The 54250-nt window shown below is 62.4% G+C and carries 60 protein-coding genes and 1 tRNA gene; 33 read left to right on the plus strand and 28 right to left on the minus strand.

What is annotated here, in order from left to right; genetic code table 11:
* Positions 1 to 92: 92 nt before the first annotated feature.
* A complete protein-coding gene (locus FJ936_RS18900; RefSeq protein WP_140787473.1) occupies positions 93 to 926 on the minus strand; it encodes a universal stress protein in 834 nt (277 codons plus the stop codon).
* 82 nt (positions 927 to 1008) lie between these two features.
* The gene (locus FJ936_RS18905; RefSeq protein WP_140787683.1) at positions 1009 to 1752 is read right to left on the minus strand and encodes a competence/damage-inducible protein A; all 744 of its coding nucleotides are present in this window, start codon (positions 1750 to 1752) and stop codon (positions 1009 to 1011) included.
* Positions 1753 to 2116: 364 nt separating this feature from the next.
* On the opposite strand from FJ936_RS18905, the gene FJ936_RS18910 reads away from it, so the two are divergent.
* Positions 2117 to 2401, plus strand: coding sequence for a hypothetical protein (locus tag FJ936_RS18910; protein ID WP_015318081.1), 285 nt, complete (start codon positions 2117 to 2119; stop codon positions 2399 to 2401).
* Between the two features lie 70 nt (positions 2402 to 2471).
* Here the strand turns inward: FJ936_RS18910 and FJ936_RS18915 are convergent, their stop codons facing one another.
* From FJ936_RS18915 to FJ936_RS18925, 3 genes are all read right to left on the minus strand, one after another.
* The gene (locus FJ936_RS18915) at positions 2472 to 2711 is read right to left on the minus strand and encodes a DUF2188 domain-containing protein (RefSeq protein WP_015318080.1); all 240 of its coding nucleotides are present in this window, start codon (positions 2709 to 2711) and stop codon (positions 2472 to 2474) included.
* A gap of 29 nt (positions 2712 to 2740) precedes the next feature.
* Positions 2741 to 3019 carry a DUF982 domain-containing protein gene (locus FJ936_RS18920; RefSeq protein WP_032935880.1) on the minus strand — a complete coding sequence of 93 codons (279 nt, stop codon included), beginning with the start codon at positions 3017 to 3019 and terminating at the stop codon, positions 2741 to 2743.
* A gap of 109 nt (positions 3020 to 3128) precedes the next feature.
* Positions 3129 to 4232: an NADH:flavin oxidoreductase/NADH oxidase gene (locus FJ936_RS18925; RefSeq protein WP_140787469.1), complete on the minus strand. Its 1104-nt coding sequence runs from the start codon at positions 4230 to 4232 to the stop codon at positions 3129 to 3131.
* 155 nt (positions 4233 to 4387) lie between these two features.
* Here FJ936_RS18925 and FJ936_RS18930 point away from each other — a divergent pair, with 155 nt between their 5' ends.
* Positions 4388 to 4966, plus strand: coding sequence for an NUDIX domain-containing protein (locus FJ936_RS18930; RefSeq protein ID WP_023773121.1), 579 nt, complete (start codon positions 4388 to 4390; stop codon positions 4964 to 4966).
* Positions 4967 to 4988: 22 nt separating this feature from the next.
* Here the strand turns inward: FJ936_RS18930 and FJ936_RS18935 are convergent, their stop codons facing one another.
* The gene (locus tag FJ936_RS18935; RefSeq protein WP_015318076.1) at positions 4989 to 5528 is read right to left on the minus strand and encodes a J domain-containing protein; all 540 of its coding nucleotides are present in this window, start codon (positions 5526 to 5528) and stop codon (positions 4989 to 4991) included.
* A 209-nt stretch (positions 5529 to 5737) separates the two neighbouring features.
* On the opposite strand from FJ936_RS18935, the gene FJ936_RS18940 reads away from it, so the two are divergent.
* From FJ936_RS18940 to FJ936_RS18950, 3 genes are all read left to right on the plus strand, one after another.
* A complete protein-coding gene (locus FJ936_RS18940; RefSeq protein ID WP_140787467.1) occupies positions 5738 to 6025 on the plus strand; it encodes a PilZ domain-containing protein in 288 nt (95 codons plus the stop codon).
* 167 nt (positions 6026 to 6192) lie between these two features.
* A complete protein-coding gene (locus tag FJ936_RS18945; protein ID WP_141906859.1) occupies positions 6193 to 6912 on the plus strand; it encodes a carbonic anhydrase in 720 nt (239 codons plus the stop codon).
* 200 nt (positions 6913 to 7112) lie between these two features.
* Entirely contained in the window at positions 7113 to 7868 is a 756-nt protein-coding gene (locus FJ936_RS18950) for a DUF4239 domain-containing protein (protein ID WP_015318073.1), read from the plus strand.
* 78 nt (positions 7869 to 7946) lie between these two features.
* Here the strand turns inward: FJ936_RS18950 and FJ936_RS18955 are convergent.
* Positions 7947 to 8032, minus strand: a tRNA-Leu gene (locus FJ936_RS18955).
* A gap of 283 nt (positions 8033 to 8315) precedes the next feature.
* Positions 8316 to 8978 (minus strand): outer membrane protein, encoded by a 663-nt coding sequence (locus FJ936_RS18960; protein WP_140787463.1) that lies wholly within the window; start codon positions 8976 to 8978, stop codon positions 8316 to 8318.
* Between the two features lie 187 nt (positions 8979 to 9165).
* On the opposite strand from FJ936_RS18960, the gene FJ936_RS30540 reads away from it, so the two are divergent.
* Together FJ936_RS30540 and ade are read left to right on the plus strand one after the other, a co-directional pair.
* Positions 9166 to 9336, plus strand: coding sequence for a hypothetical protein (locus FJ936_RS30540; protein WP_181171038.1), 171 nt, complete (start codon positions 9166 to 9168; stop codon positions 9334 to 9336).
* A gap of 84 nt (positions 9337 to 9420) precedes the next feature.
* The gene (gene ade / locus FJ936_RS18965) at positions 9421 to 11238 is read left to right on the plus strand and encodes an adenine deaminase (protein ID WP_140787461.1); all 1818 of its coding nucleotides are present in this window, start codon (positions 9421 to 9423) and stop codon (positions 11236 to 11238) included.
* Between the two features lie 24 nt (positions 11239 to 11262).
* Here the strand turns inward: ade and FJ936_RS18970 are convergent, their stop codons facing one another.
* Together FJ936_RS18970 and FJ936_RS18975 are read right to left on the minus strand one after the other, a co-directional pair.
* Complete coding sequence (locus tag FJ936_RS18970; protein ID WP_140787459.1) at positions 11263 to 12423, minus strand: alpha/beta hydrolase; 1161 nt, start codon at positions 12421 to 12423, stop codon at positions 11263 to 11265.
* Positions 12424 to 12566: 143 nt separating this feature from the next.
* On the minus strand, positions 12567 to 13640 hold the full coding sequence (locus tag FJ936_RS18975; RefSeq protein ID WP_083883249.1) for an alpha/beta hydrolase: 1074 nt from the start codon (positions 13638 to 13640) through the stop codon (positions 12567 to 12569).
* A gap of 396 nt (positions 13641 to 14036) precedes the next feature.
* Between FJ936_RS18975 and ilvA the strand changes: the two genes are divergently transcribed.
* Both ilvA and FJ936_RS18985 read left to right on the plus strand, forming a co-directional pair.
* Entirely contained in the window at positions 14037 to 15293 is a 1257-nt protein-coding gene (gene ilvA / locus FJ936_RS18980) for a threonine ammonia-lyase IlvA (RefSeq protein ID WP_140665554.1), read from the plus strand.
* Positions 15290 to 15844, plus strand: coding sequence for a DUF1697 domain-containing protein (locus tag FJ936_RS18985; RefSeq protein ID WP_140787457.1), 555 nt, complete (start codon positions 15290 to 15292; stop codon positions 15842 to 15844). The genes ilvA and FJ936_RS18985 overlap by 4 nt, the downstream gene beginning before the upstream one ends.
* Before the next feature lie 47 nt (positions 15845 to 15891).
* On the opposite strand, the gene FJ936_RS18990 is transcribed toward FJ936_RS18985, so the two are convergent.
* Positions 15892 to 16185 carry a DUF2218 domain-containing protein gene (locus tag FJ936_RS18990; protein ID WP_140787455.1) on the minus strand — a complete coding sequence of 98 codons (294 nt, stop codon included), beginning with the start codon at positions 16183 to 16185 and terminating at the stop codon, positions 15892 to 15894.
* 128 nt (positions 16186 to 16313) lie between these two features.
* Positions 16314 to 16754: a lactoylglutathione lyase gene (gene gloA, locus FJ936_RS18995; protein WP_015318065.1), complete on the minus strand. Its 441-nt coding sequence runs from the start codon at positions 16752 to 16754 to the stop codon at positions 16314 to 16316.
* 217 nt (positions 16755 to 16971) lie between these two features.
* On the opposite strand from gloA, the gene FJ936_RS19000 reads away from it, so the two are divergent.
* The 3 genes from FJ936_RS19000 to FJ936_RS19010 are packed head-to-tail and all read left to right on the plus strand — an operon-like array spanning position 16972 to position 18938.
* Complete coding sequence (locus FJ936_RS19000; RefSeq protein WP_015318064.1) at positions 16972 to 17565, plus strand: cold-shock protein; 594 nt, start codon at positions 16972 to 16974, stop codon at positions 17563 to 17565.
* Positions 17566 to 17588: 23 nt separating this feature from the next.
* A complete protein-coding gene (locus tag FJ936_RS19005; protein WP_140665546.1) occupies positions 17589 to 18149 on the plus strand; it encodes a DUF192 domain-containing protein in 561 nt (186 codons plus the stop codon).
* 21 nt (positions 18150 to 18170) lie between these two features.
* Positions 18171 to 18938, plus strand: a complete 768-nt coding sequence (locus tag FJ936_RS19010; RefSeq protein ID WP_140787453.1) for an alpha/beta hydrolase — start codon at positions 18171 to 18173, stop codon at positions 18936 to 18938.
* A gap of 49 nt (positions 18939 to 18987) precedes the next feature.
* Here the strand turns inward: FJ936_RS19010 and FJ936_RS19015 are convergent, their stop codons facing one another.
* Positions 18988 to 19584 (minus strand): hypothetical protein, encoded by a 597-nt coding sequence (locus tag FJ936_RS19015; RefSeq protein ID WP_140787451.1) that lies wholly within the window; start codon positions 19582 to 19584, stop codon positions 18988 to 18990.
* Between the two features lie 133 nt (positions 19585 to 19717).
* Here FJ936_RS19015 and cysE point away from each other — a divergent pair, with 133 nt between their 5' ends.
* A complete protein-coding gene (cysE, locus tag FJ936_RS19020) occupies positions 19718 to 20566 on the plus strand; it encodes a serine O-acetyltransferase (RefSeq protein ID WP_015318060.1) in 849 nt (282 codons plus the stop codon).
* A 139-nt stretch (positions 20567 to 20705) separates the two neighbouring features.
* A complete protein-coding gene (locus FJ936_RS19025; RefSeq protein WP_006200852.1) occupies positions 20706 to 20909 on the plus strand; it encodes a DUF3126 family protein in 204 nt (67 codons plus the stop codon).
* Positions 20910 to 20961: 52 nt separating this feature from the next.
* On the opposite strand, the gene FJ936_RS19030 is transcribed toward FJ936_RS19025, so the two are convergent.
* The gene (locus FJ936_RS19030) at positions 20962 to 21693 is read right to left on the minus strand and encodes a hypothetical protein (protein ID WP_140823585.1); all 732 of its coding nucleotides are present in this window, start codon (positions 21691 to 21693) and stop codon (positions 20962 to 20964) included.
* Between the two features lie 138 nt (positions 21694 to 21831).
* Between FJ936_RS19030 and FJ936_RS19035 the strand changes: the two genes are divergently transcribed.
* Both FJ936_RS19035 and FJ936_RS19040 read left to right on the plus strand, forming a co-directional pair.
* Positions 21832 to 22167 (plus strand): hypothetical protein, encoded by a 336-nt coding sequence (locus tag FJ936_RS19035; protein ID WP_140616938.1) that lies wholly within the window; start codon positions 21832 to 21834, stop codon positions 22165 to 22167.
* Between the two features lie 19 nt (positions 22168 to 22186).
* Entirely contained in the window at positions 22187 to 22714 is a 528-nt protein-coding gene (locus FJ936_RS19040) for a gamma carbonic anhydrase family protein (protein WP_140787445.1), read from the plus strand.
* 37 nt (positions 22715 to 22751) lie between these two features.
* On the opposite strand, the gene FJ936_RS19045 is transcribed toward FJ936_RS19040, so the two are convergent.
* From FJ936_RS19045 to FJ936_RS19060, 4 genes are all read right to left on the minus strand, one after another.
* Positions 22752 to 23315, minus strand: coding sequence for an ankyrin repeat domain-containing protein (locus tag FJ936_RS19045; RefSeq protein ID WP_140787442.1), 564 nt, complete (start codon positions 23313 to 23315; stop codon positions 22752 to 22754).
* Positions 23316 to 23534: 219 nt separating this feature from the next.
* A complete protein-coding gene (locus tag FJ936_RS19050) occupies positions 23535 to 24143 on the minus strand; it encodes a transglutaminase-like cysteine peptidase (RefSeq protein ID WP_140717347.1) in 609 nt (202 codons plus the stop codon).
* Positions 24144 to 24425: 282 nt separating this feature from the next.
* Positions 24426 to 25043 carry a PilZ domain-containing protein gene (locus tag FJ936_RS19055; protein ID WP_015318053.1) on the minus strand — a complete coding sequence of 206 codons (618 nt, stop codon included), beginning with the start codon at positions 25041 to 25043 and terminating at the stop codon, positions 24426 to 24428.
* Positions 25044 to 25162: 119 nt separating this feature from the next.
* A complete protein-coding gene (locus tag FJ936_RS19060) occupies positions 25163 to 25795 on the minus strand; it encodes a PAS domain-containing protein (RefSeq protein ID WP_015318052.1) in 633 nt (210 codons plus the stop codon).
* A 445-nt stretch (positions 25796 to 26240) separates the two neighbouring features.
* Here FJ936_RS19060 and FJ936_RS19065 point away from each other — a divergent pair, with 445 nt between their 5' ends.
* Together FJ936_RS19065 and FJ936_RS19070 are read left to right on the plus strand one after the other, a co-directional pair.
* On the plus strand, positions 26241 to 26996 hold the full coding sequence (locus FJ936_RS19065; protein ID WP_140665519.1) for a rhomboid family intramembrane serine protease: 756 nt from the start codon (positions 26241 to 26243) through the stop codon (positions 26994 to 26996).
* Positions 26997 to 27082: 86 nt separating this feature from the next.
* The gene (locus FJ936_RS19070; RefSeq protein ID WP_015318050.1) at positions 27083 to 27514 is read left to right on the plus strand and encodes a CBS domain-containing protein; all 432 of its coding nucleotides are present in this window, start codon (positions 27083 to 27085) and stop codon (positions 27512 to 27514) included.
* Positions 27515 to 27558: 44 nt separating this feature from the next.
* Here FJ936_RS19070 and FJ936_RS19075 read toward each other — a convergent pair whose 3' ends face one another.
* A complete protein-coding gene (locus tag FJ936_RS19075; protein ID WP_015318049.1) occupies positions 27559 to 27816 on the minus strand; it encodes a YjhX family toxin in 258 nt (85 codons plus the stop codon).
* A gap of 288 nt (positions 27817 to 28104) precedes the next feature.
* Between FJ936_RS19075 and gatB the strand changes: the two genes are divergently transcribed.
* The 3 genes from gatB to FJ936_RS19090 all read left to right on the plus strand — a co-directional run bounded on the left by gatB (position 28105) and on the right by FJ936_RS19090 (position 30950).
* Positions 28105 to 29604 carry an Asp-tRNA(Asn)/Glu-tRNA(Gln) amidotransferase subunit GatB gene (gene gatB / locus FJ936_RS19080; protein WP_140792528.1) on the plus strand — a complete coding sequence of 500 codons (1500 nt, stop codon included), beginning with the start codon at positions 28105 to 28107 and terminating at the stop codon, positions 29602 to 29604.
* A gap of 4 nt (positions 29605 to 29608) precedes the next feature.
* A complete protein-coding gene (locus FJ936_RS19085) occupies positions 29609 to 30103 on the plus strand; it encodes a GNAT family N-acetyltransferase (RefSeq protein WP_140792530.1) in 495 nt (164 codons plus the stop codon).
* Positions 30104 to 30251: 148 nt separating this feature from the next.
* Positions 30252 to 30950: an AIM24 family protein gene (locus FJ936_RS19090; protein ID WP_015318046.1), complete on the plus strand. Its 699-nt coding sequence runs from the start codon at positions 30252 to 30254 to the stop codon at positions 30948 to 30950.
* Positions 30951 to 31084: 134 nt separating this feature from the next.
* Here the strand turns inward: FJ936_RS19090 and panC are convergent, their stop codons facing one another.
* Together panC and panB are read right to left on the minus strand one after the other, a co-directional pair.
* Complete coding sequence (panC, locus tag FJ936_RS19095) at positions 31085 to 31936, minus strand: pantoate--beta-alanine ligase (protein ID WP_140792531.1); 852 nt, start codon at positions 31934 to 31936, stop codon at positions 31085 to 31087.
* A complete protein-coding gene (panB, locus tag FJ936_RS19100) occupies positions 31933 to 32775 on the minus strand; it encodes a 3-methyl-2-oxobutanoate hydroxymethyltransferase (RefSeq protein ID WP_015318044.1) in 843 nt (280 codons plus the stop codon). The genes panC and panB overlap by 4 nt, the downstream gene beginning before the upstream one ends.
* Before the next feature lie 229 nt (positions 32776 to 33004).
* Between panB and FJ936_RS19105 the strand changes: the two genes are divergently transcribed.
* The 3 genes from FJ936_RS19105 (at position 33005) to FJ936_RS19115 (ending at position 34585) form a co-directional block, all read left to right on the plus strand.
* Positions 33005 to 33403: an NADH:ubiquinone oxidoreductase subunit NDUFA12 gene (locus FJ936_RS19105; RefSeq protein ID WP_015318043.1), complete on the plus strand. Its 399-nt coding sequence runs from the start codon at positions 33005 to 33007 to the stop codon at positions 33401 to 33403.
* A gap of 138 nt (positions 33404 to 33541) precedes the next feature.
* Complete coding sequence (locus FJ936_RS19110) at positions 33542 to 34138, plus strand: DUF2155 domain-containing protein (protein WP_140792533.1); 597 nt, start codon at positions 33542 to 33544, stop codon at positions 34136 to 34138.
* Between the two features lie 63 nt (positions 34139 to 34201).
* Positions 34202 to 34585, plus strand: coding sequence for a hypothetical protein (locus FJ936_RS19115; RefSeq protein WP_140616926.1), 384 nt, complete (start codon positions 34202 to 34204; stop codon positions 34583 to 34585).
* Between the two features lie 9 nt (positions 34586 to 34594).
* On the opposite strand, the gene aat is transcribed toward FJ936_RS19115, so the two are convergent.
* The 6 genes from aat to FJ936_RS19145 all read right to left on the minus strand — a co-directional run bounded on the left by aat (position 34595) and on the right by FJ936_RS19145 (position 39934).
* Entirely contained in the window at positions 34595 to 35212 is a 618-nt protein-coding gene (gene aat / locus FJ936_RS19120) for a leucyl/phenylalanyl-tRNA--protein transferase (RefSeq protein ID WP_140616925.1), read from the minus strand.
* A gap of 26 nt (positions 35213 to 35238) precedes the next feature.
* Positions 35239 to 36582 (minus strand): acetyl-CoA carboxylase biotin carboxylase subunit, encoded by a 1344-nt coding sequence (accC, locus tag FJ936_RS19125; RefSeq protein WP_015318039.1) that lies wholly within the window; start codon positions 36580 to 36582, stop codon positions 35239 to 35241.
* A gap of 10 nt (positions 36583 to 36592) precedes the next feature.
* Positions 36593 to 37045 (minus strand): acetyl-CoA carboxylase biotin carboxyl carrier protein, encoded by a 453-nt coding sequence (gene accB, locus FJ936_RS19130; RefSeq protein ID WP_015318038.1) that lies wholly within the window; start codon positions 37043 to 37045, stop codon positions 36593 to 36595.
* A 26-nt stretch (positions 37046 to 37071) separates the two neighbouring features.
* Positions 37072 to 37506 carry a type II 3-dehydroquinate dehydratase gene (gene aroQ, locus FJ936_RS19135; RefSeq protein WP_015318037.1) on the minus strand — a complete coding sequence of 145 codons (435 nt, stop codon included), beginning with the start codon at positions 37504 to 37506 and terminating at the stop codon, positions 37072 to 37074.
* 145 nt (positions 37507 to 37651) lie between these two features.
* Positions 37652 to 38470, minus strand: coding sequence for a DsbA family protein (locus FJ936_RS19140; RefSeq protein ID WP_140792535.1), 819 nt, complete (start codon positions 38468 to 38470; stop codon positions 37652 to 37654).
* 69 nt (positions 38471 to 38539) lie between these two features.
* Complete coding sequence (locus tag FJ936_RS19145; protein WP_015318035.1) at positions 38540 to 39934, minus strand: M48 family metalloprotease; 1395 nt, start codon at positions 39932 to 39934, stop codon at positions 38540 to 38542.
* A gap of 147 nt (positions 39935 to 40081) precedes the next feature.
* Between FJ936_RS19145 and FJ936_RS19150 the strand changes: the two genes are divergently transcribed.
* Complete coding sequence (locus tag FJ936_RS19150; protein WP_140792539.1) at positions 40082 to 41230, plus strand: aminotransferase class I/II-fold pyridoxal phosphate-dependent enzyme; 1149 nt, start codon at positions 40082 to 40084, stop codon at positions 41228 to 41230.
* Between the two features lie 4 nt (positions 41231 to 41234).
* Positions 41235 to 42182: a glutaminase gene (locus tag FJ936_RS19155; RefSeq protein ID WP_015318033.1), complete on the plus strand. Its 948-nt coding sequence runs from the start codon at positions 41235 to 41237 to the stop codon at positions 42180 to 42182.
* Between the two features lie 93 nt (positions 42183 to 42275).
* Here the strand turns inward: FJ936_RS19155 and FJ936_RS19160 are convergent, their stop codons facing one another.
* A complete protein-coding gene (locus FJ936_RS19160; RefSeq protein WP_140792541.1) occupies positions 42276 to 45230 on the minus strand; it encodes a ribonuclease E/G in 2955 nt (984 codons plus the stop codon).
* A 650-nt stretch (positions 45231 to 45880) separates the two neighbouring features.
* Between FJ936_RS19160 and FJ936_RS19165 the strand changes: the two genes are divergently transcribed.
* The 7 genes from FJ936_RS19165 (at position 45881) to FJ936_RS19195 (ending at position 54153) form a co-directional block, all read left to right on the plus strand.
* A complete protein-coding gene (locus FJ936_RS19165; RefSeq protein ID WP_140792543.1) occupies positions 45881 to 47158 on the plus strand; it encodes an N-acetylmuramoyl-L-alanine amidase in 1278 nt (425 codons plus the stop codon).
* A gap of 214 nt (positions 47159 to 47372) precedes the next feature.
* Complete coding sequence (locus tag FJ936_RS19170) at positions 47373 to 49817, plus strand: penicillin-binding protein 1A (protein ID WP_140792545.1); 2445 nt, start codon at positions 47373 to 47375, stop codon at positions 49815 to 49817.
* Positions 49818 to 49941: 124 nt separating this feature from the next.
* Positions 49942 to 51073 (plus strand): peptide chain release factor 2 gene (gene prfB / locus FJ936_RS19175; protein WP_015318029.1). Its coding sequence is split into 2 segments (ribosomal slippage): positions 49942 to 50007 and positions 50009 to 51073, totalling 1131 coding nucleotides; the frame shifts between segments, so codons are not numbered across the junction.
* Positions 51074 to 51658: 585 nt separating this feature from the next.
* Positions 51659 to 52027 carry a hypothetical protein gene (locus FJ936_RS19180; RefSeq protein WP_015318027.1) on the plus strand — a complete coding sequence of 123 codons (369 nt, stop codon included), beginning with the start codon at positions 51659 to 51661 and terminating at the stop codon, positions 52025 to 52027.
* Positions 52028 to 52141: 114 nt separating this feature from the next.
* Positions 52142 to 52510, plus strand: a complete 369-nt coding sequence (locus FJ936_RS19185) for a GFA family protein (RefSeq protein ID WP_015318026.1) — start codon at positions 52142 to 52144, stop codon at positions 52508 to 52510.
* Positions 52511 to 52644: 134 nt separating this feature from the next.
* Positions 52645 to 53295 (plus strand): OmpA family protein, encoded by a 651-nt coding sequence (locus FJ936_RS19190; RefSeq protein ID WP_015318025.1) that lies wholly within the window; start codon positions 52645 to 52647, stop codon positions 53293 to 53295.
* Between the two features lie 252 nt (positions 53296 to 53547).
* Positions 53548 to 54153: a hypothetical protein gene (locus FJ936_RS19195; protein WP_015318024.1), complete on the plus strand. Its 606-nt coding sequence runs from the start codon at positions 53548 to 53550 to the stop codon at positions 54151 to 54153.
* The last annotated feature ends 97 nt before the right edge of the window (positions 54154 to 54250 follow it).

Below are 54250 nucleotides of genomic sequence, written 5' to 3' on the forward strand. Positions count from 1 at the left end.
GGCGGCCGCGTGCAAGAAACAGGGGAATGCGCGCGGAATTAACTGGAAACCCCCAGACTTGGCAAGGGTGGCCGGCAGCAATCGCTGTGGACTTATCGCGACAGGAAGGCCGCGACCTGTGCCGAGCGCAGCACCGTGCGTGTTACCCCGCCGAACAGCAGCTGGCGCAGCCAGGAGTGGCTGTAGGCGCCAAGCACCAGCAGATCGGCGCCGGTCTCGGTGATCCTGTTCTGGATCATGTCGTCGACCGAGGTGCCGCTCGATTTTTGCACCGAGACGCTAACGGTGGCGCCGTGGCGCGACAGGGCCGACGCGATTTCGGCGCCCGCGGCCTCCGGGCTCTCGTCGAGCGTATCGGGCGGATCGATGACCAGTATGTCGGTTTTCTCAGCCTCGATGATGAAAGGCAAGGCATCGAAAGCGGCGCGCGCGGCCTCCTTGCTGCCGTTCCAGGCAAGCAGCACGCGTTTGAAGGTGGTGACCAGCGGGCCCGCACTCGGCACCACCAGCACCGGCCGGCCGGCGTCGTAGACAAGCGTATCGACGTCGGCGCTCGGATCGCCGCCGGTCTCGCGTTGGGCGGCGATGATGATATCGGCGGCGCGCACGCTTGAGATGCCGGTTAGCGCGCTGTCGCCGGAAAAGCTTTCCAGGCTGCGCCATTCGAAGGAAAGGCCGGAATCCTCGATCCGCTTCAGGAAGACAGCCTGGAGTTTGTCGGCCCGCTCCCGGTTCATGTCGGCGGAAACCTGCAGGAACTCCGTATCGGGAAAGCCGGTCGCCGACGTGTAGGGCACCGGGAGCGCCTCGGCATGGATGCCGATCAGATGGCTCTCGAAGCGGCTGGCAAGCGGAATGGCGCAGTCGAGCACCCGCTCGGCGTCCTGCTCGTTCTGCAGAATGGCAACAATGGTCTTGAAACGCATGATGACCCCTCAATCGTGCGAGTGACGAGCCTCGCGCCAGGGAAACGTGGTACCGTCGTTCTTGGTTCCGGTTTGCAGCGGATCAGCCCGCCTTATCCGCGAAGCCTGCCACCATGGCCTCGACGTCGGCGCGCGCGGCTTCAAGCGCCTCCGCGCTGCGGGCACGAACGACCAGTTCGGTCCAGAACTTGCCGTCGCCATACTTGGGGTAGGAGCCGATGATCGTATCCGGATGGGCTTTCTGGATCTCGCCCAATGGCCCGCCGACAAGGCCCTCGCCGAACGGACAGTGCACCGTGGCCGACAGCATTTTGGTGCCGGCTCTCAAGGTCGGCACGACATTGTCGAGCATGGCCTGGAAGATCGAGGGCACGCCGGCCATGACATGGACGTTGCCAATGCGGAATCCGGGCGCCACGGAGACGGGGTTGTCGATATGGTCGGCGCCGCGCGGCATCCGCGCCATGCGCTTGCGTGCCTCCGTGTATTCGATGCCGCGCGCGGCATAGCTCGCCTCCAGCAGGGCATAGGCCTTGGCATCGTATTCGCAAGGCACGCCAAACGCCTTGGCGATCGAATCGGCTGTGATGTCGTCATGCGTCGGGCCGATGCCGCCGGTGGTGAAGACATAAGTATAGCGCGCGCGCACGGCATTCACCGCCGCGACGATCTCGTCTTCCTCGTCGGGAACAATGCGTACCTCCTTCAGGTCGATGCCGATCGCCGTCATGATATCGGCGAGATGGCCGATGTTCTTGTCCTTGGTGCGGCCGGACAGAATCTCATCGCCGATGACGAGCATGGCGGCAGTGACGATTTCAGGCATGGAACGCTCCGGCAGGACGGGTCGCCTGAAATAGCGCGGCGGATGGGCGGCGGCAATGCCGTCCAAAGGCGAACGATCCGACACGTCCACCACACCTGCATTGCAGTACCAAGCGCGGCTTGACCAGGATGGGAACAAGCCCTTCCGGATTGTCCTCGGTCGCGGAGGGCGACCAGGGCCGAGGTGGTGCCGCAATCCGTGGCGCCCGAACAGGTCACAGCCTTCGAGCGCATGGCGGCACGCGCTTTTGTCACCCGACATCACCGCCACTTCACGAGAATTTCAGGGAACCATTCGGCTGACGGTCAGGTTTACCCCGTGTCGCATCCCAAGGCGGCCAAGATCAAGATACGGAGTAAAATCAATGTACAGGAAACTTTTCGCAGCATCCGTCCTGACGATCGGTCTCGCCACATCGGCGATGGCCCAATCGTCGGACGCTACCTATTCCAACCATCACAATTGGTGGCTGTTCGGCAATGAGGATTCGTCGGCCATCGACCAGAGCACCACTGGCAGCATCAACGCCGACGGCTCTGGATTGAGCACCCTTGGCAACCCCGGCCCGGCCGGGCCTTGTGCCTCAAGCACGCCAGGCCCCGATGCGAACGCTCAGGGCAACGTCAACGATCAGTATTGCGGCAAGTAAATAGGCAGCCGCGTATTGCCTGCCGCGGGACGCCGTCTCTCCTGGCGTCCGCGGCTGGCGCAGGGCTGGATCAATCCGAGATTTCAGTCTGAGGCCGATCGCGGCCGTCGGCCAGTTCCTCGTGCCATTTGCCCTCGGCGTCCTCATACTGGATACCATCGGTGGAACCCGCCACCTGCTGTTCGGCCGAAGCGATCTCGGCGGCACGCAATGCATCCTGATGGGTGGGAAATGTCTCCGAGAAGGTCGCACCGACCTTGTAGGCCCAGCCACCGTCATGCTCGACGATCTTGTAAGTCAGCTTCGCCATCAAAACCTCCAGTTAAAAGGTCCGCCTGCTCAATGCAGCCGGTCGTCGGGCAGCTTGTCGTCGGGCACCAGCACTTCCGATTCCCTGGCCGCCTCGATCAGTGCCCGGCGCGCTTCCGCTGTCGAACGATAACCTTCCAGCACTTTGAGGCAAGTGTCGAGGGCATCACGATGACGAGGCCCGCGATTGAGCGGCCACACCGTCATCAGGCACTCGGCCGCCTCCTGGGTCGAGCGGATATGGCGATATTTACCGACATGGCCAAGCTCGACCACGACCGGCGTTTCAAAGGGTTTGTTGTCCATCATCATGGCCGCAACGCAAAGCAGCCAATTTGGTTGCAAAAGTGGCCTTCGGCCTGCGCCCAAAGGTCGCGACGCCGTTGCGCAAGCGCGTCCGCGTCGGGAGAAAGGGCGATCAGCCGGCGGCCTTCATCCAATGTTCCATCGTCGTCACCGAGCGGGCGAGCTGCGGCGCCGGATGAATCTTTTCGCTGAACGTGGCGGCCGCACGCCATCCCCAGCGCGGATCGGCGAGGAAGGCTCGCGCCAGCGCCACCATGTCGGCGCGACCCTCGGCGATAACAGCCTCGGCCTGTTTCGGGTCGTCGATCAGGCCGACCGCCCGGGTCGGGATGCCCGCGCCCTTGCGCACGGCTTCGGCCAGATGCACCTGATAGCCGGGGCCGGTGGGTAATTTCTGCAATGGCGAATTGCCGCCGCTCGAGCAGCAGAGATAGGCGACGCCTTCGGCCTTCAGCGCTTTCGCCACCTCGACCGCGTCCGCGACGTCAAAGCCGCCATCGACCCAGTCCTTCACCGACAGCCGTGCGCCGAGCATCAGTTTCGGCGCGGCTTTCTTCACCGCCCTGGCGATCTCGACGACGAGACGCATCCGGTTTTGCAGCGAGCCACCCCAGCGATCCGTGCGCTGGTTGGACAGCGGCGACAGGAACTGGAAGATGAGGTAGCCATGCGCCGCATGCAGTTCGATGAAGTCGAAGCCGGCACGGTCGGCCCGCCTTGCGGCGTCCGCGAACCGCTCGACGAGCTGCAGGATTTCCTCATCGTCCAGGGCGCGCGGCACGTTCCAGCCGGTGTCGTAGGCGATGGCTGAAGCCGAGACGGTCTGCCAGGGATCCTCGTTTGGCTGCAATGGGCCGCCGCCTTCCCAGGGCTTGCGGTTCGAGGCCTTGCGGCCGGCATGCGCCAGCTGCGTGCCGAACTTAGTGCCGGGCGCGGCCACGCGCTTGGCCGCATCCAGCGCGCGCCGCGCGGCGGCTTCATTGTCTTCGGAATAGAGGCCGAGACAGCCATGGCTGATGCGTCCGCGCCGCTCGACGTCGGTCATCTCCACCGTGACCATGCCGGCACCGGACATGGCAAGGTTCATCCAGTGGTAAAGATGCCAGTCGCTGGCCGAGCCGTCCTCGGCGGAATACTGGCACATCGGCGCGACGGCGATGCGGTTGGGGAAGGTGAGCCCATCGAGAGTGATCGGCTGGAAAAGCGATGTCGTCATGGAAAGACTCCGGGAAGGGGAATGCGCTATCTAGGCGACGGCACCCGTCCATACCACACACGAGACGGTGAAGCGCGCGCTGGACCAATCGCCGGATTGCGCCTGTTCCGCTTCGCGGCTACGCCTGCGTCCGCCAGCCAGCATCGAGGTGTCATATGGAAGACCGCGTTCGTATCCGCTCGGAAGAGGTTCTCTCCGACGACTGGGCGGTCCTGAAAAAGACCGTGCTCGACTATCGCCGGCGTGACGGTCAATGGGAGACGCAGGTCCGCCAGACCTATGATCGCGGCGACGGCGCGGTGATCCTGCCCTATGACCCCCAGCGTTCGACTGTGCTTCTGGTGCGCCAGTTCCGTTATCCCGCCTATGTCACCGGCCACCGCGAGCCGCTGATCGAGGCCTGCGCCGGCTTGCTGGACGAAAACGATCCGGAAACCGCCATCCGCAAGGAAGCCGAGGAAGAACTGGGTTACCGGTTGAAGGACATCGAGCGGCTGTTTTCGCCTTATATGAGCCCGGGCAGCGTCACCGAGCGGCTCTGGTTCTTCGTCGCGCGCTACTCGCCCGCCGACCGCATCTCGGCCGGCGGCGGCGCTCCGGAGGAGGGCGAGGACATCGAGGTCCTGGAAATGCCGCTCGACGAAGCGCTGGCCGGCATCGCCGATGGCCGCATTGTCGATGCCAAGACCATCATCCTGATCCAGCACCTGAAGCTGAATCCGGTGACGGCTTGATCAGAGACCGAGCGATCTCAATTCAGCCCGCGTGACCCAACAGTCGGGTGGTGGCCGCGTCACGATGATGTTCGGAATTAACGCGATCGACGCCTTCGACGGTTATGGCGAACGTGCCGTTTTCCGTCCTGGCTATCCAGCCCTTCGCTTTCAGATACCAGAGGTGAAACTCGAGGTGCTCTTGCGGACAGCCTGACATTCGTTCGAGTTCTTCATCGCCTATCCCGGGATGATTGACGTCCTGCCGGCGTTTTACATACAACAGTGACAGCACTTTGGCTTGAATGACGGAATCTCGATCGAAGCCCTTTGTGTTGCTCGCCTCATCGGTCAGCTCGGCCCGGTGGTTCAAATGCGCCTTGTACTGAATGTCGTATTGCGCACGCTTGACCGGATCCTTGAGCGTGTTGTGAGCCTCAAGAATATCGCTGAAGCGTGACTCGTTCCCAGTCACTTGGTTGTCGGGGTGGTAGCGCATGGCAAAATGCCGAAAAATGCGTTCTATCGTTTCCGAATTGGCATTCGGACTGATTTCCAGCATTTCGTAGAAGTCGATGAACATACCTGGCTTCCCCATGCCATTTTCGCCGTCTGTGTCTCAGCGTCAGGTGACAATTTTGGCGACGACCATAGAGTATATATTTCACGATTTACTAATGTGCCGAGCGTACAAAGGGTCAGATACACGAATTAAGCGAAAACGTCAGACCTTTGCGTCCTGAGCTGCAGACCTTGGTCTGGTAGCATTTCGCTCGTCGGAGGCGGCTTGCCATGACCGATAAACCTTCTGAACCTCCAGTAGAGCGTCGAACGCACTTACGCGAGGTGGTTTTGAAGGAGGCGTTCATAATCACGCAGGATGGCGAAATAGGCTGCGCCGTCAGAAACCAGCATGAGCATGGCGCCGAGTTGCGTGTCGCTGCGGGGGTTGAAGTGCCAAATACCTTCCGGCTGCGCGTGCCGTTGGACGGTGCGACTTATCGAGCGGAAGTGCGCTGGAGAAAGGGCGAGCGACTGGGCATCCAGATCCACGGCAATTTCTCGCTGAAGATCACCTAAAGGCGGTAAGCCGGTTGATATGAGGGCACCCAGCACTGCGTTGCCGGTGGCTTTCGTCGTCTCGCATCCCGCCGCCATCTCATCAATTCTGACGTTGTCGCCGATCGCTTGCTATATATTAGAGCGAGCGCATATTATGCCTTGGGGACCAGGGCGGGGAATTGAGAATGTGCTACACCTGTGATGGCAAAGCGGTCGACCGGAGGGATTTCCTCAAAGTCGGCGCGGGGCTCGTTGCGTTCGGCGTTGGTGGGGCCACATGGTCGGCGCGCGCGGCCCAAGGTGCGGTGACCGCGCTGAGCCTCGATGACGCGCTCGCCGCACTGAAATCCGGCAACGAACGCTACGTCGGTCACCCGGAACTCTGCTCGATAGACCTTGCCGCGCAGCGGAATGCTGTTGCCGCACACCAGGCGCCCTGGGCCACGATCATCAGTTGCGCCGACAGTCGCGTTCCGCCTGAACTGATCTTCGGCGGTCACGGCGTTGGAGAGCTGTTCGTCGCCCGGAATGCTGGCAACCTCGTCGACACTGCCACGCTCGGCACGGTCGAATACGGGGCAGCGGTGCTCGGCTCGCCCTTGATCGTTGTTCTCGCGCACACAAACTGCGGCGCCGTCAAGGCGGCGTGCGACGTGGTGACCAAGAACGCGACCTATCCTGGCGCGATCGGTCCGATGATCGAACCGATCCTGCCCGCGGCGATAGCAGCGCGGAGCGAAGCGGGTGATTTCGTCGACAACACCGCCAAGGAAAGCCCACGGAGGACCGCGAGGCGACTGGCCGCCTCGAGCAAGGTGCTGGCCGGCCTCATCAAGGCGGGGAAGCTGAAGATAGTCGCGGCAATCTATGACTTGCAAACGGGTGCGGTGACTTACATCGAATGACACACCCGTCATCGAGATCGAAGGCTCTGGGGGCCTCGATGCGTCGGCGTCTGGTTTGGCTTGCCTTCCGTGGGGCGGTGACGGCCACCTATCTCGGCTACAAGGGGCGCGGCAGGCGTTCGGCAGGGCGCAAGGACGCGCCGGAATAGTGATGGCGGTCATCAACTGACGCCTTGCCATTGCCAATCGGAATGAGCGGCATGCGCGAAGCTTTCATCGCAATGGTAATCTTCCTATGCCTGACCGTGGCCGCGCTCGCCAGCACGGCGATATGGCCAAAATTGCCAGCCAAACATCGTGATGACGACACGAACACCGTGGTTCGGCACGCCGCGAACCTGTTCGGGGTCATGACCTCGCTGATGCTCGGCCTGATGATCAACTCGGCCAGGAACACCTTCGAATCGATCGACCGCAACGTGCACGCCTATGCGACCGAATTGATCCTTCTCGACAGGACCTTGCGCCAGTATGGCCCGCAAACCGACACGGTACGCCAGCCGCTGGTCGTCTATGTGCAGCGCGTGGCGGGTGATTCTTCGCCCACCAGCGAGACGCTGGTCGCCGCCAACCGGCTCTCTGAGCAGTTGCTGGCGGAAATCGGCACCCGGCTGAGTGCGCTGGCGCCGACCGACGATGCGCATGGCTTCATTGTGCAGGACGCCCGCCAGCATTTGCAGAAAGTGCTGGAGTTGCGCTGGGTGCTGATTGAGCAGTCGGAGGGCACAATTCCGGTGCCTCTGATCACGCTCCTGGTTACCTGGCTGGTGCTGATCTTCGCCAGCTTCGGCTTCAGGGCGCCACGCAATACGATCACCGTTTCGACCTACGCGGCATCGGCGGCTTTGGTTGCCGGGGCGATCTACCTGATCTTCGACATGGACGTGGCTTTTTCCGGCCCGATCCAGATTTCAATGGCCCCGATGGAGAGGGCGCTGTCCGAGTTACAGCAGTGATCCGCAGCAGTGGCACGCGGCTAAATGATGCTGCGGCGGTTCAACAGAGAAAATCAAAACAAATCTGAAGACTTTTTCTGGTGCGGACGACGGGAATCGAACCCGTACGATCAGAGATCGAGGGATTTTAAGTCCCTTGCGTCTACCAATTCCGCCACGTCCGCAGGCACGTCCTTTTCAGATGCCAGACACAGCCCGTCAAGTCGTGTTCTGCGGTGGCCGAACGCGCACCCAGAGGAGGTGGCATAACGATACTGGCGCGATCGCGGAATTATGCGCGCCGCGCGCATCGGTAAACATCTGCGTGGCGGATCCGATCCGCCTAGGCCGGCGCCTCTCAGGCCAACCCATCCCCCCGCCCACTTGGGGGCGCCGGCCGCCCCCTTTCCAGCGAGTGGCTGCGGCCGTTGTAAGCCAGGGCCGAAAACGTTGCCCGTGGAACTACGTTCAGAATTTATAGCTGAGATTGATGCCGACCGTGTTCAGTTTCACGCTCTGATCGCGGTCGTTGAAGGGGGCTGGCGCCTCGTGGTTCTCTGAGCCGAAGTCGTAGTAGCGATATTGCGCGCCGACGACGAACTTGTCTGTCAGCGCGTAGTCGACGCCTGCGCCCACGGTCCAGCCGACATTTGTGCCCGAGTTGTCGAACCCTGGCCCCGAGGTCTGCGACGTCTCGATGCCGGCAAAGGCAATGCCGCCGATGCCATAGACCAGCAGGCGGTCCATGGCGAAGCCGGCCTTGGCGTTGACCGACCCGAACCATTTGATGTCGGCGCCGAATGTATCTCCCAGGCCCGATTGCGCCGTGCCGTCGACCGAGGAATAGTTGAGATCCGCCTCGGCGCCCAGCACTGCCTGATCGAACTGCCAGAGGCCGGCGACATGGCCGCCTACGAACCCACCGCCGACGTCCGGCGTGATGGAAAACGGCGCGCCTTCCGTTGTGGTGATCTCGGAGCGGCCCCAGCCATATCCTGCCTGCAGGCCCGCATAGTAGCCGGTCCAGTCGAAGCCAGGCGCGGTCATCGGCACATCGACTGTCGCGTCGGCAGCAAATGCCGGCAAGGACAGGGCAAGAAGACCGGCACTTGCGACCATCAGGCGACGCATCGAACTCCCCGAGAAGAGTCATAGATCCCAGGTCGGAGCCTAACCTGATTTGCGGCAAAACGGAATCGGATTTCTGCAAACGCGGTTAGCGTCCTCGCGGGTCTCAAGGAGTCGGCGGGTAGCGCCCTGCCGCGATTGCGGTGGCGCGCGCCTCGTGCGAAACACCGCCATCGTGAGAGGATCCTTCATGCGCATCTTGTTCCGCTTGGTCGCGGCCGTCGCGGCGGTGGTGCTGGTCGGTCAGGCCGCGGTGGCCGAACCACTGACGCTCATCATTGCCAAGGCCGTGGCCGTTCCCGATTCAGTTTCGGGGCAGGCCAAGCTCAGCCTGAAGCTCACTCCCGTGAAACCCGGGTAATCCGGCAATCTCCAGGCAAATCCATTCTTCCTCGCTGGCCAAAACGCCGTCGGCTTGGCACAGTCGGACAAACAGGAGTCTTTGATGACCAGGAAGCCGCCCGTCCGCGCGACGAAACCCAAACCGTGGACCGAAATGGCGACCGATCTGGTCGATGTCGCGATGGGCCGCAAACCCGCCGATCTGGTCATCCGCAACGGGCGCTGGGTGAACGTCCATTCGGGCGAGATCATCGCCGGCACCGACATCGCCATATCGGGCGGCCGCTTCGCCTATTGCGGGCCGAATGCCAGCCATACGATCGGGCAGGGCACCAAGGTGGCCGACGCCGGCGGCCGCTACCTCGTGCCCGGCCTTTGCGACGCGCACATGCATGTCGAGAGCAGCATGGTCACAGTCACCGAATTCTGCCGCGCCGTCATCCCGCACGGCACCACCTCGATGTTCATCGATCCGCACGAGATCGCCAATGTGCTGGGCCTGCCGGGCGTGCGGCTGATGCATGACGAGGCGGTGGCCATGCCCATCAACGTGCATGTGCAGATGCCATCCTGCGTCCCCTCGGCGCCGGGGCTGGAACACGCCGGCGCTGAACTGACGGTCGCCGATGTCGCGGAAGCAATGAGCTGGGAAAACATCATCGGGCTCGGCGAAGTGATGAATTTCCCCGGCGTCGCCGCCAACGATCCCGTCATGTCGGGCGAGATCGCCGCCACGGTTCAGGCTGGCAAGACGGTTGGCGGCCACTATGCCTCGCGTGACCTTGGCTTGCCGTTCCATGGCTACGTCGCCGGCGGCCCAGAGGACGACCACGAAGGCACGCGGGGCGAGGATGCCATCGCGCGCGTGCGCCAGGGCATGAAGGCGATGCTGCGGCTGGGCTCGGCCTGGTACGACGTTGCCTCTCAGATCAAGGCGGTGACGGAGAGCGGCATTGATCCGCGCAATTTCATCCTCTGCACCGACGACAGCCACTCCGGCACTCTTGTCCAGGACGGCCACATGGACCGGGTGGTGCGCCACGCCATCCAGCAGGGGCTGAAGCCGGTGACCGCGATCCAGATGGCAACGCTCAACACCGCTCAGCATTTCAAACTGGAACGCGAGATCGGTTCGATCGCGCCGGGGCGGTTGGCCGACCTGCTGGTCGTCTCCGATCTCGCCGCAATGAGCATCGACGAGGTCTATGCGCGCGGCGTCGGGCTGGCCAAGGGCGGCAAGCTCGACATCGAGATCCCGGCCTATGATTATCCGAAGACGGCGAAGAACACCGTCAAGTTGGGCAAGGAACTGAAGGCCGGCGATTTCGATATCACGGCACCCAAGGGCGCCAACGAGGTGCGGGTGCGGGTGATCGGCGTCATCGAGAACCAGGCACCCACGCGGGCTCTGGAGGCCGATCTGCCGGTCGAGGACGGGCTGGTCGCGATGGACCGCCGCAACGACGTCTGTCAGATCGCGTTGGTCGAACGGCACAGGGGCACGGGTGGCGTCACCAATGCCTTCGTCTCCGGTTTCGGTTACATGGCCGACTGCGCCATGGCCTCCAGCGTCGCCCATGACGCCCATCACATCATCTGCGTTGGCACCAACAAGCAGGACATGGCGCTGGCCGTGAACCGACTGGGCGAAGTCGGCGGCGGGGTCGTGCTGTTCTCCAGGGGCAAGGAACTGGCGCTGGTCGAAATGCCGATCGCCGGACTGATGTCGGACGAGCGGGCCGAGGTCGTCGCCGCCAAGGCCGAGAAACTGACCGAGGCGATGCGCAAGATGGGTTGTTCCCTGAACAATGCCTACATGCAGCACTCGCTGCTGGCGCTGGTGGTCATTCCCGAGCTCAGGATTTCCGACGTCGGCCTGATCGACGTGACGACGTTCCAGAAGGTCGATCTGTTCGTCTGAGACCAGCCGTCCGCTCGTGGCTGCTCAGCCGCCGGTGGCGATGGTCAGCACCTTGAACGGCGTCGTGATGATGACTTCGGCGGCGGAGCCGACGACCTTTCCCAGGCCCTGACCGATATTGGCGAGCTGTGCCGGGTTCTCGTCCGCGGCGAGCCCGGCCGGCGTGCGCAGCCGGTCGCCCAGCAATTGCACCAGGAACGGGTTGTCCGCGAATTTCGCGTGGTTGAGGCCACCGTCACCGCCTTTCGTTTTGGTCAGATCGACCACCGACACGCCATAGGAGGCGAGATCGGCGGCATCGCCATAGTCGCCGACGCGCGGTTTGTCGCCGGAGATGAACGAGGACAATTTGAGCGCCCGGTCGTCGCCCGAAAGCAGCACGGCGAACGGCTTGTTGGGTTTGCCATAACGGATCATCTGCTTCTTGAACACGTCGACATCGATGTCCGGTGAGGCAAGGATGACATAACCCAGCTTGCCGCCGAGATCGCGGTCGCCGGTGATGGCAAGTTGGCGCAGCGCCTCCATCGTCAGCCAGGTTCCCATCGAATGGGCGATGATGTCGATGCTCTTGACGCGCGTCTTGGCGAGCATCCTGAGCGTTGCCTCGAGATCGTCCCGGGCGGCGGTGGAACTGTCCTTGTCGTAGATGTATCCCGTCGTCTTGGCGCTCGACGCCCATGAGAACAGCACCGGAGTGCCCGGATATTTGGTGTCGTGGGCGATCTGCGTCAGCCGGTAGATGCCGTCGTCGAAACCATTGTTGAAGCCATGCACGAAAACCAGCGCCCGGTCGCCGCGCATGGCGATGTCGGCGCCGACCGCCTTGGCGAATTGCGGCGCGCCTTCGTAGAAGGTGACGTCCGTGGCCGCAAAATCCTTGGCCGGATTGCTGTTGGCGGAACCCTTGGCGCGCTCGATGTTGCCGACCTGATGGCTCTTCGGAACCGTGACATCGACCCGCGCGAAACTGGTGGTCAGGGAACGGTCGCCGTCGAAGACCTGTCGCGGGTCCTTCACCGCTTTCTGGCGGGTGGTGGCGACAAATATCTCATGGGTGGCCGCAATATCGGATGCCGGTACGGTGACCGTCGTCTTGTTGAGCAGATCATGCGTATTTCCGGCGCAGCCAGCGACCAGCAGCGCGAACGCGACGACACCGAAACTCTTCAAGCCCAAGGCCACGCGTCGGCTCCCGCATAGGGGGACGTCAAACGCATGACGTCGCTCGATACTCCGATAAGGCCAGAGGCGGGCGCGGTCCAGTTCAAAGTGAGCCGATCGTTCGGCGATGCTGAACAGGCACGGCGAAATCCGCTGCGCCGCATCTACTGCCCAAGCAGGCTGATGCGGTCGGTCACGTCCCGGTCGCTGGCGAAACCATCGTCCTCGCGCAGCCGCTGGCCGATCATCTTCACCAGTGCCGGATTGTCGGCGAATTTCGTGTGGTTGAAGCTGTCGCTGCCCTTGACCTTGGAGAGATCGACGACCGTCACGCCATAGGAGGCAAGGTCCGCGGCATCCTTGTAGTCGCCGACGCGTGGGCGCGAGCCGGCGATCAGGCCGGACAATCTCAGCGCGCGATCGTCATCAGACAACAGCAGGATGAACGGCTTGTCGGGCTTGCCATAGCGGCGCATCTGGCTCTTGAACACATCGACGTCGATGTCGGGAGAGGCGAGCACCACGTCGCCGAGCTTGCCGCCGAGGTCGCGGTCACCGGTGATGGCGAGCTGGCGCAGTGTCTCCATCGTCACCCAGGTTCCCATCGAATGGGCGACGATGTCGATGCGCCGCGCGCCGCTCTGCGCCAGCATGCGCAACGTCACTTCGAGCTGGTCGCGGGCGGCACTGGCACTTTCCTTGTCATAGACATAGTCGGTGGTCTTGGCTCCCGAGGCCCACGAGAACAGCACCGGCGTTCCCGGATAACCGGAATCGTGGACGATCTGGGTCAAGCGGTAGACGGCGTCGTCGAAGCCGGTGTTGTAGCCGTGGACGAAGACCATGACGCGGCCGCCGCGTGCCGCTATGTCGGCGCTGAGCGCGCTGGCGAATTTCGGCTGCGTGTCGTAGCCGACGACTTCGGAAGCCATGAAATACTTGGCCGGATCGTTCGATTTGCCGCGTGAGCGCCGCTCGATCTGCCCGGTCTGGTGGAGACCGGGAACGGTGACGTTGACGCGGGCGTAGTTCAGCGTCGCCGAGCGTTCGCCGTCGAAAACCTTGTTTGGATCGTCGGAGGCCTTACGGGTCGTGGCAATGAAGATCGAGTGGTTGCCTGCGATTTCCGTCACCGGCGCGGACATGACCGCGCTGCCGAGCAGTTCCTCGGTTTTGCGGCCGCCGCAGCCCGCCACCAGCAGCGCAAGCGCAAGAATGCAAATCGTCTTCAAATGCACGTCAAAAATCCACTCGAGCCCAAAAAGGGCCAATCCACCCTCCGCGATATCTCCCCAGCAGGCGAAGTGCGGCGGAAGTAAGTCGTGTCCAGCCAAAATGCGGTCGGCGCCTCGCGACCGCGGGCGCAGTGTTGCGCGAAAGCCAAAGCGGGTGGCAAGGCCGCAACGTCGCACAAGTCAGGCACCTGCAACTGGCCGGATGTCGAACTTCCGCGTCCACCAATGCGCGGCTCAGCGCGACGAAGAGGCATGAACAAACGTCCCCAAGTGCTTGCTAGCATTTCGGGAAGGCGCCGTTGCGGGCACGGGCTCGACCGGGCAATGGTCTTGCGGGGCCGGATGTGTAATAGGGTTCTCCTCTAACTCGCCCGCGGGCGATCCCGGGATGATCTTGCCATGACCAGCTTTTCCTCGCGCGTCGCCACCGCCGCCTCCGCGATCCGCCAGATCTTCCCGGAAACGCCGCTGCAGGAAAATGACTATCTGTCGAAGAAGACCGGCGCGCGGGTGCTGCTGAAGCGCGAGGATTTGAGCCCCGTGCGCTCCTACAAGATCCGTGGCGCCTTCAACTTCTTCCGCAAGGCGCTTGGCGAAGGCAACCAGGCCGAGCTGTTTGTCTGTGCGTCCGCCGGCAACCACGCGCAGGGCTTCGCCTTCGTCTGCCGCCATTTCGGCAAGAAGGGCGTGGTGTTCATGCCGGTGACGACGCCGCAGCAGAAGATCGACAAGACCAGGCTGTTTGGCGGCGATTTCGTCGAGATCAGGCTGGTCGGCGATTTCTTCGACGACTGCTACCGCGCCGCCTTCGAATTCACCGAAAGATCCGGTGCCCACATGGTGCCGCCCTTCGATCACAAGGATATCATCGAGGGTCAGGCGACGGTCGCCTACGAGATCGCGGACCAGATGCCGGGCGGGCGCATGCCCGACATCGTCATGCTGCCGGTGGGTGGCGGCGGGCTCGCCGCCGGGGTGACGCACTATTTCGCCGATCAGGGCCGCGAGGCGCGTTTCGTCTTCTGCGAGCCGGCCGGCGCGCCGAGCCTGCGCGAGAGCCTCGCCGCGGGAAAACGGCTGAAGCTCGCCAAGGTCGACAACTTCGTCGACGGCGCGGCGGTCGCCGAGATCGGCCGCGAACCTTTGCGCTATCTCAAGGAGTTTGCCGCCGACAGCGTGCGGCTCATCCCGGAAAACCGGCTCTGCGCGACCATGATCGAGATGCTCAACATCGAAGGCGTGGTCCTGGAGCCCGCCGGCGCGCTGGCGATCGACGCGCTGAAGGATTTTTCCAGGAAGGAGATCAGGGGCAAGACCATCGTCGCCGTGGTGTCTGGGGGCAATTTCGATTTCGAGCGGCTGCCGGACGTCAAGGAAAGGGCGCTGCGCTTCGAGGGCCTGAAGAAATACTTCATCATCCGTTTTCCGCAGCGGCCGGGCGCGCTGCGCGACTTCCTCGACATGCTGGGTCCCGACGACGACATCGCCCGCTTCGAATATCTGAAGAAGTCGGCGCGCAATTTCGGCTCGGTGCTGATCGGCATCGAAACCAAGGATCGGCGCAATTTCGATCTCCTTGAGGCAAATTTCGAGGCCGAGGGCGTCCAGTATCAGGACATCACCGAAAACGAGACATTGGCCGGGTTCATCATATGAGCGGAAAGATCTTCATCGCCCTGTTTTCCGGCATCAATGTCGGCGGCAACCGCATCGTCAAGATGGCGGAGTTGCGGGCCTTCTTCGAGGATCTCGGCTTTTCCGATGTCGCCACCTATGTGCAGAGCGGCAATGTCGTGTTCCGGGCCGACAAGGGTGATGCGGCCGCGCTGACCAAACGGATCGAGGCGGCCTTCGAGACAAAATGGGGTTTCCATTCGCGCATCATGGTGCGCGATTTCGAATGGTTCGAAAGGCTGGTGCGCGAAAATCCATATCCGGAAGCGGCCGCCGACCACACAAAGCTCCACGCCTATGCGCTGGAGCGTGAGCCGACCGCCGACGAGGTGGCGCGGTTGGCGGAAAAGTGCACTCGTCCCGAGCGTTTCGAGGTCAAGGGCGACGTGCTCTACCTCAGCGCGCCGGACGGGCTCGGCAAATCGGTGTTCGCCAACCTCATTCCGCGCACGTTGAAAGTGCCGGGCACGGCACGCAATTGGCGTTCGGTGCTGGCGCTGCTGGAGATGGCGGGCAAGTCCGGCAGCGATTGATCCGTGCGTCTCGCCGGAAATGCGGGGCGGCGACACGCATGAACGAACTACGCCGCCTCGGCGCGTTTCCACTCGAAGGCCAGTTCTTCGCGGAACGCAAAGCGCTTGATGTGGTCGGCAACGACGCTTTCGAGGCGCTCGATCGAAGCGGGCTCGTCGGTCGATACCGTGATGTGCAGCGCTGCCCCGTCGGCGTTCATGACCGTACGGCCGAGTGAAAGGTCGATGATGCCGTGGTTGGGGTCGAATTCGACTGGAAACTTGTGCGCCCAATGCTTGCACAGCTGTTGCAGATAGCGGCTTGCATGGGCCGTGGCGACATTGGCATGGCTTGTCGGCATGAAGGTTCTCCGAAGCTCAATCTCATGACGAGGCGCCGCTCTTCCGGGCAGGCGCCATGGCTGCATAGATAGGCACAACCTCGCCAAACACCATCGAGTAGCCGCCGGCCACTCGAAAAGGTGATCGATTACCAGCTTCCGGTATTCGCCATCGATGCCCACGGCTCGGCCTTGGCCTTCGCTGGGCCTTTTTGCAGAAGCTCGATGGAGATGCCGTCAGGCGACTTGATGAAAGCCATGTTGCCGTCGCGCGGCGGCCGGTTGATGGTGACGCCATTGTCCATCAGATGCTGGCAAGTGGCGTAGATATCGTCGACCTCATAGGCGAGGTGACCGAAATTGCGCCCGCCCTTGTAGTCTTCCGGATCCCAATTGTAGGTGAGTTCGACCAGCGGCGCCTTCTCGTTGATGCCGCTCTGCTCGTCTTCCGAAGCGGCCAGGAAGATCAGCGTGAAGCGGCCCTGCTCGTTTTCATAGCGGCGAACTTCCTTCAGGCCGAGCTTGTTGCAGTAGAAATCGAGTGAGGCATCGACATCGGCGACGCGGACCATGGTGTGCAGATAGCGCATGTGTTTTCCTCGATCTGTTGGGTTGCGGCGCAACATAGGGTCGGCCCGGTCAAAGGGCAATCGTGAGGCGGCAAGCGGTGCCGGCAAAGAACAAATCCGGTATTCCCGCAATGAACCGTGAAAAAAGGCACGTCAGGTCTTGCACACACCGGAAGCCGCGGTGTTAATCTGGTGTCAAGAATCAGTTGCGGTGTTCTTGAATAAAGGGGGCATTCTTATGGGGGAAAAGGCCTCTTTGACGGGGCGGGCCAATACCCTTGGCGACGCTTTGTCTCACGACGAAGGCGGCGACGCCGACCTGGCCGAGATTGCCGGCGCCATCAAATGGTTCGATGTGGCCAAGGGCTATGGCTTTATCCTTCCCGATGACGGTGTTTCGGGCGATATCCTCCTCCATGTGACTTGCCTTCGACGGGACGGCTTCCAGACTGCCCTGGAAGGCGCGCGCGTGGTCTGCCTTGTCAAGCAGGGTGAGCGCGGGCTGCAGGCGTTCCGTGTGCTTTCCATGGATGTCACCACCGCCGTCCATCCCGCGGAAATGCAGGAACAGCGCACCCACGTCTCGGTGACTCCGGAGAGCGGGCTCGAACGCGCTTTGGTCAAATGGTTCAACCGCACCAAGGGGTTTGGTTTTCTGACGCGCGGCGAGGGCACCGAGGACATTTTCGTCCATATGGAAACCTTGCGGCGCTACGGCATCACCGAGCTTCGGCCAGGGCAGGTCGTGCTTGTCCGTTTCGGCCGCGGTGACAAAGGCCTTATGGCCGCCGAAATTCACCCCGATATGGGCACCTTGCCGGTCTCGCATTAGGGCGATCCGGCCGAGGATTTCATATGACACACAGGAACGGGCTGACGGCGGGCGTGATGTGCGCTGTGGCTGCCGTCATGGTCGCCGCCGCCGCATTCTTCTATTTCCAGGTACCCAGCGCGGCCGATGGCCGGGCCATGATCCTTCCCGTCGATCCCGCGCCGCTGGTTGTGGCGACGAAAAGCGGAGATCGCTCGTTTTCCATTGAAGTCGCCGACACCGACGCGGAGCGGGAGGCCGGGCTGATGTATCGCCAGGAGATGGCGGACGACCATGGCATGCTGTTCGTTTTTCCGATCCAGCAACAGGTCGGCTTCTGGATGAAGAACACGCCGATGCCGCTTGACCTGATCTTTATTGGTCAGGACGGCAAGATCCGGGCTGTCAAACAGGGCGTACCGCAGTCCGAGGCCGTCATTTCACCTGGCGTACCCGTGCGTTTCGTACTTGAACTCAAGGCCGGCACGGCCGCCAGGAACGGCATCGAATATGGCAATCTGTTGAGCCATCCGGCCATCGGCACGGTCTCCGGTCCGAGCTCGCCGCCGGCGGACAAGGGCGATGCGCCAAGTGGCGGCGGCTGAATGCCGATGGTGGTGTAGCCGATGCAGTTTTTCTCTCATGACGGGTTCGATCTAGCCTTCCTCGACCGCCAGCCGGCATCTGGCGAGGGCGATCCGGTGCTCATGATCCACGGCTTTGCTTCGAGCCATTATGTCAACTGGGTGTCGCCCGGCTGGTTCAAGACGCTCAACGATGCCGGCTACCGCGCCATTGCCTTCGACAATCGCGGCCACGGCTCGTCATCCAAGAGCTATGAGGAGGCCGACTATACACCGGCGAAAATGGCTTCGGACGCGGCAGCCCTGCTCGGTCATCTCGGCATCGAGCGCGCCCATGTCATGGGTTATTCGATGGGCGCGCGCATCGCGGCCTTCCTGGCACTGTCCGACCCGGACAAGGTGGCGACGCTGGTTTTTGGTGGCCTCGGCATCGGCATGATCGATGGAGTAGGCGATTGGGATCCGATCGCGGCCGCCCTTCTGGCCGAGGATCCGGCTGCGACCACCCATCCGCGCGGTCGCTCTTTTCGCGCCTTCGCCGACCAGACCCGCAGCGACCGCCGGGCGCTTGCCGCCTGCATCGTGACCTCACGGGAACTGCTTGATGAGCAGGATATTGCCCGCATCGCCCAGCCGACGCTGATCGCGGTCGGTACCACCGACGACATTGGCGGATCGCCGGACGAGCTTGCGGCGCTGATGCCGAACGCCAGGGCCTTCCACATCGCGGGCAGGGACCATATGCTGGCCGTCGGGGACAAGACCTTCAAGCAGCGCGTACTGGAGTTTTATGCCGAAAATCCGCTCTGAGGCTCCGGCGTTCGGGGACGAGCGTCTCGGGTCGCGAAAATGATCTAAATCAGGTCAAGGCCTGCAGCGACCGCGCCATGTTCCGCCTTGCCTGCGGCTCGAAGCGCTGCCGGAACTCCTGCGTGTGAAAAATATGCGGGCGGGCAAGGAAGCTTTTCAGCACCGCACCGCGGCCGGCACGCCACATAGGCTCTTCCACCCAGCCATATTCGTGGCGAACCGCGCGTTCATAGGCGTCGAATGCATCCGGTGCGGCACCCAGGATCGAAAGATCCATGTCGAGGAACAAGCTGGCGTCGCGCGTCGCCGCAACGTCGTCGAACAGCGGCACCTGGTGCGTGGCGGTGGCGAGGATCATTGCGCTGACGTGGCTCAGCCGCCCGGCATCGATGCGGCCGGCGAGCTTTTGCTCGGCAAGGGCGGCACTTTGCGCCTCATTGTCCTTGGCCCTGCTATCGTAGACGGCGTCGTGGAACCAGATCGCCGCTTCGACGGCCTCGGGGTCGTCCAGAAGCGTTCGATAGTCGCCGGCCAGACCCAGCATCGCTTCGATGTGGGCGAGGTTGTGATAGTGGCGATCGCCGGCCTTGTAGAGGACCGAAAGCTCGGTTTTAAGGGCATCGTCGATCAAGGGTTCGTTTTCCATGGCTGCTTGAATTCCCGCGAACCAAATCCATTTGACACAGCACTAAGGAAAATTGAGTTCAATCATGCTATGAACTGGCTTATATGTGCGGCCAGATGGCAGGCAGACTAGCAGGACGCAGGACGAGACGTCGATGAACAGCATCAGCATTTCCCGCCAAAGCGCATTGCAGCCGGTCGACCCGATCTGGCGTTCGATCCGCGACGAAGCGATGGAAGCGGTCAACCGCGATCCCTTGCTGGCCGCGTTCCTCTATTCCACGATCCTCAACCAGGAGAGTCTGGAAGAGGCTGTCATCCATAGGATCGCGGAGCGGCTTGCCCATCAGGATATCGGCTCCGATCTCATCCGCCAGACCTTCAAGTCGATGCTCGCCGACGACAAGGACTGGCCGACCACGGTGCGCGTCGACATACAGGCTTACTATGACCGCGACCCGGCTTGCGACCGGTTCATCATGCCGGTGCTCTATTTCAAGGGCTTTCATGCCATCCAGACCCACCGGCTGGCGCATTGGCTGTGGAACCACGGCCGCAAGGATTTCGCGCTTTACCTGCAGAGCCGTTCGTCCGCGGTCTTCCAGACCGACATCAATCCGGCCGCGCGCATCGGCAAGGGCATCTTCATCGATCACGCCACCGGCCTCGTCGTCGGCGAGACGGCGGTTATCGAGGACGACGTTTCGATCCTGCATGGCGTGACGCTGGGCGGCACCGGCAAGGCCGGCGGCGACCGCCATCCCAAGATCCGCCACGGCGTGCTGATTGGCGCCGGCGCCAAGATTCTCGGTAACATCGAGATCGGCCATTGCTCAAAGATTGCCGCCGGATCGGTGGTGCTGTCGCCTGTGCCGCACAACAAGACGGTAGCCGGCGTGCCGGCCCGCGTGGTTGGCGAGACCGGCTGCGACCAGCCTTCGCGCCAGATGGACCAGCTTCTGCCGTCGCAGAAGATGGACCATGTCATCAGTTTCGATATCTGATTTGCCGGCAGTTGCCCCGCATGATTGCCCGGCAGCGCTGCCGCTTCCGGTGCAATAAGGCCGGCTTGCCTTTACATCGCCATTGTCGACGTGCCAGAAGCGCCGTTCAAACGAGCAAGCCGATGATCGGAGAAGACTGTTGAAGCCGGACGAAATCAGAAAGCTGGACGCCTATTTCAAGCGCGTCTTCCAGAACCCCAAGCTTGAGGTCAAGGCACGGCCGCGCAAGGAAGATTCGGCCGAGGTCTATGTCGGTGACGAATTCCTCGGCATCGTCTTCAAGGACGAGGACGACGGCGACTACAATTTCTCGATGGCGATCCTGGACATCGACCTGGCCTGAGCCCGCAATGCCACGGCAGGCCGCATCGAGCGCGGCCGGCCTCTTCTGCCTGTCAATGTCCGGTCTTTAGGATTCGCCCCGCCTTGGCCGTGATTGCCGCGTCTAGCGTCTGCCAGTCGTCAAGGAATTCCCTTGGGAAGCGATAGGTAAGGCTGAGATCGTCCCCGACATGGATATCCCGCTCGCAGGGCGCCAGCGATTCGCCGGCGCTCGGCCCACTGAGGCAGCGGGCCACGAAAGGGTCGGTGCCCGCGCGCTTGCCGACGACCAGCACCTCGTTCAGGTAGCCTGATTTCTCATTGAACCCGTAGACCGTCGTGCCGCCGGGGCCTGGTATGCCGGGCTGGATGATGAGCGCGCTGTAGATCGGCCCGAACCGGCCGCTCATGTCGCGCGACATCATCTGCTGCTCGAAGGACAGGAAAATGATGTTCCTGTTGGCTCCGGCGTGATTGAAATCATCGCGCGACGCCTCGCTGTAGCCGTCCATCTGGGGATAGCGCATATAAAGGTCGAGGCGCGTGGCGACGCCGTCGCGCCGGGCCTGCTCGAACCGGATGAAATTGGCCGGCACGGTGATGACGTTCTTGCCGATCACCACTTCGCGCACGGTCGCGTCGTCGGTGTAGCCGGCCATGGCAATGGAACGGCCGAACCATTTGCCGCCAAGGCTGATGGCTATCGACAGCAAGGCCAGAGCCGCGAACGCGTAGAACACCCGCTTCATCAGCATGGAATCGACCACGGTCAGTTTCGGGCCGTCGGCGATCGCTGCCTGCTTCATATCGGTCCTCGTTCCACCGCCAAACGGCCATCCGTGTGTCCGCGGTCCAAGTGTCCCTTGACGGCACACTTCGCACGGCACGGCCCTTGCAGACTTCCTGAAACGACTGTGCGATTGCATGGTAAATGGAGGGTTAATGTGGCCCAGATGGAACTCTTGCTGTTCGCTTTTGTCGTCGGCTTGACGGTTTGCGGTCTGGCGGGCTCGACAATGGAGCTGGTATCGGGTCGCAAGGTCGCCTTCACCGAACCCTATGTGTCGCCCGCCCATGTGCTGCGCTCGCTGGCTGTGACCGCGGGCGCCGGGCCGTTCATGCTGGTCAACGATGCCCTTGACGCCAGGCGCGCGAACCGCATCTCGACAGTGGCGCTCCTGTCATGCGGCTGCACCGCTATTGCCTGGTCGTTGGCGCTGGGCATCGTCGTACTGGCCATTGCTTCCTGGGCCGTCGGTCTCCTAGGGTTTCCAGCCTGAGGCGATTCGGAGACCGACAATGCCGCTTTATGCGATCGATGCAACGGAGCCGAGCTTCGCCGACGCGGACTCGAACTGGATCGCGCCCGATGCGACGCTGATCGGCGACATCAGGATCGGCCGCAATGCCGGCTTCTGGTTCGGCGCCGTCATCAGGGGTGACAACGAGCCCATCGTCATCGGCGCCGACACCAATGTGCAGGAACATACCGTCATGCACACCGATCCCGGCTTTCCGCTGACCGTCGGCGAGGGCTGTACGATCGGCCATCGCGCCATGCTGCATGGCTGCACGATTGGTGACAACAGCCTGATCGGCATGGGCGCCATCGTGCTCAACGGCGCCAGGATCGGCAAGAATTCACTCGTCGGCGCCGGCGCTCTGGTCACCGAAGGCAAGGAATTTCCAGACAATTCGCTGATCGTCGGTTCGCCGGCCAAGGCGATCAGGGTGCTGGACGACGCGGCGGTCGAGCGGCTGCGGGCCTCGGCCGCGCACTATGTCGCCAACGCCAGGCGCTTCAAGGCGGGGCTGAAGAAGGTCTGAGGTCTCGGCCGGGCATGCCGTCGGCCACCGGCGCCTATCAATCCCGGTTGCCGGTTGCGCGCTCCGCAAGGGCTGCCCGCAACAGCGACGCGCCCACCTCGAACCCTGCAATGTCTGCTTCTTCCAGCGCTGTCGTGCAGTGGTCGATGCGAGTCCTCAAAGAGGGATCCGCGCCGGCGGCAAGAAGCAGGCGGATCGCCTCGGCGTCTCGCATGGCCACGGCGTAATGGAGCGGCGTCCAGTCGTTGACACCTCGCATGTCCGCACCGGCGCCGTGATCGATGAGGATGCGGATGATGTCGAGCTTGTCCGCGCGCTCGGTGGACAGCGCCGCGATGATCGATGGAAATCCGGCATGATCGTCGTAGTTTGGGCTCGACCCGGCGTCGAGCAGCGCCGCGACGAAGGCAAGCGGGCTCCAGTAGATCGCGTATTCGAGCGGATGGCCAAGGCCGAGCTCAAACGGCATACGCTCGTCAAACCAGCGGGGCGAACGGCCCAGGGCGGTGCCGAGGGCCTCGAAGTCGCCAGCCTTGAAGGCATCGTCTATCGCCTTGAACAGACGATGGCGTTCGCATCGATCTTCCGGAATTTCCTGCATGGCTGCGGTCCAGAAGGCGGAGTTGCCGACTGATAATATCTCGATCTTCCGCCTGTGGAATTTATATCACAATGTACTGATGTCTTCCCAGAAATGGCGGAGCCGGCCCGGGGACGGGGCCGGCTCCTTTGACCCGGTCGTTGGGGACGGGGAGGGTGGGGACTCGACCGGGTTTCTCGTTAGGCGCGTCGTGCAACGCGCCTGATCTCATTGGCGTCCTCAGCGGACGCTGGCGACCGCATCGGAACGGCCGTCGTTGATCGTCACCCAAACGCCGGAATTCTCCGTCGATTGACGCTTGAGATAGGTGTAGTCGGTATCCGTCCAGGACAGCACCTTGGTCTCAAGATTGTCGAGGATGAACTCGCCGAGGCTGGTGCGCACGGTCAGCACCGCGTGGCCGTCGCCATTCGGCTGGCGCGCAACCGTCATCAAGAGGTCACCGGCCGGCACGCCCGCATCCATCAACTCGCGGCGCTTTTCCAGCGCGTAGTCCTCGCAATCGCCATAGCCATTGTCCGGGTAGGCCCAGTATTCCTCGGCACCGTAGTTTTCCATGTCGGTGCGCGGCTTGATGCGGGTGTTGACCGAATTGTTGATGCTGACGATCGTCGCCCAGAGCTTGCGGCTCAGGTCGACAGGCGCCCCCTTGGCGGTCTTCTCGTTGCATTCGCTGGGGATGCGTTGGCAGAATTCATAGTGGCCAACAGGCTGCGTCGTGCGTCCGCCGGTATGCATATAGGCCGGTCCCGCGGCATATGCTGATCCCCAGGCGGAAAGCTGCATCGCCATTGCCATCAGCAACAGCTTGCCCCTCGTTTTTTTCATTGTTCAGTCTCCCCGTTCGAAGGAGACAGTGCCACATCTGGATTTATTCGACGCAAAGGCTCGGAGTAGATTTTAAGTAAAACGCCTATAGAATAAACATAAAATTTGAATCATTTTAGTATTGAATTGGTCGGATTGCTGCGCTGGTTTTTCGGCAAATTCGGCCTCGCGCGGACCATTTCCGACTATGGCGATCTGCCATCCAGGACCTATCGATCGCCGCACCCGAAATCGAAAAAGCCGGCCGCGAGGCCGGCTTGACGGGCATGCTTTGCGACCCGATTAGGCGCGCGGCGTGTTGAATTCGGAATCGAGCGTTTCGGGGCGCTGGATGACGGCAAATTCGATGGCGACGCCATCTTCGAAATGCCGGACGATCTGACCCCGCATCGTGCCGAGCATGACCTGGACGCCGATCGCCGGTTTCACGTCGATCTCGATCGCGGCGCCCGACAGCGACAGATCGATGATCCGGCATTGATACTGACGGCCGTCGGTGAGCTGCAGCACGCTCGTCGGGTTGCGGGGCGAGACGCGCTCGTGGCGGCGGTCTTCCGGCAGGTCGAGTTCGTGCTTGTTGGCAAGCCATGTCAACTGCGCGGCGAGTTTGTCCTTCTTGCGGTCGGACGCGATCACCGTCATTGCGAAGCCATCCGGCAGCGTGCGTGTCAGCACACCCTCGATGCGGCCGATATGGTCGATATAGGCGATGACTTTCTCGCCGGGCATGCCGATGCGGTCGGTGCGAAGCGCCACGTTGCCGGGCGACATGTCCACCACCTGGCATGGGTGCTCGGTGCGGTCCTCCAGCATGAAACGTCCGTAGATTTTGACCCGGACGCGCTGAAAGTTACGCCTTTCAGCTTGGGACGGCGCGTAGTCGACCGCCGCTGACCTCATGACTGCCTACACCCCGTTTGGCATTCCCGCGCGTGGATGCGAGGAACTTCAGCAGAGAACTACAACAAATCGGGTTAACAAAGGGGAAAAACGAGCCTGCAAGACCATGCGATCGTCAACTATTCGTCCCGCCCGCCATCGAAAACGACGAGATGGCGGATGCGGCGGGCACGGCCGAGCGCGGAGATCGTTTCGGGCGCCTCGATCTCGTCGGGAACGAGCGAGGGAACGTTGATCGCCGGACGGCTGTTCAGCAGTTCCTTCTCCGGGTCGATGACGCGGATGGAATCGATCAAGGCGTCGGTGATCGGATCCGCGCCCAGCCAGAACGGCTTCTCCACGGCGCTGATCACGCCGAGGCAGCGTGGATTTTCGATGCCGCCGTCGAGCGGCAAGGCGAGCAATTCGAACTTGTTGGAGCGGCCGTTGCGGCTGAAGCCCTCGAAAATGATCAGCACGACCGATTTCTGCTCGAAAACCCCGTGAATGAGCCGCGAAACCAGCCTCTGGTCCTTCTCCCGCCACAGCGACGGGAAGGAGAATCCCTTGAGTTCGCGGCCGTAGGAGGCGCAGAGCCTGGTGCCGGCCAGGCGAAATACAGGCTGCCCACGCGTGTCCTTTTCGAGGATGAACGTATCGGCCAACAGCGACTTGATATCGGCCGGCTCGACTTCCGATCGCTTCGGAGCGGGGCGTCCGTCACGCAGGCGGTTCCAATAGTGGAACAGCGTGATCGATCCGTTTTGGTTCATACTACAAAGCTCCGCGCATTCTGTCGTCTGATGTCCCATCGGTGAACAGAAGGGCGCCCTCCGATGACCTACATGCGTTGGGGAGCAGGAAGCGTGCCAGCGTCGTTAACACTTGTTCACGGGTCGGGGCCGTTAAGGTTAACAACTGGTTTACGTTGCGCCCGGGGCCGCCGCGTGGCACACCAAAACCACTCCAGAAGCGGTCGTTTCGCGACGATCGGCAGCACTTCAGTCAAGAGTTTTAGGGGAGCAGGGGCTCGACCGGCCGTTCAGGGGAAACCTTGGACGGCTTCTTTTTTGATTCGCCCCTTTGATTCGGAGCGGGACGATTCGCCGTTTGCGGTTCCATCGGCGGTGATCTAGATGCTCGCCAGACCGAACCAGCCCAGACCGAACCAGCCCAGTCGAACCAGCCCCGTCGAACCAGCATCGAGTGCGATTGCAGATGAGCGAACAGCAAAATCCGTCCGAGCCCGAACCGGCCGAGACCATGCCGCCACCGGTGCGTGAGCCGGTGTTCAATCTGCCGCCGATCGTGCTGGCGGTGATCGGCATCTGCGCGGTCGTCTACCTGCTGCAGCAATATGCGCTGAACGACGCCCAGCAGATGACGCTGCTCTATGACGGAGCTTTCATTCCGGTCCTCTATACCGGCCGGTACGGGTTCGACTGGTTTCTCTTCACGCGGCCTTTCACCTATGCCTTCATGCATGGCGGCTTTGCCCATATCGCCATCAACATGGTCTGGCTTGCCGCCTTCGGTTCGCCGCTGGCCAATCGGCTCGGCGCGCTTCGGTTCGCGTTGTTCTTTGCCGCCACCGGGTTGGCTTCGGTGGCGCTCTTCTGGGCGATGCATCCGTACGGAGAAGCGCCGCTGGTCGGCGCATCGGGCGCCATATCGGGCATGATGGGGGCTGCGGCGCGCTTTGGCTTCCGCACCGACCGCTCGGCCGGCAAGGCTGCTTTCGCCGGCCCGGTGCTGCCGGTCGGGGTCGTGCTGCGCTCGCGCGGCGTCGTCATCTTCCTGGCCATGTGGATGATCATCAATCTGGCCACCGGCCTTCTCGGCTTCGCGCCCGGCGTGGATGGCCAGGTCGCCTGGGAGGCCCATATCGGCGGCTTTGTCGCGGGCTTCTTCGGCCTGCGCTGGTTCGACGGGATATGGCAAGCGCCCGAATGGGAGACCTCCGACCGGGCTTGAAATGCAACCGATCACGGCGCACGATGTTCACTCTTATGTGAAAGCCGGTCAGGCAGGAACCGGTTGGCAAAGTAGAGGAGGACGCCATGACGGTTAAGGCCATTCTCGAGCAAAAAGGCCATGACGTGTTGACGCTCGGGCCGAACGAAAAACTGAGCGAAGCCATCCGCATCCTTGCCGAGCACAGGATCGGCGCGCTGGTCATCACCAATGGCGATCGCAAGATCGTCGGCATCCTTTCGGAGCGCGACATCGTGCGCGTGGTAGCCAGGGAAGGCGGTGCCGCCCTCGATATAGCAGTGCGCTCGGCGATGACGCCGAAGGTGAAGATCTGCAACGAAAACCACACCGTCAACGAGGTGATGGAGATCATGACCAGGGGCCGCTTCCGCCATCTCCCGGTGGAAAAGGACGGCCTGCTCGATGGCATCGTATCCATCGGCGACGTGGTCAAGCGCCGCATCGAGGACGTCGAGCGCGAGGCCGAGGAAATCCGGGCCTACATCGCTACCGCCTGAGCGGCCGGCAACTACCGGCCGGGTGCCGGCCGGCGGCACCAAGGCTACCTGTTGTCGAGTTCGGAGCGAACGAGTTCGAGCCCGCGCTTCGTGATGCGGTAGGGCCCGCCGCCGGACGACGAAACCGCCTTCTTGCGTTTCAATTTTCGAAACAGGTCGGGATCGACGCCGGGGTAATGCCAGCCGTCGCGGGTCAGGCATTTGACCGAGGCGATCCGTTTCTTGTCGTTCTTTTCGATTTCAATGCGTCCACCCTGCGCGAGCAGGTGCAGGATGCGCTGTTCAATGCGCGAAATATCCATGTGAAGAGTTCCCGGAAAACGAGAAATACCGCCGCCGCGAAGCTTCGCGGCACGGGGTTTCAGGTTTTCTGCCCTGCCTCGCTACGAGGTCAGGGCCTCACCGGGACTGAGCGTAAGTGGACATCCACTCTCCTAAGTGGACATCCACTCTCCATTGAGACGAACGGATACAGGCGAAAGCGGTCGAAGAGGCCAGCCCACGGCTTTGCGCCCACGGCTTTGCGCTTGTCTCTTTTGGCGGTTTGCACTAGCGAAGTTGCATTAATGCACTTCAGTCCGTAGGCCACAATGAGCATCATCGACACTCGCACCCCTGACGCAAAACGCCTGATATCCGGCGCCACCGGCGACTGGGAGATCATCATCGGTCTCGAGGTGCACGCACAGGTCATCTCGGAAGCAAAGCTGTTCTCCGGCGCTTCGACCGCTTTCGGTGCCGCGCCCAATGCCAATGTCAGCCTTGTCGATGCGGCAATGCCAGGCATGCTGCCCGTCATCAACGAGGAATGCGTCAAGCAGGCGATCCGCACCGGCCTGGGGTTGAAGGCGCAGATCAACCACAAGTCGGTCTTCGACCGGAAGAATTATTTCTATCCGGACCTGCCGCAGGGCTACCAGATCTCGCAGTTCAAGCAGCCGATCGTCGGCGAGGGCACGGTCATCGTCTCGGTCGGCCCCGACCGCCAGGGCGAGTTCGAGGACATCGAGGTTGGCATCGAGCGCCTGCACCTGGAGCAGGATGCCGGCAAGTCGATCCACGACCAGCACCCGACCATGTCTTATGTCGACCTCAACCGCTCCGGCGTGGCGCTGATGGAGATCGTGTCGAAACCCGACATGCGCTCCGGCGATGAGGCCAAGGCCTATGTGACCAAGCTGCGGACCATCATGCGCTATCTCGGCACCTGCGACGGCAACATGGACGAAGGCTCGTTGCGCGCCGACGTCAATGTCTCGGTACGCCGGCCAGGTGGCGAATTCGGCACGCGCTGCGAAATCAAGAACATGAACTCGATCCGCTTCATCGGCCAGGCCATCGACTACGAGGCGCGCCGGCAGATCGCCATCATCGAGGACGGCGGCAGGATCGACCAGGAAACGCGGCTGTTCGACGCCGTCAAGGGCGAGACGCGCTCGATGCGCTCCAAGGAAGAGGCGCACGACTATCGCTACTTCCCCGATCCCGACCTTCTGCCGCTGGAATTCGACCAGGCCTATGTCGATAGGCTGGCCAAGGAATTGCCGGAACTGCCCGATGACAAGAAGCTGCGGCTGATCTCCTCGCTCGGCCTCTCGACCTACGACGCCGCGATCCTGGTGTCGGAAAAGCCGATCGCCGATTATTTCGAGAAGGTGGCGGCCGGTCGCGACGGCAAGCTCGCCGCCAACTGGGTCATCAACGATCTGCTGGGTGCTCTCAACAAGGCCGGCAAGGACATTGAATCCGCTCCGGTTTCGCCAGACCAGCTTGGCGCTGTCATCGATCTGATCAAGGAAGGCACCATCTCCGGCAAGATCGCCAAGGACCTGTTCGAGATCGTCTGGAACGAGGGTGGGGATCCGCGCCAGCTGGTCGAAAGCCGTGGCATGAAGCAGGTCACCGATACCGGGGCCATCGAGAAGGCGGTCGACGAGGTGATCGCGGCCAATCCCGACAAGGTCGAGCAGGCTCGCGCCAAGCCCACCATGGCCGGCTGGTTCGTCGGCCAGGTGATGAAGGCGACTGGCGGCAAGGCCAATCCGCAGGCCGTCAACGACCTCGTCAAGGGCAAGCTCGGTATCGAGTAAAAGCATGTTCGTTCGCACCGCCGGGGATCGCGACCTCGCAGCCGTCCGGGCGTTGCTCGTCGAGACCTGGCATGCGACGTATGACGCCATCTATGGCGCTGAGCGGGTCACCGAAATCACCAATGAATGGCACTCCATCGCCTCGTTGAAGGCCAGGCTGGCAAAGCCGAACAGCGAGTTCCTCGTTGCCGATGACGGCAAGCGCATTGGCGGCATGGCGTTTGCCGAAGCCGTCGATGGCGGCGGCGTGGTCATGCTCAGGCAGATCTACGTGCTTCCCTCGCTGCAGGGCCGCGGTATCGGCGGCATGCTCCTCGACGAGATCATCGAGAGTTTTCCGGAAGCTCACCGCATTCGGCTCGAAGTGGAAGAGAAGAACACCCGCGCCGTTGCCTTTTATCAGGCCAACGGCTTCGTCCAGATCGGCCGCACCGAGAATTGCGGCTCCGCCAGCTCTGCCATCCCGGCGCTGATCTATGAACGGGTACTTGCCGCCTGAGCACCGTGGCGGCGTGATCACCTTCGCGCGAGCGCGCGTCGCGGGATCTGTTTTCGTTTGACGGCCCTGGTGTCCGGCACCAAAGCTGCCTAGGCCGACCCGTGTGAAGCCGGAATAAACCGACACAAGGATGGCTTTGGGGGGAACCATGCCAAGTCTGCCGGAACTGATGCCGACCGAGGTGTCGGATGAAACCTTTGGTGGCGTCACCTATCACATAGCGGGCGAACTGGTGCCCGTGCTTTCCGTCGATGTGACGCGGATGCCTGTCTATTTCGAGCACCACATCCTGCTGTGGAAGAATTCCACAATCACCATCGGCCTGAAATCGCTGAAGGGCGCGCTGAAGCGCATGATGGCCGGCATGCAGATCTTCGTCACCGAGGCGTCGGGGGCGGGCATCATCGCCTTCAGCCGTGATGGGCCGGGTCACATCGTGCCGATTCACCTGCGGCGAGGCGAGGAGATCCAGGTCCGCGAGCACCAGTTTCTAGCCGCCACCAGCAATGTCGACTACACGTTCGAGCGTGTACGCGGCCTGGCGACGATGCTGTTCGGCCAGAGCGGCTTCTTCATCGACCGGTTTCGCGGCGATACCGGTGACGGCATCGTCTGGCTGCACGGCTATGGCAACGTTTTTGAAAAGACGCTCGCTCCGGGCGAGATCATAGACATCGAGCCCGGCGGCTGGCTGTTCAAGGATGCCTCGGTCAGGATGGAGACCAAGATCGACCGGCTGTCGAGCGGCTTCTTCGGTGCCAACTTGAATTTCATCGTCAACCGCTTCACCGGGCCGGGCAGGGTCGGCATCCAGTCGATGTACCTGCATATGCCGACCGAGGAATAGGCTGGGAGCCAGAAGCCAGACGGATGAAAGCCTGGCCAGCGCGAACGCGGCGGTGACTTATCAGCGGATAGGCTCCCCGTGCCATGGCATCGGCAGGGCGAGCCTTCGACCTTGATTGAGAATGCCAACGCCGATCAGGCGGCGGGAACTTCCACATTGTCGATCAGCCTGGTTTTTCCCAGCCAGGCGGCGGCGAGAACGCGGCCCGCGCGGTCGCGCCGCCATGGCGTGAGTGTCAGGCTTTCGCGGGCCTCGACATAATCCACCTTCTGGAAGCCGGTCGCGACCAAGACGCGGCTTGCTTCGGCGATCGTTTCCTCCTGTCCTGCGCCCGCCGCCAGCGCGGCAGCTGCCTTGCGCAGAATGACGTTGAATTGGCGAGCGATCTGGAGGTCGGCTTCATCGAGATAGGCGTTGCGTGACGACATGGCGAGGCCATGCGCGTCGCGTATGGTCGGCGCGCCGATGATCTCGACGGGCAGGTCGAGGTCGCGGCAAAGCTGCCTGACGACGCAAAGCTGCTGGTAATCCTTTTCGCCAAAGATGGCGAAGTCGGGTGCGGCCTGCAGGAGAAGCTTGGCCACCACTGTGGCGACGCCGTCGAAAAAGGTGGGGCGAAAGTCCGTTTCGAGCCCGGCTGACGGGCCGCCTACCGAGATCTTCGTGGCAAAGCCTGCGCGATACATCTCGCTGACACCGGGCGTGAAGGCAAGGTCGGCTTTGGCCGCGGCCAGCATGTCGAGGTCGCGGGCCAACTGGCGCGGGTACTTGTCGAGATCCTCGGTCGGTGCGAACTGCGTCGGGTTGACGAAGATCGACACCACGCAACGATCAGCCCTTTCGAGGGCGATCTTGACCAGCGAAAGATGCCCGTCATGCAAGGCGCCCATGGTCGGCACCATGGCGATGCGTTGTCCGTCGCGTCGCCAGTCGCGGATTCGCGCGCGAAGCGCGGCAACGCTATCGACGACGTGGGGCCGGCTCACGCGTCATCCCCGCCGTTGGTTTTTGAAAAGACGTGGGCGGGCCCGGGGAAAACGCGATCCCGCACCTCCGATGCGTAGCGCTCCGCGGCATGCGTGATCACGCTGCGCAGGTCGGCGTATTGCTTGACGAATTTCGGCACGCGGTCGACCGTCAGCCCGACCATGTCGTCGACGACCAGGATCTGGCCGTCGCAATCGTCGCTGGCGCCGATGCCGATGGTTGGAATGGCTATGCGGCGGGTGATGTCGGCGGCGACCGTCTCGATCGTGCCTTCGATGACCACCGAGAACGCGCCGGCCTTCTCGACCGCCAGCGCGTCGGCGATCAGGGCGGCTACAGTCTCGTCCGTGCGGCCCTTGATCTTGTAGCCGCCATCCTTTTTCACCGATTGAGGCTGCAGGCCGATATGGCCCATGACCGGGATATCGGCGGCCACGATCGCGGCAATCTGACGAGCCATGTCGACGCCGCCTTCGAGCTTCACCGCCTGGCAGCCGGTCTCGCCGACGATGCGCCGTGCCGAGGCCAGGGCTTGCACGGCGGACCCCTCATAGCTGCCGGCCGGCATGTCGACGACCACGCAGGCCCGGGCCGAGCCCCTCATCACGGCTTGGCCGTGCGCGATCATCATCTCCAGCGAGGCGCCCAGCGTCGTCTCGTGGCCATGCACGACCATGGCGACGCTGTCGCCGACCAGGAGCAGGTCGACATGGGGATCGAGCAGGCGGGCGATCGGATAGGTGTAGGCGGTGAGGCAGACGATCGGTGTGCCGCCCTTGCGGCGGCGAATCAGGTCGGCGCCGACGCGAATATCGGTGGTCGGCAATTGCGTGGCCAATCGTCGCCTCCTTCGGCCCCAGCGGGACAGGATTTTCGCATGGGCGCGCAGAGCTTTAGAAAGAGCGGCAAGGCTTGGCAAGCGCGCATCCGGTCACCCCCGGGGGATCACAGGCTGGTGTCGGGTCCCTGGCGCGCCATTTGCGCGCTCCTCGTGGCAAAACCCTTGCCTTCCCGAAGGCCTGACGCCATAAGCAGGAAACGGGCGCCGCCAGCGCGAGGGTTCTGAGATGAAGACTTTCCTGACGCAGTTTTTCACCTGGTGGAACAGCCAGACGCTGGGAACGCGCCTGCACACATGGCGCTACGGCAAGAGGGTCGGCCAGGACGAGGCCGGCAATGTCTATTACGAAGGCGGTATCGATTCGGAAGGCCGCACGCGTCGCTGGGTCATCTACCGCAACTATTCGGAAGCTTCGGCCATTCCGCCGGGCTGGCACGGCTGGATTCACCATCGTGTCGATATCGCTCCCCCCAGCGATGACTACCGGCCGCGCGACTGGCAAAAGCCGCATTTACCCAATCTGACCGGCACGCCATCGGCCTATCGTCCGAAGGGCTCGGTGCTGACCAATCAACACCGCCCGCAGGTCACCGGCGACTACGACGCCTGGACGCCGGGCTCGTAACGGCGCGAGTTGCAAAGGTAAGGTGCAGGCCGGTCCTTTATCGCCACAATTGGTGTTTAGCTGCTTGCTGATCAGAAAACGGCGACTAGCCTTGGCGATCGACGGAATCACCTGGGCGCGAACCACCGGTACCCCTGCATGAGCTTTTTCAACCCGATATCGACGGGCGGCCTGACGTTAGCAGCCAGCCTCGCCGTCAGCACCATCGCCTTTGCGGCTTCACCCGCGCCCGCCGCCCCGGCGCCGGCGGCGCCCGCGGGATCGGATCGCATCACCAACCCGGTCGCCGAGTTCGCCGGCATCGACAAGATCACCGGCCGCATCATCACCTTCGATGTCTATATCGACGAGACGGTGCAGTTCGGCGCCCTGCAGGTAACGCCGCGCGTCTGCTATTCCCGGCCGCAGAACGAACAGCCGAAAACCGATTCTTTCGTCGAGGTCGACGAGATCACGCTCGACCGCAAGATCCGCCGTATCTTCACCGGTTGGATGTTTGCGGAAAGTCCGGGGCTCAACGCCGTCGAACATGCCGTCTATGACGTCTGGCTGAAGGAATGCAAGCAGAAGTCGGATGTGCCGGCGCCCGATGCTGGCAAGAGTGGCTCGACCAAGGCCGATGGGGCGAAAGCCGACGCGTCGAAGCCAGACGCGACCAAGCCAAAGCCCCCGGTCGCTCCCGACGCGGCACAGCCCGACGACGCCGTGGAACCGGCTACGACGGACACCAACTGATCTCTTGGAACCGCCATGGCTGGCGCGCGTTGGACCACCACCACGCGCGTTGAGGATACGCCAATGTCGGACAGCAAGCGGATCATGGCCAACAAGGCCGAGTTGCTGGAGCTCGAAAAGGGGTTCTGGACGGGCGACACTGCCTACTATGCTGCCAATGTCGACACCGAATGCCTTGTGGCGTTTCCACAGATGGCACAGGCCATGGACAATGCCGATCTGGCCAAGACCGCAGCCAAACCCAACCGCTGGCGCGACCTCGACATCGAACTCAAGGGAATAATCGAACCCGGCAGCGATATCGTCATGCTGACCTATGAAGCGCATGCGACGCGCGAAAATGGCGAGCCCTATGCGGCGCTGGTCAGCACCGGCTACGTCCATCGCGTCAATGGCTGGAAGATGATGTTCCATGCGCAGACGCCGATCGAGGCGTCGCCCAAGTAGGGCCTGATCCTACGGAAAAAAGACCGCTTCGCCTTTTAGCGCGTCTGCCAGCATCTTTTCGTATTTGCCGCGCGGCACGTCGACCGCGCCGAAACGCTTGAGGTGCTCTGTCGTGAACTGCGTATCGAGCAGCGCGAAGCCGCGTGCCTTCAGGCGCTCGACGAGATGCACTAGGCAGGTCTTCGACGCGTCCGTCTCTTTGGAAAACATGCTTTCGCCGAAGAACACCCGCCCGAGCGAGACGCCATAGAGGCCGCCGACCATACGCCCCTCGCGCCAGGCCTCGACCGAGTGGCAATGACCCATGCGGTGCAGTTGCACATAGGCTTCGCGGATCGGCGCATTGATCCAGGTAGAGCGGCGCTCCTCACGCTTTTCGGCGCAGCCATCGATCGTCGCCTCGAAATCGAAATCGAAACGGATTTCGAACAGGTGCCTGCGGATCGTCTTCTTCAGGCTTTTGGGGGTGTGAAAATCATCGAGCGGGATGATGCCGCGCGTCTCCGGCCGCACCCAGAAGACTTCTGGGTCACCAGCACTTTCGGCCATGGGGAAGACGCCCGAGGCGTATGCCTTGAGCAGAAGGTCGGTTGGGATGCGATAGCCTGGCGCGTAGGGACGGGTCATCGCGTCATTATAGCGGCAAGTTGAGGCTATTCGCCCTTGGCCAGATATTTTTCCAGCCAGTGGATGTCGTAGTCGCCATTGGCGATGTCGGCATTGCCGACGAGATCGCGAAACAGTGGCAACGTCGTCTTGATCCCGTCGACGACGAATTCGTCGAGTGCCCGCCGCAGCCGCATCATGCATTCGACGCGGTTGCGGCCATGCACGATCAGCTTGCCGATCAGGCTGTCATAGTAGGGTGGGATCTTGTAGCCCGAATAGACGCCGGAATCGACGCGGATGCCGAGGCCGCCCGGCGTGTGAAAATGCGTGATCGTGCCGGGCGAGGGGGTGAAAGTGCGGGGATCCTCGGCGTTGATACGGCATTCGATGGCGTGGCCGTTGAACTTGATGTCTTCCTGCTTGACCGAAAGGCCGCCGCCGGACGCGACGCGGATCTGCTCGTGGACCAGATCGATGCCGGTGATCGCTTCCGTCACCGGATGCTCGACCTGCAGGCGCGTGTTCATCTCGATGAAATAGAACTCGCCGTTCTCGTACAGGAACTCGATGGTGCCGGCGCCCGAATAGCCGAGATCGGCGATCGCCTTGGCGCAGATACCGCCGATGCGGGACCGCTCCTCGGCGTTGAGCGCCGGCGAATTGGCCTCTTCCCAGACTTTCTGGTGGCGCCGCTGCAGCGAGCAGTCGCGCTCGCCGAAATGCACGCCGCCGCCGAAGCCGTCGCCAAACACCTGCACCTCGATGTGGCGCGGTTTCTCCAGGTATTTCTCGATGTAGACCGCGTCGTCGCCGAAGGCCGCGCCCGCTTCCGAGCGTGCCGTCTGCAGTGCGATTTCGAGGTCTGCCTCCGTATGCGCTACTTTCATGCCGCGTCCGCCGCCGCCGGCCGACGCCTTGATGATGACGGGATAGCCAATCTCGGCGGCGATGCGCCTGGCTTCTTTTTCCTCGGTCACCGCACCGTCGGAACCGGGCACAACCGGAATGCCGAGGCGTTTTGCCGTGCGCTTGGCCTCGATCTTGTCGCCCATGATGCGGATGTGGTCGCCGGACGGGCCGATGAAGGTGATGTTGTGCGCCGCCAAAATGTCGGCGAACTTGGCGTTCTCCGACAGGAAGCCATAGCCCGGATGCACGGCGTCGGCGCCGGTGATCTCACAGGCCGCGACGATCTGGTGGATGTTGAGATAGCTGTCGCGCGACGGCGGCGGACCGATGCACACGCTTTCGTCGGCGAGCCTGACATGCATGGCGTCAGCGTCGGCGGTCGAATGCACCACCACCGTCTGGATGCCAAGCTCCTTGCAGGCGCGCAGCACCCGGAGCGCGATTTCGCCGCGATTGGCGATGAGGATCTTCTGGAACATCAGGTCCGCTCTACTCGATCACGACGAGCGGCATGCCGTATTCCACCGGCGTCGCGTCCTCGAACAGGATCGCCGTCACCGTGCCCGCGCGCGGCGAGGGGATCTGGTTCATCGTCTTCATCGCCTCGATGATCAGCAGCGTCTGGCCTTCCTTGATCTTCTGGCCGACCTCGATGAACGGCTTTGCGTCCGGCGACGGCGCCAGATAGGCGGTGCCGACCATGGGCGAGGTCACCGCGTTTTTCGACACGTCGACCGCCGCCGGGGCGGCCGCGGGCTGGGTTGCCGTTGGTGCATAGGTGGGCTGCGGGGCCGCAATCGCGTGAACGGCGGGCGCCTGCCGCGACACCCGTACCTTCAGGTCGCCGAGTTCCACCTCGATCTCTGTCAGGTTGGTGTCGTTCAGTATGCCCGCCAGATCGCGGATCAGTTGCTGGTCAACACCGGTCTTCTTTATCGACATTTTCGAGCCTTCTGTTTGTTGGCCGGTCACAGGCGTGCGGCGAGCGCTTGCAGCGCCAGCGTGTAGCCGAGCGGCCCAAAGCCACAGATCATGCCGACAGCGACCGGCGCGACCATGGAGACGTGGCGGAACGGTTCCCGCGCGTGAATGTTGGAAAGGTGAACTTCGGCAACCGGCAATGGCGCGATCGAACGGATGGCGTCGTGGATTGCGATCGAGGTATGGCTATAGGCGCCTGGGTTGATGACGATGCCGGCGGCTTTGTCGCCGGCCTCCTGGATCCAGTCGACGAGATCGCCCTCATGGTTCGACTGACGGAAATCGATCTCGATCCCAAGCGACGCACCTGCCTGCTTGCAGTCGTCAGCGATGGCGGCAAGCGTCTTGCCGCCATAGATGCCCGGCTCGCGCTTGCCGAGTGCGTTGAGATTGGGACCGTTCAGGACAAAAACCGTTTTCAAAAAAACCGACCTTTTCCGGCGCCGGCATCAAGCCGGCGCGCTGGGCCTCTATACCGGGCATAGTCGCCCGCGGAAAGAGCGCAAGTGCGTTCTTTCACTGTCCACAACAGGCCGAAATGCGCCCGTGAAGAAAACCGCTTGCCGCTCAAAGCGCGGCTTTCGCCGCCTCGATCTTTTCGGCAAGCACTTCCTGCCCGAGCGCCCCGAACACGACCTCGTTGCCGACGACGTAGGACGGGGTTCCGGTGATCTGCAGTTTGTTGGCAAGATCGTAAGTTTTGGTGAAGGCCTCGGTGATCGATGGGTCCTTCATCTTCTCGTGCAATGTCGCCTCGTCGGCGCCGAGCGAAAGCGCGATCTTGATCGCGGTTGCCTCGGTGGCGCGCCCCTGGCCGCCGAGCAGCGCATTGTGGAACTCGCCGTATTTCTCCGGCATCATCAGGTGAAACGCCATCGAGACGACGCTCGCCTTCTGCGAATCCGGGCCGAGGATCGGGAATTCCTTGAGCACGAAACGCAGGTCCGGATCGGACTTGGTAAGCGCCCGCATGTCCTCGATGGCGCGTTTGCAGAAGCCGCAATTGTAGTCGTAGAACTCGACGATCGTGACCTTGCCGTTCGGGTTGCCGACGACGCCGTCGAAGGTGGAATTGAAGATCTGGTCCTTGGCGTTCTTGATGACGCCCAGTGCCGCGAGCCGCTGTTCCTCCTTCTGCTTGGCCTCGAGCGCGTCCTGCACTTCCAGCAGCACTTCCGGATTCTTCAGGAGATAGTCGCGGATGATTCCCTCGACCTCGGTGCGGTCGATTTTGGTATCGGCCGCCGTCTGGACAGGCTGAGCCGTCTGGACAGCCTGTGCCGTTCCGGCCTTCGCAACCTGCGGACTGCCGGCCACAAAACCGAAAGCCAGCATGGCAAGGGCGACCGCAACCCCCGTGGTGCCCAGCAGCAGTGCCTTTTTCATCGTTGTCGTTCCTTCTGCCTGTTTTCCGGTCTAGCTGTGTCGCAGCACGCGGCCGGAAGGTTCATGAGATTACTGGCTCTTGCCTGACGATTTGTAGTTTATGATGTCCTGGGCGCGTATCCAGCGCGGCTCGCCGCGCTTCATCTGCTGTTGCGCCCGCATGGCGAAGATCTTGGCATCCTTGTAGTTGCCGGAATAGAAATGGCCTTCGGCGGTGGCAAGCTCCGCGCCCGGTATGTCTCCCAGCTCCCCGTAAGCCTGCGCCAGATAACGATATCCGGTGGAGTTTTCCTTGTCGCGGCCCAGGCCATTGTTGATCTGCACGACAGCTTTCTTCAGCGAGTCTGGCGTGCCGACCGCCATCAGCGCCTGGCCAAGCGAGACAGGCAGCAGGCCGGACCGTGCCGGGTCGAGGCTGACCGCTTTGGAATAAGCGTCGGCAGCATCCGCGGGCTTGTTGGCTTTCATCAGAATATCGCCGAGCAGCTCCTGGAAGTAGGCATTCTTGGGCTGCGCCTTGATCAGGGCGTTGGTCTTGGTGAGCGCCGCGGCGATGTTGCCGTAGAGATAGGCCGACTGGGCATCGCCATACAGCGCCGCCATGCTGCCCCGCATCTTTTGCATCAGCCGCGTCGCGGCGGCCTGGCCTTCCATGTAGACGGCAATCTTCACCCGCATCATGTCGTGGCGCTGCTGCAGTGCCGGCGCGTCGATCTTGTCGACATTGGGGCTCTGTTTGACCAGCACCTCGAGGTTGGCGATGCGGTCCTGCGGCATCGGGTGGCTGATCCGGTAGGGATCGACCTGCGCGCCCGACAGCGACAGCGCGGTCTGGAAGCGGTGGAAGGTCTTCAGCATGCCCATGCCGGACTGGCCGGTGGCATTGAGATAGGTGATGGCCGAGCGGTCGGCCGTGATTTCCTCGGTGCGCTGGTAAGCGAGGATGCTGCGCTGCGCCATCTCGCCGCCGCCGGCCGCCACGCCCATGCCGGCGCCGGCAAGGCCGCGGCTGTTCGTGGTCGCACCGGCAACGATCGCGCCGGCACCGAGCAAGGTGGCGATGATGGCCATGGTCTTGGCGCGTTCGAGCTGGTCGCGCAGCTTCTGCTGGTGGCCGCCGGCGATATGCCCGGCTTCGTGTGCGATGACGCCGATGATTTCGTTCGGCGTCTCAGCCGTCATCAACGCGCCGGTGTTGATGAACAACCGGCGCCCGGTGACGAAGGCGTTGAAGCTGGAATCGTTGACCAGCACGATGTCGATGCCGTCATTCGCCAGCCCGGCGGCCCTGAAGATCGGCCGTGCATAATCGCGCACCAGGGCTTCGATCTCGGCGTCGCGGACCACTGGCACGCCTTGGGCGAAGGCGGTCTGCGAACCCGCAACCGCAACCGCGGCGGCAAGCGAAACCGTTGCGAATACACGCGCTGCCCGGGCAATCGTCGATCTGGGTCGGCTCAACATAATGTGTCCACTGGTAGACGAGCGGGCGAAAGATGAAAAGTCGGCGCCTGAAAAACTTCCTCAACTTGTGATCCTCACATCAATCGGGCATTTGTGCGGCGCATGCGTCAGGACCTGGCGCGCTCAATCCTGGGGACAGGGGTAAAAATGGTCGTTTCGCTCTCCCATCGCGGCAATGTCGAGCCGTTCCACGCCATGGATGTGCTGGCCGAAGCGAACCGGCTGAGGGCTCAGGGCGTGCCGGTGATCTCCATGGCGGTCGGCCAGCCATCCGATCCAGCGCCGGCTCGGGTTCGCGCCGCCGCCGCCAAGGCGCTGGAGGTTGGACGCATAGGCTATACCGACACCTTGGGTCTGGCCCCGCTGCGCAAGGCGATCGCCGGGCATTACGCGGATCATTATGGCCTCGATGTCGACCCCGGCCGGATCGCGGTGACCACCGGATCGTCGGCGGCCTTCAATCTCGCCTTCCTGGCGATGTTCGACCCGGGCGACCGGGTCGCCATCGCCGCGCCCGGCTACCCCGCCTATCGCAACATCATGGCAGCCCTTGGCATCGACGTGGTCGAAATCGAGCTCGGCGACGCGGCTTATCTGCATGCTAGCCATCTGGAAGCCGCGCATCGCGAGGCGCCGCTGAAGGGCGTGCTGTTTGCAAGTCCGGCCAATCCGACGGGCGCCGTCATCCCAGTCGACGAACTGGCGACGCTGGTCGCCACGGCGGAATCGCTCGGCATCGCCGTCATTTCCGATGAGATCTACCATCGGCTGGCCTATGGCGCCCCCGACACCACGGCACTCGCCTTCAGCGGCAGCGTGACGGTTATCAACTCCTTCTCGAAATACTACTGCATGACCGGCTGGCGCATCGGCTGGATGGTTTTGCCGGAAGAACTCGTGCGGCCGGTCGAGCGCATCGCCCAGAGCCTCTACATCTCGCCGCCGGAGCTGTCGCAGATTGCGGCGATCGAGGCTTTTGCCGCAACCGAGGAACTGGAGGCGGTGAAGGGACGCTATGCCTGGAATCGCGAGCTCTTGATGAAGCGTTTGCCGGAGCTGGGTTTTCCCCTGGCGGCGCCCATGGATGGCGCCTTCTATGCCTTTTGCGATGTCACCCGGCACAGCAATGACAGCATGGTCTTCGCCCGCAGGATGCTGGCCGAGGCGCATGTTGCAGCGACACCCGGCCGCGATTTCGACACCAGGGCGGGGCATCTCACGATGCGGTTTTCCTATGCTGGCAGCCACGACGACATGGTCGAGGCGATGGCGCACATCGAACGCTGGTTGAGGTAGCGTCATGCCGGAAGTCGAACAGGCCCCCAAACTTGATCAAGCATTGGCGGAAGTCGCGGCGGAAATGGCGGAACGCACCGATCGCGGCGATGTGGCGACCTATATTCCCCAACTGGGCAAGGTCGACCCGAAGAAATTCGGCATCGCGGCCGTTACCAATGATGGCCGCACGCTCGTGGCCGGCGATGCCGACCAGGCGTTTTCGATCCAGAGCATCTCGAAGGTGTTCACGCTGACGCTGGCGCTCGGCAATGTCGGCGATGCGCTGTGGAAGCGGGTGGGGCGCGAGCCCTCCGGCAACCCGTTCAACTCGATTGTCCAGCTCGAGCATGAGAACGGCATTCCGCGCAATCCGTTCATCAATGCCGGTGCCATCGTCATTTCCGACATCCTGCTTGCCGGTCACCAGCCGCGCGAGGCGATCGGCGAGATACTGCGCTTCATCCAGTTCCTCGCCGACGACGAGACGATCATCATCGACCGCGAGGTCGCGGCTTCCGAACGTGCCACTGGCTACCGCAACTTCGCGCTCGCCAATTACATGAAATCCTTCGGCAATCTCCATCATGCACCGGAACTGGCGCTGGGCGTCTACTTCCACCATTGCGCCATTGCCATGAGCTGCCGGCAATTGGCAATGGCCGGCCGCTTCCTCGCCAATGGCGGCAAGAACCCGGCGACCGGGCATTCCGTGGTGTCGGCGGAGCGGGCGCGGCGCATCGGCGCCATGATGCTGACCTGCGGCCACTATGACGGCTCTGGCGATTTTGCTTTCCGCGTCGGCATCCCCGGCAAGAGCGGCGTCGGCGGCGGCATATTGGGCATCGTGCCGGGTGTCGCCTCGCTCGCCGTCTGGTCGCCCGGCCTCAACGCCAACGGCAATTCCAAGCTGGGGTCGATCGCGCTGGAAAAGCTCGCCAGGATGATGAACTGGTCGATCTTCGCGCCGTAGAAACGTGACCTGCCGATAAGAAAAATCCCGCGCCGTTCATTTCGATCGGCGCGGGATTTTTTGTCAAAGATTCAATTCAACGATTTGAAAAGCTCAGAAAAAGCCTTTCCGCTGCCACCAGCCGGCACGCTTCGGCTTTTCTTCGGTCTTGACTTCAGGCTCATCGGCGACGGTCGAGGAAACCACCGGTACGACAGGCGTATCAGCGGCTGCCGCCTTGCGGCGCGATGGCCGGGCCTTCGGCGTCTCCTCGGCGGCCGCTGCCTCGTCCGATGCCGTGGCTGGCGTTTCGGCGGATGCCTGCACGGCCAGTTCCGCGGTCGGCTCCTCGGCGACGGCTTCGGCGGCCGCCTTCTTCGGCTTGGCTGCGCGACGCGGTTTCTTGGGTTTCTCGGTGCTTGGCACCTCGTCGCTCACGGTAGCCGCGGGTTGTTCGACGGCGGTGGCAGCCACTGGCTCGATCGACACAGGCTCGCTTACCGAAGCGTCAGCTTCGGCGGGCTCGGTCGTTTCGCCGGCTTCCGCCTCGGTCTCGCCTTCACCGTCTTCGCGACGGTTGCGCTTGCCGCCGCGCTTGCCGCGTCGACGCTTCTTGCCCTGGCCATCGTCGGGCGCTTCCGCCGTTTCGACGGTCCCGGTTGCGGCGACCGCAGCCTCGTCGTCTACCTCGGCATCGCCATGGTCCGCCGCGCCTTCCGACGCGGAGAAACCGTCATCGGACGTGGCGAGGGAAGCGCCGTCGGTCGGGGCGCCATGCTCGCGGTCGCGGTCCTTGCCGCCACGCCGCCTGCGGCGCTTGCGGCGTTTGCGATCGCGGCCTTCGCCGTCCTCGCCGGATTTGGGCTGCTGATGCTGTGGCTGCTGGGCGTGGCGCGGCTGTTCGGCCTGGGCCGGCGCCTCGTCCTCCTCCTCGGCGACGACGATCTCGTCCTCGGGCTCTTCCGGCTCGACATAGGCCGGCAGGCTGCGCACCTCGACGAAACCTTCCGGCTTTTCGGCCAGCGCGCCGCGGAAGATCGCGTAGTGCTGGGCACCGACCGCATCGTCTGCCTCGATGGTGATCGTCAGGCCGAAGCGGCTTTCCAGTTCCACCAGCGTGCCGCGCTTGTGGTTGAGCACGTAGAGCGCGGTCGCGGCCGGCGTGCGCACCGTGATGTGGCTTCGCGAGTCCTTGAGCAGGAACTCCTCGATTGCCCGTACCACCATCAGCGCCACCGACGAATCGGACCTGACATGGCCGGTGCCGCCGCAATGCGGGCACGGCTTCATGGTCGATTCCAGCACGCTGGCGCGGATGCGCTGACGCGACATCTCCATCAGGCCGAAATGCGAGATGCGGCCGACCTGGATGCGAGCACGATCGTTCTTGAGGTGATCCTTCAGCCGCTTCTCGACGGAGCGGTTGTTGCGGTTCTCCTCCATGTCGATGAAGTCGATGACGATCAGGCCGGCAAGGTCGCGCAGCCTGAGCTGGCGGGCGACTTCCTCGGCTGCTTCCAGATTGGTGTGGAGCGCGGTGTCCTCGATCGAGTGCTCCTTGGTGGAACGGCCCGAATTGACGTCGATGGCGACCAGCGCTTCGGTCTGGTTGATGATGATGTAGCCGCCGCTCTTCAGCGTCACTTGCGGTTGCAGCATGCGGTCGAGCTGCGCCTCGATGCCGTTGCGCACGAAGATCGGCGTCGTGTCGCGGAACGGCTGAACCACCTTGGCGTGGCTCGGCATCAGCATGCGCATGAAATCCTTGGCCTCGCGATAGCCCTCTTCGCCGGAGACGAGAATCTCGTCGATGTCCTTGTTGTAGAGGTCGCGCACCGAGCGCTTGATCAGGCTGCCTTCCTCATAGACGAGGGCAGGGGCCGTGGACTGGAGCGTGAGGTTGCGCACGTTCTCCCACAGCCGCATCAGATATTCGTAGTCGCGCTTGATCTCGGCTTTGGTGCGGCTCTCGCCTGCGGTGCGCAGGATGACGCCCATGCCTTGCGGCACTTCGAGATCGGCGACGACCTCCTTGAGGCGCTTGCGGTCGACCGCGCTGGTGATCTTGCGCGAAATGCCGCCGCCGCGCGCAGTGTTCGGCATCAGAACGGAATAGCGGCCGGCGAGCGACAGATAGGTGGTGAGCGCCGCGCCCTTGTTGCCGCGCTCTTCCTTGACGACCTGCACCAGCAGGATCTGCCGGCGCTTGATCACTTCCTGGATCTTGTACTGGCGGCGCACCGGCTTGCGGCGATTGCGCACTTCCTCGAGCGCGTCCTCGGCGCCGACCGATTCGATCTCATGATCGTCTGGATGGGAAGAGGATACTTCCTCCAGCATGCCGCGATCATTGTCGGTGGAGGTGGCTTCGCTGCCCTGTTCCGCCTGCGGGATGGGCTCGGAAATCACGTCGCCTTCGACGGACGCGGCGATCGACTTGGGGGGGCCGTCGTTGGTCTCGCCTTTATCCTGTTCGGAAGAAGTCTCGTCCTGTTCGGATGCGTCGGCGTATTCCGAGGCGTCGGATGCGTGTTCCGTGGTCCCGGAAACGTCAGCCATGTTCTCGGCGACAACATCCGGCCCATTGTCATCTGGCCCATTGTCGTTGTTTTCGTCTGCCTCGCCGGCGGCTTCGCTTGCCTCGCCGGATTCGGCCGTGCCGGCATCGCGCCTGTTTTCACCACGGTCGCGGGGCTTGCCGCCGCGCCGGCGACCGCGCCGTCCACGATCCCGGCTCTGGCGATCATCGCCTTCGCCGTCCTCGTTCTCTTCGTCCTCGGCTTCCTGCGCTTCCGCGCGCAGCAGTGCCTGACGGTCGGCGACCGGAATCTGGTAGTAATCGGGGTGTATTTCACTGAAGGCGAGAAAGCCGTGACGGTTGCCGCCATATTCGACAAAGGCTGCCTGAAGGGAAGGTTCGACGCGCGTTACACGGGCGAGATAGATATTTCCTTTGAGCTGCTTCTTGTCCTGGGATTCAAAGTCGAATTCTTCGATACGGTTACCGCGTACGACGACTACGCGTGTTTCCTCCGGGTGGGAGGCGTCTATCAGCATTTTGTTGGGCATTATTTCGTTTCCTCCCGGCAGCCGTCAGCCGCAGCTTGCAAGGCAAAGCCCGCTGCTGCGTTTCTGGTGTGTGGGTGCCGGATGTCTGAATGTCCGCCGGACGCTGCCTGCGTGTCATGGCGGTGCCGCCCGCAGCCATATTGGCGCGGTTTGATGCGGACCTTTCCATGATTGCGCTTGAAGCCATCGTCACCAGCAGAACCTTTTGAACCAAAGCCCGGAAACCGGACCAGCTTGTTTGCTCATACAGAGCCGGCGCGGGAACAAACCCGGGCCGTTTTCCTCACGCAGGCGATTCCCCCGCCACGGGAGCACACCTGCGAAATTCGTCGCAATCACCTGAAGCCTTTTCGCGTGAAGCGAAAGGAGCCGCCTTTCATCTGACCCTGTAGCAGGAAGCTGCGGAGGAGGGCGGTTCCAGGATTGCAGTGATCCACCATCGCTTTTATGATTTGGCGGGTTGGAAGGCAACCCCGATTTCCGATGCCGGCAAAAAGCAGTTCCGTAGCGTAAGCCTGGCCCCGTCCTTGCGTGAAAAGGCTTGGTTAACCTTCTCTGGATACCAATCGTTAATCGAGCTCGCGGCCTAACCGGCATGTTGACGAAACGAACCGGCGCCTGGCGCCAAACCGGGAGCGACTGGAAGAAAGATGGGACTGGCGGACTTCACAGACAAGGGATGTCGTGTTGGCGGCCAGGTTCTCCGTGCCTTCTGTCTCCTGCTGCTGGTGGCGATTTCCCAAGTCTTTTCCCCTGAAGCCTTTTCCATGGTTGCCAATGCGGCCGACGCTCCGCTCATGGCCAAGGGCTACAAAATGGCCGGCGATGCCACCAAGATGCGCATCGTCATGGATTTCGATCGCGAGCCTGACATCAAATGGTTCCTGCTGCGCGGACCCAATCGCCTTGTCATCGATCTTGCGAACACCCGATTTGCCATCGATGCCAAGGATCTGAAGCCGCGTGGCCTGGTCAAGGGCGTGCGGCTCGGCGAGCTCGGCGAGGGCGTCTCGCGACTGATCCTCACCGGCAAGGGGCCGTTCGCCGTCGACAAGCTCGATGTGCTCAAGAACGAGGACGGAACCGGCTACCGCCTTGCCGTCGACATGTCGGCGGCCTCCGAACGTGAGTTCGACGCCGCTCTTGCCAATCAGGCGCTGACCACCGGTTCCACGGTTTCGACCGACAAGGGCGGCCGGGTCGGAACCGGGCCTGTCTCCAATCCAGGCCACCGATTCACCATCGTCATCGACCCCGGCCACGGCGGCATAGACGGCGGTGCCGAAGGTTTGAACGGCACCATCGAGAAGAACGTCACGCTGGCCTTTGCCACGGAGCTGCGCGACAAACTCGCGGCCGCCGGCCGATACGATGTCTTCATGACCCGGGATACCGACGAATATCTGCGCCTCGACGACCGAGTCCGCATTGCCCGCCAGCATGAGGCCGATCTTCTGATTTCGATTCATGCCGACACGATCAGCGTCAAGGGCATCCGCGGCGCCACCGTCTATACCGTCTCCGACAAGGCCTCCGATCCGGAAGCGCAGGCGCTGGCCGACCGTGAAAACCTGTCCGACCAGTTCGCCGGCATGGTCATCAAGAACGACAGCAAGGAAGTGACCGACATCCTGATCGACCTGATCCGGCGCGAGACGCACACCTTCTCGATGAGTTTTGCCCACACATTGATCGGTCAGCTGTCGACCAGCGTCGGTCTTATCAACAATCCGCAGCGTTCGGCCGGGTTCAAGGTGCTGAAGGCCCCCGACGTGCCGTCCGTGCTGGTCGAGCTCGGCTATCTCTCCAATGCCAAGGACGAGGCGCAACTGCTTGACGCCGAGTGGCGCGGCAAGGCAGCGCAAAGCATCACCAATGCCGTGGCATTGTTCGCTTCCGCGCGTGCCGGGGCTGGAACCGGAGGTTGACAATGCCCGGCGGCGCCTGCAACCAGAGGCGGCGTTGCGCGATGACAACACCCTGCGCTTTTATTTCGAGCTTGCGGCTGCGAAATCAGGGCTTGCCGTATTTTGTCCACATGGTGGCGACATGGGTTTTCGATTACGGGTTGGGACCGGCTCGAAAGCTTGCGTGAAAGGCGGCTTCGTTTAGGAAATTCCCGAACCAAGGACTGGAGCGGGTATGATTCGTCTCATTGGCTATTTCTTCGGCATAGGCACGACGCTGGCCCTCCTGACCGCGGCGGGCGTTGCCCTCTACATCGGCCATGTAGCGAAGGATCTGCCTGACTACGAAGTGCTGGCAAAGTACGAGCCTCCGGTGACCACCCGCATCCATGCCTCGGATGGCGCGCTGATGGCCGAGTACGCGCGGGAACGGCGCCTGTATTTGCCGATCCAGGCTATCCCGGATCGCGTCAAGGCTGCCTTCCTGTCGGCTGAGGACAAGAACTTCTACAGCCACCCCGGTGTCGATATAACGGGCTTGGGCAGAGCGGTTATCACTTACGTTTCGGGTGGCCCCATGCAGGGCGGCTCGACGATCACCCAGCAGGTTGCCAAGAACTTCCTGCTCACCAACGAGCGTTCCCTGGAACGCAAAGTCAAGGAGGCCATCCTCTCGTTCCGCATCGAACAGGCCTATTCCAAGGATCGTATCCTCGAGCTCTATCTCAACGAGATTTTCTTTGGCTTCAACGCCTATGGCGTTGCCGGTGCGGCACTGACCTACTTCGATAAATCGGTGAACGAGCTGACCGTGGCCGAGGCCGCCTATCTGGCATCGCTCCCGAAAGGTCCGGCCAACTACAATCCCTTCAAGCACGCCGACCGGGCAATTGAACGGCGAAACTGGGTCATCGGCCAGATGGTCGAGAACGGTTACGTGACGCCTGAAGAGGGCGCAAAGGCGAAGGCCGAGCCGCTTGGCGTTGCTCCGCGCCGCAGCGGCTCCTACCTTTTCGCCGGCGAGTATTTCACGGAAGAGGTTCGTCGGCAGATCATCGCCCGCTATGGCGAGAACGCGCTCTATGAGGGCGGGCTGTCGATTCGCACCACCCTTGACCCGAAGGTCCAGCTCATCGCCCGCAAGGCGATGCAGAATGGATTGATGAAATACGATACTTTGCGTGGCTATCGCGGGCCGTTGAAGACGATCGATGTCTCCGGCGATTGGGGTGTGCCGCTGGGCGCAGTCAAGGGGCTGGAAGACGTTCCCGAGTGGTCGCTGGCCGTCGTGCTCGACAGTTCGGCGTCCGGGCTGTCGATCGGCCTGCAGCCCGCACGCCAGGCGTCGGGCGATATCGTGAAGGAACGCGTCGAAGGCACCGTCAGCAAGGAAGACATGGGCTTTGCCATGCGCCATGTGGTCGAGGGCAAGACAGTCAAGGCCAAGTCGCCGGCCGACGTGCTGAAGCCGGGCGATGTCATCTTCGTCCAGAAGAACGACGGCTCCGACAATACCTACAGCTTGCGCCAGGTTCCCGAGGTGGAAGGCGGACTGATCGCCATGGATCCGCACACCGGCCGCGTGCTGGCCATGGTCGGCGGCTTCTCCTATTCGCAGTCCGAATTCAACCGCGCCACCCAGGCGATGCGCCAGCCGGGTTCGTCATTCAAGCCCATCGTCTATTCGGCCGCACTCGACAATGGCTATACTCCGGCCTCGGTGATCATGGACGGACCGATCACCATCCAGAGCGGCAACACCACCTGGACGCCGAAGAACTATGACGGCACCGTCGCCGGGCCGGCAACGCTCCGCTCCGGCATCGAGAAGTCGCGCAACCTGATGACGGTGCGGCTTGCCAACGACATGGGCATGAAGCTGGTCGTCGAATATGCCGAGCGCTTCGGCGTCTATGATCATCTGGCGCCATATTTGCCGATGGCGCTGGGTTCGGGCGAGACGACCGTCATGCGCATGGTTTCGGCCTATTCGATCATGGCCAATGGCGGCAAGTCGATCAAGCCGTCGCTGATCGATCGTATCCAGGACCGCTACGGCAAGACCGTGTTCAAGCAGGACGAGCGTGGCTGCGAAGGCTGCAACGCTCCTGAATGGAAAAACCAGCCCGAGCCGGAACTGGTCGACAATTCCGAGCAGGTGCTCGATCCGATGACCGCCTACCAGATCACCTCGATGATGGAAGGCGTCGTCCAGCGCGGCACCGGGGCCACAATCGGGGAACTTGGCCGCCACATCGCCGGCAAGACCGGCACCACCAACGATGAGAAGGACGCATGGTTCATCGGCTATACGCCGAACCTCGTGGTTGGTCTCTACATGGGCTACGACACGCCGCGCGGCCTCGGCCACGGCGCCACCGGCGGCGGTCTTGCCGCCCCGATCTTCAAGGACTTCATGCGTGTGGCGCTGGACGGCACGCCCAATGTCGACTTCAAGGTGCCTGACGGCATGAACCTGATCGCCATCAACCGCAAGACCGGCATGCGCTCCTCCTCGGGCGATGCGGGCACCATCATCGAGGCTTTCAAGCCGGGGACCGGCCCCGCCGACAGCTACTGGGTGATCGGCATGGGTGCCGATGGCTCCAACGCCTCGGGCGGCGCGCTGTCGCCGCAGGCCAACCAGGCCATCCAGGACGGCGGCGGCGGCCTTTACTGACGAATTCACGCGTCCAGTTGGGCCTGCCTCCGGCTGGCCCATTTCGCTTTACACATGGCGGCACCGTCCCTATGTATCGCGCCGACCGAAGCGTCATTTCAGCAACAGGACAAAACATCAGGCCATGCGCGCGGAAACGCAGAATATCGTCGACGAGATCAGGCAGGCGATAACCCTGCTGAGGAGGCATCTTTGACTGGGATCAGGCCATAAAGCGGCTTGAATACCTGAACGTGCGGGCCGAGGACGCCAGTCTCTGGAACGAACCGCTGGAAGCGCAGAAGCTGATGCGCGAGCGCCAGGGCCTCGAAGAAGGCATCGCGGCGGTCAAGGGCCTGACCCAGGCGCTGGAAGACAATATCGGTCTCATCGAGCTCGGCGAGGAAGAGGGCGACGAAGGCGTCGTCGCCGAAGCCGAAGCCGCGATCCGTTCGATGCAGGGCGAGGCCAAGGCCCGACAGGTGGAAACGCTGCTCTCGGGCGAAGCGGACGCCAACGACACTTATCTCGAAATCCATGCCGGCGCTGGCGGCACCGAGAGCCAGGATTGGGCCTCGATGCTGTTGCGCATGTACACGCGCTGGGCCGAGCGCCGCCGCTTCAAGGTCGAGGTGCTGGAAGTGCATGACGGCGAAGAGGCGGGCATCAAGTCCGCGACCTTGCTGATCAAGGGCCACAATGCCTATGGCTGGATGAAGACCGAATCCGGCGTCCACCGCCTGGTGCGCATCTCACCCTATGACAGCAATGCGCGCCGTCATACGTCCTTCTCCAGCGTCTGGGTCTATCCTGTCGTCGACGACAGGATAGAGATCGACGTCTCTGAATCCGACGTGCGCATCGACACCTATCGTTCATCGGGTTCGGGCGGCCAGCACGTCAACACCACCGATTCGGCTGTGCGCATCACCCATATCGCCACCGGCATCGCGGTCGCCTGTCAGGCAGAACGCTCGCAGCACAAGAACAAGGCCAAGGCCTGGGAAATGCTGCGCTCGCGCCTCTACGAGGAAGAGCTGAAGAAGCGCGAAGCGGTGGCCAATGCCACTGAGGCATCGAAGAGCGACATCGGCTGGGGTCACCAGATACGCTCCTACGTGCTGCAGCCCTATCAGCTGGTCAAGGATCTGCGCACCGGTGTCGAAAGCACCAGCCCCTCGAGCGTGCTCGACGGCGACCTCGACGACTTCATGGAAGCTTCGCTATCGCAACGCATCGAGGGCGGCGCGGGCGAAGCGGTGGCGGATCTGGATTAGGCTGCTTGCGCGGGCAATGATCGCGAGCCGGTCGCAAAAGCGGACGTATTGTCGTGCGGCGCCCGGTGTTGGTCTCAAGTGTTCGCCGGTGCGGCGCGACAAGTCGTGGTGATTGGGTCCCGACTCGGCATATCACTCTGGTGCGGGAAGGGGCTTTTCTTCCTCCCAAAGCGAGCGCGGCGCATGTTCGCCGTTCGGCCGGCTGCTTATACCTTCTTCGGCTGCAGGGTGGCTGATTTTCCTTTGCGGACGATCGTCGGCACTGTCACCGGCAATCAAGAGCATGTGATTGGATTTGAGCGGCTGGAACCACTCCGGGCCAATCCCGTTGTTTGCATGCCCCGCCTGCCGGGAACTTACCTGGCTTGAATCTCGTCAGCGGTAGCAGTGTGTTATGGCGTGCGCCCATATCTGGGTGCAGCGGCTTCTTGCGCCGACCAAGGAATCAGCCCAGCATCCGAATGCTGGGAGACAAAAAGCATTTATGGCCGGACGCGGCATATCTGCGACTGATGATCCGGCCACTGGGAAGACACGTTCCGGGAACGGGCAGGCGAAATGCTTGACGCTCGAAAGGAACGTCCCATGTCTGCTGCCACGCCCAGATCGGCCCGAGCCGTTCAACCGGTCGGCCGACTTATGTTTTCTCTGTTTGCCGTCGCGATGTTCGCGCCTGCGGCCTTTGCTCATGACGCCAAGCCCACCGCGGCAAAGCCGCAGGGTTGGAGCTATCCGTTCGCCTGCTGCGCCAACTATGACTGTCGTGCCACGCACACCGGCGAAGTGCTGGAAAAGCCCGAAGGCTACGTGATTGCCGGTACCGGCGAAGTCGTTCCGATGACGGACAAGCGCGTCAAGGACAGCCCTGACGGCGAATTTCACTGGTGCGCGCATCAGGCCGGTCTCGATGCCGGCAAGACTATATGCCTGTTCGTGCCGCCGCGCTCATTTTGAGACGCGCCGACAGTTGAAGTGCATTGGCGCAAAGGCTGCTGACGGCCAGTTGTCAGGATCGCTTCTTTATGGTGCCTTGCCGCTTGGGCGGCGGACAATGGAGAGGTGATATTCATGGCCATCAAGGGAAGCTGCCACTGCAAGGCGACGATGTTCGAGGTGTCGGAAGCGCCGCAGACGGTGACGCAATGCACCTGTTCGTTCTGCTCGAAACGCGGCTCGCTTTGGGCCTACTATACCCCATCGCAGTTCAAGCTCGTCACGCCGCTGAAGAATGTTTCCTTTTATCAGTGGGGCTCAAAAACCGTAAAGCATGGTTTTTGCGCAACCTGCGGCTGCGGCACCTTCACCGAAACGCCGGACTGGTCGACCGGCGAGCCGGATTTCGACAATCCGAAGATCAGCGTCAACGCGCGGCTGTTCGATGATTTCGATCTCGATAAAGTCGAAGTGGTGGTCATTGACGGCAAGAATCTCTGGTAGCCACACCGGGCGGCCAACCTGGATAATCGGCAGGCGCTTTTCCCGTTCCGTTTTTCGCCGCATTTCATGCTACAAGTCGCGGCAAGGGCTGATTTGGCGCCATCGTAAGGCGTGACTTGGAGAGGGACCATCCTATGAAGAAGACCGTGCTCGTCGTTATGGCGACGGCTCTGCTCGTGACCGCGTGCACCACCACCGATCCGTATACGGGCGACCAGAAGATTTCGAACACGGCGGCAGGCGCGGGCCTTGGCGCTCTGGCCGGTGCCAGCCTTGGTCTGCTTGCCGGCGGCAATGACCGCCGCAATGCCTTGATCGGCGCCGGCATCGGCGCGCTAGCCGGCGGCGCCATCGGCGCCACGATGGACCAGAACGAGGCGGAACTGCGCCGGCAGCTCGAGGGCACCGGCGTCAGCGTCACCCGCAGCGGCGACCAGATCATCCTCAACATGCCGTCCGACATCACCTTCAACACCGACCAGGACGCGGTGAAGCCCGGCTTCTATCAGGTGCTGAATTCGGTGGCGCTGGTGCTCAAGAAATTCAAGCAGACCACGGTCGACGTTTTCGGCCACACCGATTCGACCGGTGGCGACCAGCACAATTTCGACCTGTCGCAGCGCCGTGCACTGGCGGTCGCCAATTATCTCTCCGGCCAGGGCGTCGATCAGCGCCGCTTCGCAGTCACCGGATTTGGCAAGACGAGGCCCGTCGCCTCCAACGCCACGGCCGAGGGCCGGGCCCAGAACCGACGCGTCGAGATCCAGCTTTCGCCGCTCACCTGAGCAGGGCCGTGTTTGTCACGCTAAACGGCCTCCATTGGGGGCCGTTTTCCAGGCGTATACTGGCGCTGCTAGTTTCGTGACAGCAGTCAAATAAAATTAGCAATATCTAATAATTTCTTTTCCGCAGCCGTGGAAAGGATTAGCATCGCCGCTGTTCCAAAGGGGATGGGGCGGTTTAATCGGCCGCGCAATCAACGTCTTTGCCGCCGCCTCGGTCTTGCACGGCCAGATCATGAAATCTGGGAGGAATGCATGACAAGAACAGCCAGCCTTGGGCGCTGCGGCGTCCTCGCTTTGACAGGTGTTGTAGGTGCATGGTTGGGCCTCGCCACGGCTCATGCCGAGGACGCCAACAAGGCCGACATGGACGCGTTGAAAAAATCGCTCGCCAAATATCAGGACTACACCGCCGCCGTCCGCGATCTCTATCTCTCGACGGTCGGCTGCGTCTACTACAGCGGAGAAAAGATACCCGGCTCCATGGACTATCCGAAAGGCGCCATGGGCATCCACTTCGTCAACGTTCCAAGCGTCGGCCAGAAACTCGACCCGATGAAGCCCAACGTCCTGATCTACGAGCCGACCAAGAAAGGCCTGAAGTTGGTCGGCGTGGAATGGCTGGTGCCGCTAACCCCGGACATCAAGGCGCCGCCGAAGCTGTTCGGTCAAACCTTCATGGGCCCGATGGAGGGACATTATCCGCTCATCCCGAAGGAGTTCGTCCACTACGATCTTCACGCCTGGCTCGATGACAATCCGAACGGCATGTTCAGTCCGACGAACCCGAAGGTGAAATGCAACAAGGCCGAGTTTCCGATGCTGGAAAAACCGACCAAGATGATGTCCGGGCCGATGTGAACTGGAGCGGACCAGCGTTCGCCTGAATCGCCCCACCTGCTTGTTTCCACGCAATTCGCGACGGAAGAGCGCTACGCGGCTTTTCCTCGAATTGCTG

Origin of the sequence: Mesorhizobium sp. B2-4-13, assembly GCF_006658535.1 — a bacterium.
Lineage (GTDB): Bacteria > Pseudomonadota > Alphaproteobacteria > Rhizobiales > Rhizobiaceae > Mesorhizobium > Mesorhizobium australicum.

What these genes read in the sequence shown, in the direction of transcription:
- FJ936_RS19110 (WP_140792533.1), top strand. Translation starts at nt 33,542, where the DNA reads ATGAGCTTTTTCAACCCGATATCGACGGGCGGCCTGACGTTAGCAGCC.
- FJ936_RS19070 (WP_015318050.1), top strand. Translation starts at nt 27,083, where the DNA reads ATGACGGTTAAGGCCATTCTCGAGCAAAAAGGCCATGACGTGTTGACG.
- FJ936_RS19045 (WP_140787442.1), bottom strand. Translation starts at nt 23,315, where the DNA reads ATGCAGGAAATTCCGGAAGATCGATGCGAACGCCATCGTCTGTTCAAG.
- FJ936_RS18930 (WP_023773121.1), top strand. Translation starts at nt 4,388, where the DNA reads ATGGAAGACCGCGTTCGTATCCGCTCGGAAGAGGTTCTCTCCGACGAC.
- FJ936_RS18925 (WP_140787469.1), bottom strand. Translation starts at nt 4,232, where the DNA reads ATGACGACATCGCTTTTCCAGCCGATCACTCTCGATGGGCTCACCTTC.
- FJ936_RS19115 (WP_140616926.1), top strand. Translation starts at nt 34,202, where the DNA reads ATGTCGGACAGCAAGCGGATCATGGCCAACAAGGCCGAGTTGCTGGAG.
- ade (WP_140787461.1), top strand. Translation starts at nt 9,421, where the DNA reads ATGACCAGGAAGCCGCCCGTCCGCGCGACGAAACCCAAACCGTGGACC.
- FJ936_RS19075 (WP_015318049.1), bottom strand. Translation starts at nt 27,816, where the DNA reads ATGGATATTTCGCGCATTGAACAGCGCATCCTGCACCTGCTCGCGCAG.
- FJ936_RS19190 (WP_015318025.1), top strand. Translation starts at nt 52,645, where the DNA reads ATGAAGAAGACCGTGCTCGTCGTTATGGCGACGGCTCTGCTCGTGACC.
- FJ936_RS19090 (WP_015318046.1), top strand. Translation starts at nt 30,252, where the DNA reads ATGCCAAGTCTGCCGGAACTGATGCCGACCGAGGTGTCGGATGAAACC.
- FJ936_RS19150 (WP_140792539.1), top strand. Translation starts at nt 40,082, where the DNA reads ATGGTCGTTTCGCTCTCCCATCGCGGCAATGTCGAGCCGTTCCACGCC.
- FJ936_RS18990 (WP_140787455.1), bottom strand. Translation starts at nt 16,185, where the DNA reads ATGCCGACAAGCCATGCCAATGTCGCCACGGCCCATGCAAGCCGCTAT.
- FJ936_RS19105 (WP_015318043.1), top strand. Translation starts at nt 33,005, where the DNA reads ATGAAGACTTTCCTGACGCAGTTTTTCACCTGGTGGAACAGCCAGACG.
- FJ936_RS19015 (WP_140787451.1), bottom strand. Translation starts at nt 19,584, where the DNA reads ATGGAAAACGAACCCTTGATCGACGATGCCCTTAAAACCGAGCTTTCG.
- FJ936_RS18935 (WP_015318076.1), bottom strand. Translation starts at nt 5,528, where the DNA reads ATGTTCATCGACTTCTACGAAATGCTGGAAATCAGTCCGAATGCCAAT.
- FJ936_RS19010 (WP_140787453.1), top strand. Translation starts at nt 18,171, where the DNA reads ATGCAGTTTTTCTCTCATGACGGGTTCGATCTAGCCTTCCTCGACCGC.
- FJ936_RS19050 (WP_140717347.1), bottom strand. Translation starts at nt 24,143, where the DNA reads ATGAAAAAAACGAGGGGCAAGCTGTTGCTGATGGCAATGGCGATGCAG.
- FJ936_RS19085 (WP_140792530.1), top strand. Translation starts at nt 29,609, where the DNA reads ATGTTCGTTCGCACCGCCGGGGATCGCGACCTCGCAGCCGTCCGGGCG.
- FJ936_RS18905 (WP_140787683.1), bottom strand. Translation starts at nt 1,752, where the DNA reads ATGCCTGAAATCGTCACTGCCGCCATGCTCGTCATCGGCGATGAGATT.
- FJ936_RS18945 (WP_141906859.1), top strand. Translation starts at nt 6,193, where the DNA reads ATGTGCTACACCTGTGATGGCAAAGCGGTCGACCGGAGGGATTTCCTC.
- FJ936_RS19055 (WP_015318053.1), bottom strand. Translation starts at nt 25,043, where the DNA reads ATGAGGTCAGCGGCGGTCGACTACGCGCCGTCCCAAGCTGAAAGGCGT.
- FJ936_RS18920 (WP_032935880.1), bottom strand. Translation starts at nt 3,019, where the DNA reads ATGATGGACAACAAACCCTTTGAAACGCCGGTCGTGGTCGAGCTTGGC.
- FJ936_RS19040 (WP_140787445.1), top strand. Translation starts at nt 22,187, where the DNA reads ATGCCGCTTTATGCGATCGATGCAACGGAGCCGAGCTTCGCCGACGCG.
- FJ936_RS18985 (WP_140787457.1), top strand. Translation starts at nt 15,290, where the DNA reads ATGAGCGGAAAGATCTTCATCGCCCTGTTTTCCGGCATCAATGTCGGC.
- FJ936_RS19170 (WP_140792545.1), top strand. Translation starts at nt 47,373, where the DNA reads ATGATTCGTCTCATTGGCTATTTCTTCGGCATAGGCACGACGCTGGCC.
- FJ936_RS19165 (WP_140792543.1), top strand. Translation starts at nt 45,881, where the DNA reads ATGGGACTGGCGGACTTCACAGACAAGGGATGTCGTGTTGGCGGCCAG.
- FJ936_RS19060 (WP_015318052.1), bottom strand. Translation starts at nt 25,795, where the DNA reads ATGAACCAAAACGGATCGATCACGCTGTTCCACTATTGGAACCGCCTG.
- FJ936_RS19185 (WP_015318026.1), top strand. Translation starts at nt 52,142, where the DNA reads ATGGCCATCAAGGGAAGCTGCCACTGCAAGGCGACGATGTTCGAGGTG.
- FJ936_RS19155 (WP_015318033.1), top strand. Translation starts at nt 41,235, where the DNA reads ATGCCGGAAGTCGAACAGGCCCCCAAACTTGATCAAGCATTGGCGGAA.
- FJ936_RS18940 (WP_140787467.1), top strand. Translation starts at nt 5,738, where the DNA reads ATGACCGATAAACCTTCTGAACCTCCAGTAGAGCGTCGAACGCACTTA.
- FJ936_RS18960 (WP_140787463.1), bottom strand. Translation starts at nt 8,978, where the DNA reads ATGCGTCGCCTGATGGTCGCAAGTGCCGGTCTTCTTGCCCTGTCCTTG.
- FJ936_RS18900 (WP_140787473.1), bottom strand. Translation starts at nt 926, where the DNA reads ATGCGTTTCAAGACCATTGTTGCCATTCTGCAGAACGAGCAGGACGCC.
- FJ936_RS30540 (WP_181171038.1), top strand. Translation starts at nt 9,166, where the DNA reads ATGCGCATCTTGTTCCGCTTGGTCGCGGCCGTCGCGGCGGTGGTGCTG.
- FJ936_RS19065 (WP_140665519.1), top strand. Translation starts at nt 26,241, where the DNA reads ATGAGCGAACAGCAAAATCCGTCCGAGCCCGAACCGGCCGAGACCATG.
- FJ936_RS19160 (WP_140792541.1), bottom strand. Translation starts at nt 45,230, where the DNA reads ATGCCCAACAAAATGCTGATAGACGCCTCCCACCCGGAGGAAACACGC.
- gloA (WP_015318065.1), bottom strand. Translation starts at nt 16,754, where the DNA reads ATGCGCTATCTGCACACCATGGTCCGCGTCGCCGATGTCGATGCCTCA.
- FJ936_RS19030 (WP_140823585.1), bottom strand. Translation starts at nt 21,693, where the DNA reads ATGAAGCAGGCAGCGATCGCCGACGGCCCGAAACTGACCGTGGTCGAT.
- accC (WP_015318039.1), bottom strand. Translation starts at nt 36,582, where the DNA reads ATGTTCCAGAAGATCCTCATCGCCAATCGCGGCGAAATCGCGCTCCGG.
- cysE (WP_015318060.1), top strand. Translation starts at nt 19,718, where the DNA reads ATGAACAGCATCAGCATTTCCCGCCAAAGCGCATTGCAGCCGGTCGAC.
- accB (WP_015318038.1), bottom strand. Translation starts at nt 37,045, where the DNA reads ATGTCGATAAAGAAGACCGGTGTTGACCAGCAACTGATCCGCGATCTG.
- FJ936_RS19145 (WP_015318035.1), bottom strand. Translation starts at nt 39,934, where the DNA reads ATGTTGAGCCGACCCAGATCGACGATTGCCCGGGCAGCGCGTGTATTC.
- ilvA (WP_140665554.1), top strand. Translation starts at nt 14,037, where the DNA reads ATGACCAGCTTTTCCTCGCGCGTCGCCACCGCCGCCTCCGCGATCCGC.
- aat (WP_140616925.1), bottom strand. Translation starts at nt 35,212, where the DNA reads ATGACCCGTCCCTACGCGCCAGGCTATCGCATCCCAACCGACCTTCTG.
- FJ936_RS18950 (WP_015318073.1), top strand. Translation starts at nt 7,113, where the DNA reads ATGCGCGAAGCTTTCATCGCAATGGTAATCTTCCTATGCCTGACCGTG.
- FJ936_RS19140 (WP_140792535.1), bottom strand. Translation starts at nt 38,470, where the DNA reads ATGAAAAAGGCACTGCTGCTGGGCACCACGGGGGTTGCGGTCGCCCTT.
- FJ936_RS18915 (WP_015318080.1), bottom strand. Translation starts at nt 2,711, where the DNA reads ATGGCGAAGCTGACTTACAAGATCGTCGAGCATGACGGTGGCTGGGCC.
- FJ936_RS19180 (WP_015318027.1), top strand. Translation starts at nt 51,659, where the DNA reads ATGTCTGCTGCCACGCCCAGATCGGCCCGAGCCGTTCAACCGGTCGGC.
- gatB (WP_140792528.1), top strand. Translation starts at nt 28,105, where the DNA reads ATGAGCATCATCGACACTCGCACCCCTGACGCAAAACGCCTGATATCC.
- FJ936_RS18910 (WP_015318081.1), top strand. Translation starts at nt 2,117, where the DNA reads ATGTACAGGAAACTTTTCGCAGCATCCGTCCTGACGATCGGTCTCGCC.
- FJ936_RS19195 (WP_015318024.1), top strand. Translation starts at nt 53,548, where the DNA reads ATGACAAGAACAGCCAGCCTTGGGCGCTGCGGCGTCCTCGCTTTGACA.
- FJ936_RS19005 (WP_140665546.1), top strand. Translation starts at nt 17,589, where the DNA reads ATGACACACAGGAACGGGCTGACGGCGGGCGTGATGTGCGCTGTGGCT.
- FJ936_RS19000 (WP_015318064.1), top strand. Translation starts at nt 16,972, where the DNA reads ATGGGGGAAAAGGCCTCTTTGACGGGGCGGGCCAATACCCTTGGCGAC.